The following is a 56828-nucleotide window of genomic DNA, read 5'->3' as shown; positions in this document are numbered from 1 at the left end:
GCAACACAGCCCGAACTTGTGATTTTTGGCAGTGGCTCGCGGTTGCGCTTTCCCCCTCCCGCTTTCTTGCGCGGGCTGATGGAGCACCGCATTGGCATTGAGACCATGGACACATTGGCCGCCTGCCGCACCTACAACATCCTCGCGGGAGAAGGCCGGCAGGTGCTTGCCGCCCTGCTGATTGAAACAGAAGGAACAGAAGGCTGAAACGCCTTCTCTTTCAGGGTAAAATCTAGGGTTGCACTTGGCACCATATCCAGGACTCGCGTCCCGGGCCGGTTGCCAAAAGGCGCGGCTAATTACAACTACTTTCGTCAGGGTCTACTCAGTATGGCAGTCGTCGTCAATAAACCACTCCCCGAATTTGAAGCGATCGCCACCGGCGGCATCAAGGTTTCCAACACATCCCACGTCGGCAAAGTCGTTGTGCTGTACTTCTATCCCAAGGACAACACCCCCGGCTGCACCACGGAAGCCATGCAGTTCCGTGATCGCTACAAGGACTTCGTCAAGGCCGGCGCGACCGTATTCGGCGTGTCCCGTGACAACATGAAATCCCATGACGAGTTCAAGTCCAAGCTTGAACTTCCGTTCGAGCTCATCGCGGACACCGAAGAAAAAATGTGCCATATGTTCGGCGTGGTCAAAAACAAGATCATGTACGGCAAGAAGGTCAAGGGCATCGAGCGCAGTACCTTCCTGGTGGGTGCCGACGGCCAGCTGAAAGAAGAGTGGCGCGGCCTGAAAGTGCCCGGCCATGTGGACGATGTGCTCAAGGCCGTCAAGGCCCTTAAAAAGGCCGCCTGAAACAACCCCTGACGCCAGTTAGCAACAAAGAATTGCAAAGGATTGCCCTGTCACGCGAGTTGTGCATAATGAACTCATGCTGTTGACCTTCGCAACTGCGCCAAAAGAACAAGCCGCCCTGGTTTCAAGGCGGCTTTTTCGCTTCTGGAACCCTTCTTTTTTAGAGAGTTTTAAGCACTATGCCCCTGCCCCCCGCCCCGACCAAACGTGCCGCCCTGCTCTCCCCCGACGCGCTTGACGCGCCTGCCCGCTCACCCTCCAAAGCACGCAAGACGGAAAGTGCCGAATCCGCCCAGAAACCCCCGGTGATGGACCTGTTTGACAGCCGCGCAGCAGGTGATGGGAGTCAGCATCCTTCAGCTTTTCGAGGTAAAGAGCCTGCTGGCCCTTCAAGGACGGGCGCAAGCAGCTATAAAAAAGAGAGCATTCCGTTACCCCAGCCAGTCAACAAGCCCAAGAAGGCCAAGCGGACTGGCCCTACCAAACTCTTCGTGCTTGACACCAACGTGCTGATGCACGATCCGATGTGTCTGTTCCGTTTTGAGGAACACGACATCTTCCTGCCCATGATCGTGCTCGAAGAACTCGACGGCCACAAAAAGGGCATGACTGAGGTGGCGCGCAATGCTCGCCAGACCAGCCGGACGCTGGACGCGCTGGCAGGGACGCAAGGCGCCGATATCGCCAAAGGGCTGAAACTGGATACCACCGGTCACCCGGAAGCTGGCGGCTGCCTGTTCTTCCAGACCAAGCCACTGGACTACACGCTGCCCGTGAGCCTGCCGCAAGGCAAGGCCGACAACCAGATCCTGGGCGTGGTGGAAGCCCTTCGCAAGGAATATGCGCCGCGCGAGGTGGTTCTGGTGTCCAAGGACATCAACATGCGCGTCAAGGCGCGCGCCCTGGGCCTGGCGACCGACGACTACCAGAACGACAAAACCCTGGAAGACGGCGACCTGCTGTATTCCGGCTCACTGGCCCTGCCGGCGGACTTCTGGACGCGCCAGAGCAAGACCATCGAAAGCTGGCAGCAAGGCAGTCACACCTTCTACCGCATCACTGGGCCCATTGTGGGCAGCCTGCTGATCAATCAGTTCGTGTTCTTTGAGGCTCCCGGAGAACCGCCCCTGTATGCCCGCGTGACCGAAATCCGGGCGAAAACCGCCGTTCTGAAGACGCTCAAAGACTACAACCACCTCAAAAATGCTGTCTGGGGCGTCACCACACGCAACCGCGAACAAAACTTCGCCATGAACCTGCTGATGGACCCGGAAGTGGACTTCGTCACGCTGGCGGGCACGGCGGGTACAGGCAAGACGCTGATGGCGCTGGCCTCGGGCCTAACTCAAGTACTGGACGACCGTCGCTACACCGAAATCATCATGACGCGCGCCACGGTCTCGGTCGGCGAAGACATCGGCTTCCTGCCAGGTACCGAGGAGGAAAAAATGGGCCCCTGGATGGGCGCGCTGGACGACAACCTCGAGGTGCTGGGCAAAACCGACAGCGGTTCCGGTGAATGGGGCCGCGCCGCCACGAATGAGTTGATCCGCTCGCGCATCAAGGTCAAGAGCATGAACTTCATGCGGGGCCGTACCTTCCTGAACAAGTACGTCATCATCGACGAAGCCCAGAACCTGACGCCCAAGCAGATGAAAACGTTGATCACGCGAGCCGGCCCAGGCACGAAAATCATCTGCATGGGTAACCTGGCACAGATCGACACGCCGTACCTGACCGAGGGCTCCTCGGGCATGACCTTTGCCGTCGACCGCTTCAAGGGTTGGCCACATGGCGGGCACATCACACTGGCACGCGGCGAGCGCTCACGCCTGGCCGATTTCGCGAGCGAAGTCCTCTGAAGCCGTAAAAATGGCGCCGATTGGCGCCGAAATGAAAAAAGGCCAAGTCGCAGGACTTGGCCTTTTTGTTCGTCAAATTCTGGTGGGCGGTGCAAGTTTCGAACTTGCGACCCCTGCAGTGTGAATGCAGTGCTCTACCCCTGAGCTAACCGCCCTATTGGTCAGCCTAAGATTATATGCTGTTTCGAACGGCTTTATGGTTTACGCCGCCAAAACACGCCAAACCGTTTTACCCTTGCTGGCCTTGTCAATATCTACCAGCAGCTTTTCATGGTCGGCGATCTCCTGGTCATTGGCAGCCAACAACGGCAGGTCAAAGGTGCTGAGATCGATCTGGGGCACATCACTATCGCCTTCCCGGGCGCTATCCCCTACATCCATCACCAGCGCATTCTGGCCGCGGGTCAGATTGATGTAGACATCGGCCAGCAATTCGGCGTCCAGCAAAGCGCCGTGCAGCGTGCGGCCCGAATTGTCGACCTCGAGCCGGTCGCACAAGGCGTCGAGCGAGTTGCGTTTTCCCGGGAACAGCTCCTTGGCCATCATCAGACTGTCGGTGACCTTGGCCACGCAATGCTTGATGGGCGGCCTGCCGATGAGTTCGAGTTCCTTGTTGAGGAAGCTCACATCAAAGGGGGCGTTGTGGATGATGATTTCGGCGTCCTGCAGATATTCCAGCAACTCCTCGGCTACGGCCGAGAACTTGGGTTTGTCTTTCAGGAACTCGTTGCTGATGCCGTGGACCTTGAGCGCATCTTCGTGGCTGTCGCGCTCGGGGTTCAGGTAGAAGTGGCGGTTGTTGCCGGTGAGCTTGCGGGCCACCAGCTCAACGCAACCAATTTCGATAATGCGGTCGCCGTTTTCGGCGGAAAGACCGGTGGTTTCGGTGTCAAGAACGATTTGGCGCATGGTTCAGATGATAGCTGCGCTGAGTCTCACTGGATGTTTTTTCGCCGGGCCGCCCCAAGGAAACGCGCGCCGAGGGGGGAGAGAGTTACACGCGGTGAACAAGCGTGAGGCTAATGATTCTCTTTTGCGTGATTGATGGAATATTTGGGAATTTCCACCGTCACGTCGGACTGGGCCAGAAAAGCCTGGCAGCTCAGGCGCGAATTGGGCTCCAGGCCCCAGGCGCGGTCCAGCAGGTCTTCTTCACTCTCATCAAGTTCATTGAGCGACTTGAAGCCTTCGCGCACGATGACATGGCAGGTCGTGCAGGCGCAACTGAGGTCACAGGCGTGCTCGATGTTGATCTTGTTGTCGAGCAGCGCTTCGCAAATCGACGTGCCGGCCGGTGCCGTGATTTCGGCGCCCTGCGGGCAGTATTCGGGGTGAGGCAGTATTTTGATGATGGGCATGTTGTCAGTACGGTTCAAACCGCCTCGATGTTTTTACCGGCCAGGGCTTGCTTGATGCCGCGGTTCATGCGCTGGGCGGCAAAGCCTTCGGTGCCTTTGGCCAGCGCCTGGGTGGCAGCCTCTATCGCGGCTGCATCGCCATGGGCGCGTGTGTCAGCCAGGCCGACGATCAGGCTGTCAATCTGCGCCCGTTCGTTGGGGCTCAGCAGATCGGCATCCGCCGCCAGGGCGCTTTGCGTGGCCAGGATCATGCGATCAGCATCGACCTGAGCTTCCGCCAGCGCACGGGACTGCATGTCTTGTTGGGCTGTGGAAAAACTATCCTGCAGCATGCGCGCAATGTCTTCGTCCGACAGGCCGTAGGACGGCTTCACGTCAATGCGCGCCTCGACGCCGCTGACCTGTTCTTTGGCGTTCACGCTGAGCAGGCCGTCGGCATCGACAGTGAAGGTCACGCGGATGCGGGCGGCGCCGGCCACCATGGGCGGGATGCCGCGCAACTCAAAGCGGGCCAGGCTGCGGCAGTCGGCCACCAGGTCACGCTCACCCTGCACCACGTGCAGCGCCAAGGCCGTCTGGCCGTCCTGGTAGGTGGTGAAGTCCTGCGCCATCGCCGTAGGAATGGTCTGGTTGCGTGGCACGATGCGCTCGACCAGGCCACCCATGGTTTCAATGCCCAGCGATAGCGGGATCACGTCGAGCAGCAAGAGAGCCGCGCCGGTGTTGTTGCCGGCGAGCTGGTTGGCGGAAATGGCCGCGCCCAGCGCCACTACTTCGTCGGGGTTGAGGTTGACCAGCGGCTCGCGCCCGAAGAAGCTGGCGACTGCCTTGCGCACCTGCGGCATACGGGTCGAGCCCCCTACCAGCACGGCGCCCTGAATATCTTCTTTTGCCAGCTTGGCATCGCGCAGCGCCTTGCGGACGGCCGTGAGCGTGCGCTGGGTCAGGTGGGCCGTTGCGGTTTCAAAGTCTTCCGCCTTCATTTCGAAGTTGACGAGGGCCTTGGCCAGTTGCACCGAAAACGGCACCGGGTCGGCGGCCGACAGCGCCTCCTTGCAGTCGCGGGCGGCGCGTTGCAGCGCAGCCTTGTCGGACGGTGTGAGCGTATCCGCCGCGAGCCCGGCCTTGGCCAGCACCCACTCGACCAGCGCGCGGTCATAGTCATCACCGCCCAGTGCGGAATCACCGCCGGTGGCCACAACCTCAAAGACGCCTTGCGTCAGGCGAAGGATGGAAATATCGAAGGTCCCGCCACCCAGGTCATAGACGGCGTAAACGCCCTCGCTGGCGTTGTCCAGCCCGTAGGCGATGGCAGCTGCAGTAGGTTCATTGAGGAGGCGAAGCACGTTCAGACCGGCCAGCTGCGCGGCGTCTTTGGTGGCCTGGCGCTGGGCTTCGTCAAAATAAGCCGGCACGGTGATGACAGCACCGTAGATATCGTCATTGAAGGTGTCTTCGGCGCGGTAGCGCAGCGTGGCCAGGATTTCGGCGCTGATCTCGACCGGGCTTTTTTCACCGGCTACGGTCTGCAGCGTGACCATGCCCGGCTTGTCATTCAGCTCATACGGCAACTGGGCGCGGCTGGCGATATCGGCGATGCCGCGGCCCATGAGGCGTTTGACGGAAGAGATGGTGTTGCGCGGGTCTTCCACCTGCGCCGCCAGAGCCTCGTAGCCGATCTGGCGCTTACCCCCCTCAAGGTAGCGCACTACGCTGGGCAACAGCACCCGCCCCTGCTCATCTGGCAGGCATTCGGACAAGCCGCTGCGCACGCTGGCAATCAGTGAGTGCGTGGTGCCCAGATCAATGCCCACCGCGATGCGTCGCTGGTGCGGGTCGGGCGTCTGGCCGGGTTCGGAAATTTGCAGGAGTGCCATGCGCGGTTGTCGTACTTTTTCTGTAATGCCTTGGAACCTGTTCAATGTCTTTTTGGAGATCGCATTGGAGTGCAATCGGGATGAGTGGGTGCTTCGGATGCGCCGCATGGGCTGATGCCCATGCTAGCGGCCGGGGCATCCAATCGCCCGATTTCACTCCAACCCTTCGGGCAAGTGCCTTTTCGGGCGGTCTGCCGCGTTGCGGCGCTTGCCCATAGCCCGGCTATGGGCTGCACGCCGCGCCTTGCATTCCATCCCGAAAAGGTACTTGTGCGACTCCAAAAAGACATTGAACAGGTTCCTATTGTCCCAGCTGGTCGATGCGCGCATCAACCTCGCTGGCAAAGCGCTCAATAAACATAAGGCTTCTGACCTGCTGAGCGGCAGCGGGAAAGTTCTTTTCCACATCCAGAAGTTGCTCTATTTTTGATAGCTGCTTGCGCCCGTCAGTTATGGCCTGAGAAGCTATTTCTTCAAAATCCTCGGCAGTTTCAGCGTCGTCGAGCGCTTCGCGCCACTGCATCTGCTGCACCAGGAAGTCGTGCGGCATGGCCGTGTTGTTTTCGGCATTGATCAGCGCACCGTTCAGTTCACACAAGTAACTGGCCCGTTTGAGCGGATCCTTCAGCCGTTGGTAGGCCTCGTTGATGCGCACCGACCACTGCATGGCCACGCGCTGCGCCGCCGCGCCTTGGGCCGCAAACTTGTCGGGATGCGCCTCGCGCTGCAGGTCCTTCCAGCGCGCGTCAAGCGCAGCGCGGTCTTGTGCGAAGCGCTGGGGAACGCCGAAGAGTTCGAAGTCGTTGGATTGAAGGTTCATGCCGAGCTTATGCCGATAAAAAGCCGCCAGCACAATCAGTGGAGGCGGCTTCGGTAAGGATGCAGCACGCGTTAGACCGCTCGCCCGTCAAACCCGGAAGCTTTCGCCACAGCCGCAACGGTCACGCTCGTTGGGGTTGATGAACTTGAAGCCTTCGTTCAAGCCTTCACGCACAAAGTCCAGCTTGGTGCCGTCGATATAGGCCATGCTCTTGGGATCGACCAGCACCTTGACGCCGTTGTCTTCGAACACGACATCTTCAGGCGCGATCTCGTCGGCGTATTCCAGCTTGTAAGCCAAGCCGGAGCAGCCGGTGGTCTTTACGCCCAAGCGAACGCCCACACCCTTGCCGCGCTTGGTCATGTAGCGGGTCACGTGTCGGGCAGCAGCATCAGTGAGGGTAACGGACATTTAAATCACTCGAAACAAAACAGATGACGGGTAATGTGCTGATCAGTGCGCGCGTTTTTGCTTGTAGTCGTTCACGGCGGCCTTGATGGCGTCTTCCGCCAGGATGGAGCAGTGAATCTTCACAGGCGGCAGCGCCAGTTCTTCAGCGATCGCGCTGTTCTTGATGCTCGCCGCTTCGTCCAGCGTCTTGCCCTTGACCCACTCGGTCACGAGCGAGCTCGACGCAATGGCGGAGCCGCAGCCGTAAGTCTTGAAGCGTGCGTCTTCGATTACGCCGGTGACCGGATTGACCTTGATCTGCAGCTTCATGACGTCGCCGCAAGCCGGCGCGCCAACCATGCCGGTGCCGACCGACTCATCGCCCTTTTCAAAAGAGCCGACGTTGCGGGGGTTTTCATAGTGGTCTACCACTTTTTCGCTGTATGCCATTTTGTTTACCTCTTTAAGCTGTCTTGAGTTGCGGGCGGGCCTTAATGGGCAGCCCACTGGATGGTGGACAGGTCCACGCCATCCTTGAACATCTCCCACAGGGGAGACAGTTCGCGCAGTTTGGCCACGTTTTCCTTGATGGTGGCGACTGCGTAGTCAATTTCTTCTTCGGTGCTCCAGCGGCCTATCGTCATGCGCAGGCTGCTGTGGGCCAACTCGTCGCTGCGGCCCAGGGCGCGCAGCACATAGCTGGGCTCCAGGCTGGCCGAGGTGCAGGCGGAACCGCTGGACACGGCCAGGCCCTTGATGCCCATGATCAGCGACTCGCCTTCAACGAAATTGAAGCTCATGTTCAGGTTGTGCGGTACGCGCCTGTCGGCGTGGCCGTTGAGGAACACCTCTTCCACATCCTTCAGCCCGTTGAGCATGCGCTCGTGCAGGGCACGGATACGCTTGTTTTCTTCGTGCATCTCAGCTTTGGCGATGCGGTAGGCCTCGCCCATGCCGACGCACTGGTGCGTGGGCAAGGTGCCGGAGCGCATGCCGCGCTCATGGCCGCCACCGTGCATTTGCGCTTCAAGGCGCACGCGCGGCTTGCGGCGCACATACAGAGCCCCAATGCCCTTGGGGCCGTAGGTCTTGTGCGAGGTCAGGCTCATCAGGTCAACCGGCAAAGTGGCCAGGTCGATGTCGACACGGCCTGTAGCTTGCGCGGCATCCACATGGAAGATGATGCCTTTTTCACGGCACAGAGCGCCAATGGCCGGGATGTCCTGGATCACGCCGATTTCGTTGTTGACGAACATGACGCTGACCAGGATGGTGTCGGGGCGGATGGCGGCTTTGAACGCTTCCAGGTCCAGCAAGCCATCGGCTTGAACGTCCATGTAGGTCACTTCAAAGCCCTGGCGCTCCAGTTCGCGGCAGGTGTCAAGCACGGCCTTGTGCTCGGTCTTGACCGTGATGATGTGCTTCCCCTTGGTCTTGTAGAAATGGGCAGCGCCCTTCAGAGCCAGGTTGTTGGACTCGGTCGCGCCGCTGGTCCAGACGATTTCGCGCGGGTCGGCGCCTATCAGGTCGGCGATCTGCTCGCGCGCCTTCTCAACGGCGGCTTCCGCCTCCCAGCCCCAGGCGTGGCTGCGCGAAGCGGGGTTGCCGAAGTGTTCGCGCAACCAGGGAATCATGGCGTCCACTACCCGCGGGTCGCAGGGGTTCGTGGCGCTGTAGTCCATGTAGATCGGAAAATGTGGGGTGTCCATGTGGCTAGCTCTTTAAATTCACAGGCTGGCTGGCAGCGCGATCAATGAAGTCAATGCAATCGGGTCACAAAGGGATAAAGCCGGGCAAACAATGCCCGGCACGGATCCATCAGGACTTGGAAAATGCATTGCCCAGTGCAAAGACCGAGTTCGGCGCGTTCACGCGAATCGGCTTCACAGCCGGCGCTGTGAAAATGGCTTTTTTCACTTGAGGGGTGTTCTCGATCACCACGCCCTTGGCCAGCTGGTCTTCCACCAGTTTTTGCAGGGTCACGGAATCCAGGAACTCCACCATGCGGCTGTTCAGCGAAGCCCACAGCTCGTGCGTCATGCACCGGCCGCCCTCGCCCAGGCAGTTTTCCTTGCCGCCGCACTGGGTGGCATCGATCGGCTCGTCCACCGACACGATGATGTCAGCCACGGTGATCTCGGAAGCCTTACGGCCCAAGGTGTAACCGCCGCCGGGGCCACGAGTGGACTCCACCAGTTCGTGGCGGCGCAGCTTGCCGAAGAGCTGTTCGAGGTAGGACAGGGAAATCTGCTGACGCTGGCTGATCGCAGCCAGGGTGACCGGGCCGTTGTTCTGGCGCAGTCCCAAATCAATCATCGCAGTGACCGCAAAGCGGCCTTTGGTTGTGAGGCGCATAACAAGCTCCTTTAAATGGCTTGACTGTCGTTTTCACCCTGAAAGCTTGTGGCCTACAGGGAACTCTTCCTCCAGCCGCCCAGGTCAGTCAACCGGTATCGCGGGGGCTTTTTGTTGTTCTGGCTATTGTTCTTGACTGTTTTCGTCAAGTATAACACAAGCAGGGTTTTTGCCGCTGGCGATGCCAAAAACATGGGGCTAACCCGTAGACCCAACCCCTTATTGCACCATATTGGTGCAATAAGGGGTTGCACTGCGCCGCTATCGGCTCAGGTTCGGGTTTGGCCCGCGGCCGACACGGGCAGAACGTTGTCGGTGCCCGGAGCGCCGAAAGCCTGCTCTTTGAGGCTGTGCAGCTGGTCGCGCACCCGGGCGGCTTTTTCGAACTCCAGGTTCTTGGCGTGTTCGATCATCTGCTTTTCCAGCCGCTTGATTTCGCGCGCGATGTCCTTTTCACTCATGTCCTCGACCAGCGCCTTCTGCATCTCAAGTTTTTCGGCTTCCTTGCCCGATTTCTCGCTGTAGACGCCGTCGATCAGGTCGCGGATGCGCTTGACCACGCTACGCGGCGTGATGCCGTGCTCCAAGTTGAAGGCAATCTGCTTGTTGCGCCGCCGTTCGGTCTCGTCCATGGCTTTTTTCATGGAGTCGGTGATTCGGTCGGCATACAGGATCGCGCGTCCGTTCAGGTTGCGGGCGGCCCGGCCTATGGTCTGGATCAGGCTGCGTTCCGCGCGCAAAAAACCCTCTTTGTCGGCGTCCAGAATGGCCACCAGCGACACCTCGGGAATGTCCAGGCCCTCGCGCAGCAGGTTGATACCCACCAGTACGTCAAAAGCGCCCAACCGCAGGTCGCGCAGGATCTCCACGCGCTCGACCGTGTCCACATCGCTGTGCAGGTAGCGCACCTTGACGCCGTTGTCGCTGAGGTAGTCAGTCAACTGCTCCGCCATGCGCTTGGTCAGTGTGGTGATCAGCACCCGCTCGTTTTTCTCGACCCGGATGCGGATTTCCTGCAGCACGTCATCGACCTGGTGGGTGGCCGGCCGCACCTCCACCTGCGGGTCGACCAGGCCGGTCGGGCGGACCACCTGCTCCACCACTTTGCCGGCGTGCTCTTTTTCATAGTTTGCCGGCGTAGCCGAAACAAAAACCGCCTGCCGCATCTTGGACTCGAATTCCTCGAACTTGAGCGGCCGGTTGTCCAGCGCGCTGGGCAGGCGAAAGCCGTACTCCACCAGCGTCGTCTTGCGCGCCCGGTCGCCGTTGTACATTGCGTTGAGCTGACCGATCATGACATGGCTCTCGTCGAGGAACATCACCGCGTCCTTGGGCAGGTAATCGCACAGCGTCGACGGCGGCGATCCCGGCGGCGAGCCGCTCAGGTGGCGGGTGTAGTTTTCAATGCCCTTGCAGTGGCCGATTTCGCTCAACATTTCCAGGTCGAAACGGGTTCGCTGCTCAATACGCTGGGCTTCCACCAGCTTGCCGTCGGCGACAAACTGGGCCACGCGTTCGGACAGCTCCAGCTTGATGGTTTCCACCGCCGTCATGACCTTGTCGCGCGGCGTGACGTAGTGGCTCTTGGGATAGACCACAAAACGCGGGATTTTCTGGCGGATGCGGCCGGTGAGCGGATCGAACAGCTGCAGCGATTCGATCTCATCGTCGAACAGTTCGATGCGTATGGCGAGCTCGGAATGCTCGGCCGGGAAGACATCGATCACATCGCCGCGCACCCGGAAGGTACCGCGCGCGAAGTCCTGCTCGTTGCGCGTGTACTGCATGCGGATCAGGCGCGCGATCACGTCACGCTGGCCCATTTTGTCGCCAGTGCGCGCGATGAAACGCATCTGCGTGTAATCCTCGGGCGCGCCTATGCCGTAAATCGCGCTGACCGTGCCGACGATGATGGTGTCGCGCCGCTCCAGCACGCTCTTGGTGGCCGACAGGCGCATCTGCTCGATGTGCTCGTTGATGGCCGAGTCCTTTTCAATGAACAAGTCGCGCTGCGGCACATACGCCTCGGGCTGGTAGTAGTCGTAATAGCTGACGAAATACTCGACCGCGTTCTTGGGGAAAAACTCGCGGAATTCGCTGTACAGCTGCGCCGCCAGCGTCTTGTTGGGCGCAAACACGATGGCCGGGCGGCCCAGGCGGGCGATCACGTTGGCCATGGTGAAGGTCTTCCCCGAACCGGTCACGCCCAGCAGGGTCTGGAACACTTCACCGTCATTGACGCCTTCGACCAGTTGGTCGATTGCCGTCGGCTGGTCGCCCGCCGGCGGGTAGGGCTGAAACAGCTCGAACGGGGAATCCGGAAAACGGATGAACTGGCCCGCTGCTGGGTCGGTGTTGACTGGATCAGTTATGACTTCCATAGCTTCTGGCATAAAACCTCGATCAAGCCCCGTTAAAATTCAGGGCAACCAAACAGAATACGACATTCGGCCGAAAATGGGAATTGCAATCCCCCATCGCTTCCGGATTGCCGTTTTTAATACCTCTTGTAGCCTTCTTTCCGGTCAACTTGTGACCTAAATCCGTGGCCTGAATTCCGTATCGTCGCTTTCGCCTTCTTTTCACTTCTCTGAGGATATTTCATGTCTTTGTTTACCGCTGTCGAAATGGCCCCGCGTGACCCCATCCTGGGCCTGAACGAGCAGTTCAATGCCGATACCAATCCCGCCAAGGTCAACCTGGGCGTAGGCGTGTACTACGACGACAACGGCAAACTCCCCCTGCTGCAGTGCGTGCAGGCGGCCGAAAAACAGATGATGGCCGACCCCAAGGCCCGCGGCTACCTGCCGATCGACGGCATCGCCGCCTACGACGCCGCCGTCAAAGGCCTGGTGTTCGGCGTTGACAGCGAGCCCGTCAAGAGCGGCCGCGTTGCCACCGTACAAGGCATAGGCGGCACGGGCGGCCTCAAGGTAGGCGCCGACTTCCTCAAAAAGCTCAGCCCCAATGCCAAGGTGCTGATTTCCGACCCGAGCTGGGAAAACCACCGCGCGCTTTTCAGCCAGGCTGGTTTCGTCGTTGAAAGCTATCCTTACTACGATGCGGCCAAGCGCGGCGTCAACTTCGACGGCATGCTCGCCGCCCTCAACGCGGCAGCCGAAGGCACTATCGTCGTGCTGCACGCCTGCTGCCACAACCCGACCGGCTATGACATCACCACGGCCCAGTGGGACCAGGTAATCGCCGCCGTCAAGGCGCGCAAACTGACGCCTTTCCTCGACATGGCGTACCAGGGTTTCGGCCACGGTATTGCGGAAGACGGCGCTGTCATCGGCAAATTTGTGGCTGCCGGCCTGAGCTTTTTTGTGTCGACCTCCTTTTCCAAGAGCTTCAGCCTCTACGGCGAACGCGTGGGCGCCCTGTCGGTGCTTTGCCAGTCCAAAGAAGAAGCTGACCGCGTGCTGTCGCAGCTCAAGCTGGTCATCCGCACCAACTACAGCAACCCGCAAATCCACGGCGGCATGGTGGTGGCCACGGTGCTCAACACGCCAGCCCTGCGCACCCAATGGGAGCAGGAACTGGGCGAAATGCGTGTGCGCATCAAAGCCATGCGCCAAAAGCTCGTGGACGGCCTGAAGGCCGCCGGCGTCAAAGAAGACATGAGCTTCATCACCGCCCAGATCGGCATGTTCAGCTATTCCGGCCTTAGCAAGGACCAGATGGTGCGCCTGCGCAGCGAGTTCGGCGTCTACGGCACCGACACCGGCCGCATGTGCGTGGCAGCGCTCAACAGCAAGAACATCGACTACGTCTGCGCGTCGATTGCCAAGGTCGTCTGATTCCACCGGCGCCTCTGAGCCCGTCAACCCGGATATCTTTATCCGGGACGCCCTGCAAAACCGCCACAACCAACGCATCCTCGCGCAGTTGCCCACCTTGGGACTGCCGGATGCCTGGCTGGTCGCGGGCTGCCTCTTTCAGACTGTCTGGAATCTGCGCTCAGGCAACCCGCCCGAAGCCCACATCAAAGACTACGACCTGTTTTACTTTGACCCCTCCGACCTCTCGGAGGCGGCTGAAACCCGGGTCAACGAGCGGGTCCAGTCCTGTTTTGCGGGCCAAAGCATCACGGTGGAGGCGAAGAACCAAGCCCGGGTCCATACCTGGTACCAGGGCTATTTCGGTTTTCCCTACCCTGCCCTGCGCAGTTCCCGGGACGGCATTGACCGCTTCCTGGTCACCAGCACCTGTGTAGGCCTGACGGCAGGCGGCTCAGGCCTGGAGCTTTATGCGCCCAACGGCTTGGGCGATCTGTACCAGGGCCGGCTCAGCCCGAATCCGCTGTGCCCTCACCTGCCGCTGTTTGAAAAGAAAGCCGCTGCCTACCAGGAGCGCTGGCCCTGGCTGCAGGTCAGCAACTGAACGCCTAGCCCCACACCGCCGAACGCATCGAGATCGACCCCGCCTGAAAGCTGGTGTTGAAAAAGCGCATCGGCTCCTTCCCGTCAGCGGCGCCGGCAGCATACAACAGGGGCAGGTAGTGCTCATAGGTGGGATGCGCAATTTTGGCCACCTGGCCCAGTTTCTGGAAATTCTGCAGCGCATCGAGGTTGCCCTGCTGCAGGTAGCCGCCGGTGATCTGATCGAACTCCAGCGCCCAGTCGTAAGCCTGGCTGCCCGTCGCGCCCCGCTGCATCTGGCGCAGGTTGTGCACGATGTTGCCGCTGGCCACCACCAGCACCCCGCGCTCGCGCAAGGCCTTGAGCTGCTTTGCCAGCGCGTAGTGGTCCTCGGGTGCGCGGCCGTAGTCCATGCTGAGCTGGATCACCGGAATGTCCGCATCCGGGAACATGGGCTTGAGCACTGACCAGGCGCCATGGTCCAGCCCCCACTCGCCTTCATCGATGCCCAGCGGCGCCGAGGCGCGCTGGCGTACCAGCTGGCTGATGGCCTGCGCGGCGGCTGGATCGCCGGGCGCGGGGTATTGCTGGTCGAACAGCTCCTGCGGAAAACCGCCGAAGTCGTGGATGGTCTTGGGCTTGTCCATGCCGGTCAGCCACCAGCCTTCGGTCAGCCAATGGGCGGAAATGCACAAAATCAGCTGCGGTTTGGGGTATTTCGTCCCAAATTCGGCGCCCAGCGCCTGCCAGCTGCGCCGGTATTCGTTGTCTCCGATGGCGTTCATGGGGCTGCCATGGCCCACAAACATCACTGGCATCCTGTCGGATTTCTTCAGGGAGGCCAATCGGTCCAGCGCAGAGGCGTCAATAGTGGGGAGCATATTGTTGTTTCCTGTTCAGGTCTGCGGTCCCAGAGGGTCGGCAAAACCGCTGGCCGGAGGCAGAATGGTAAGTGTTCCTACAATTTTGCAGGTGGCGGCGGTTTATCGGTAAACAAGCCCCGGCCCGCCTGCGTGGGGCTTTGGCACCAATCCCGTGAAAAGCGCCCGGAATTGGTGGTTATCCTCAAATCAGTGCAGCGCCTGCCTGTTATATTGCACTGCAACATACTACGATTTATCGAAGTAAATACATAACCAAGGTTGACCCCGATGCTGTACCAAGTCTATGAAGCCCAACGCACCTTGATGGAGCCTTTTGTCGACTTTGCGCAAGCCGCCGCAAAGCTTTACGGCAATCCGCTGTCACCCATGGGTCAAAATCCGTTTGCCCAGCGCGTGGCTGCCGGTTACAGCCTCATTTACCGCTTGGGGAAAGACTATGAAAAACCGGCTTTTGATATTCGAACTGTCGATGTCAACGGCACCGATGTCAGCATCCATGAACGCGTGGAGCTCGACAAGCCCTTTTGCGAATTGCGCCGCTTCAAGCGCTTTACCGATGACCCCGCCACGCTGACCGGGCTGAAAGGCGAGCCCGCCGTGCTGATCGTGGCCCCCCTGTCGGGCCACTACGCCACCTTGCTGCGCGATACCGTTAAAACCATGCTCAAAGACCACAAGGTCTATATCACCGACTGGAAAAACGCCCGCACCGTGCCGCTTTCCGAAGGCTCCTTTCACCTGGATGACTACGTCAACTACGTGCAGGAATTCATCCGCCACATCCAGGGCATTTACGGCAATTGCCACGTCATCAGCGTCTGCCAGCCCACCGTACCGGTGCTCGCGGCGGTATCGCTCATGGCCTCGCGCGGCGAAACCACACCCCTGAGCATGACCATGATGGGTGGACCCATCGATGCGCGCAAGTCACCCACGGCCGTGAACAACCTGGCCATGAACAAGAGCTACGAGTGGTTTGAAAACAATGTGATCTACCGCGTGCCCAGCAACTTCCCGGGCGCCGGGCGGCGCGTCTACCCCGGCTTTCTGCAGCACACCGGGTTTGTCGCGATGAACCCCGACCGCCACGCCAGCAGCCACTATGACTATTTCAAGGACCTTATCAAGGGTGATGACGCCAGTGCCGAAGCGCACCGCAAGTTCTACGACGAATACAACGCCGTGCTCGACATGGATGCCGATTACTACCTCGACACCATCAAGACAGTGTTCCAGGAGTTCAAGCTGGTCAACGGCACCTGGGACGTGAGGAATGAGAACGGTGAACTTGAACGCGTGCGCCCCCAGGACATCAAGACCACGGCCCATTTCACCGTCGAAGGCGAACTGGACGATATCTCCGGCTCAGGCCAGACCGAGGCAGCCCACAGCCTTTGCCACAACATCCCCAAGGCGCTCCAGAAGCACCTGGAAGTCAAGGGAGCCGGCCACTACGGGATTTTCAGCGGCCGCCGCTGGCGCGAAATTGTCTATCCGCAGGTCAAGGCCTTTATTTCCGAAAACAATCAAGCCCCAGCCCAGGTAAAACGGGCGTCAGCAGCTACTAAAAAGATAGCAAAACCTGCCGCAAAGACCGCCGACAAGGCCACCGCAAAGCCAGCGACAAAGAAGTCTGCTCGCAGCAAGCAGGCCTGAAGGCATATCCGGCCGGACCTGCCTGGCAGGATCCCGGCAGGTAGGACAATAGCCCGGTGACCTCCCCTGCCGCTTCTTCTCTTTTTGAGCGCATCAACGCCGCGCTACCCCAAACCCAGTGCACCCGTTGTGGCTATCCCGATTGCGCAGCTTACGCAACGGCCATTGCAACAGGTGAAGCTGCCATCAACCAATGCCCGCCCGGCGGCGCGGAAGGCGTACAGCGCCTGTCTGCCATCACGGGCCAGCCCGTGCAGCCACTCAATCCCGCCAATGGCGTCGAAGCTCCCCGCGCCGTAGCGATCATCGATGAAAACTGGTGCATAGGCTGCACGCTATGCATCAAGGCCTGCCCGACGGACGCCATCATGGGCAGCAACAAGATGATGCACACGGTAATCGAGCCGTGGTGCACCGGCTGCGAATTGTGCATTCCCGTTTGCCCTGTGGATTGCATCAGCCTGGAAAACATTACCGGTACGCGCACTGGCTGGGCGGCATGGTCCCGGCAAGAAGCCGACACCGCCAGAACCCGTTATGAATTTCATCAGGCCAGGTACAAGAATCCGGCAAGCCCTGACGCCAGGGAAGAACGGAAAGCAGGAGGCCCGCCTGCGGCCCCGTCGGCGCGCCCCGAGGGCGACCCCGCGGTTGCAGACCGCAAGCGCATGGTGATTGAAGCTGCCCTGGCTCGCGCCCGGGCACAGCGCGAAAAAAACAACAAGAAAAGCTGAGCCACTCTTCAGCCCAGGGCAGCAAACGCCTTGATCACCTCGGGTGGCGCCTGCACCAACTCAATCAGCACACCCTCACCCGAAAGAGGAAACGCATCGTTAGCCTTGGGGTGCAAAAAGCAGATATCAAACCCCGCCGCCCCCTTGCGTATGCCGCCAGGCGCAAAACGCACACCCTGGGCCGTCAGCCATTCCGCGGCTTTGGGCAGGTCGTCGATCCACAAGCCCACGTGGTTCAGGGGTGTGGTGTGCACCGCGGGCTTCTTGTCCATGTCAAGCGGCTGCATCAGGTCGACCTCGACCTTGAACGGGCCGCTGCCGATAGCGCAAATGTCTTCGTCCACGTTCTCGCGCTCGCTGACGAAGTTACCGGTGACTTCCAGGCCCAGCATGTCCACCCACAGCGTGCGCAGGCGGTCTTTACTGGTGGCGCCAATCGCAATCTGCTGAACACCGAGCACCTTGAAGGGTCGTACGGTGCTCATGACTGGAACTCCACAATCGGCTGGTCCACGCTCAGCGATTCGCCTTTGGTAGCCAGCACCTTGCCGACCACACCGTCGGCCACGGCGAACAACACGTTTTCCATCTTCATGGCTTCAATCACGGCCACGCGCTCACCGGCTTGTACTTTCTGCCCCACCTGCACGGCCACGTCCACCAGCAGGCCGGGCATGGGCGACAGCACATAACGACTCATGTCCGGCGGCGCCTTATACGGCATCAGCGCATGCAGTTGCGCCGCACGTGGCGACAGGACCAAGGCGTCCAGCCGGGTCCCGTTGTGGGCAATGCGAAAGGCCAGTGGATTACGCCCCACGCCGCGTTCAACCTGCGCAGCAAACGGCTGGCCATTAACAGTGCCCCGGATGCGCGCGCCGCCCAAATGCCAGTTGCTACAAATTTCATAGCTGCTCGCGCCCGTGTCTATTGCGCTGGAGCCCGTTTTAGCCACATAGTCGCGCACCGTCACCGGGTGCTGCGTGTTCTGCCCCGCGGCTCCCAGGCCGACCACCACAAACTGCTCGCCTACCGTCACGCCATGGCCAGGCATCTGGCCGCTGATGCCGGCCGCGCGGCCCAGCTGGCGGCGGTTGACGTAGGCCGCCAGCGCCACCAGGAAGTCCGGGTCGTCATGCGGCACATCTTCCGCATGAAAGCCCTTGCTGTAGTTTTCGGCAATGAAGCCAGTGTTGAACTCACCCGCCACAAATTTCGGATGCGCCAGCAACGCGGCTTGGAAAGGAATATTGCTGGAGATGCCGCGAATCACAAAGCCGTTAAGCGCCTCGCGCATTTTGGCAATCGCCTCTTTGCGATCCTTGCCGTGCACGATGAGCTTGGCAATCATCGAGTCGTAAAACATCGGGATCTCGCCGCCGTCCTGCACACCGGTATCAACGCGCACGCCGTACAGCTGCGAGGTGTCGGCCGCGAACATGGTCTCCTTCGGCGGCTGAAAGCGCGCCAGCCGGCCCGTGGAGGGCAAGAAGCTTCGGAACGGGTCTTCAGCATTGATCCGGCATTCAATGGCCCAGCCATTGCGCTGCACGTCTTTCTGCGCGATCGGCAGCTCCTCGCCGGCCGCCACACGAATCATCAGCTCCACCAGGTCCAGCCCGGTGATGCATTCCGTCACCGGATGCTCTACCTGCAGCCGCGTGTTCATCTCAAGGAAGTAAAAGCTCTGGTCTTTGCCGACCACAAACTCCACCGTGCCGGCGCTCTGGTACTTCACCGCCTTGGCCAGCGCCACCGCCTGCTCACCCATGGCCTTGCGCGTGGCGTCGCTGATAAAAGGCGACGGCGCCTCTTCAATCACCTTCTGGTGGCGCCGCTGGATAGAGCATTCACGCTCATTGAGGTACACCACATTGCCATGGCTATCGCCCAGGAGCTGAATCTCGATGTGGCGGGGTTCTTCGACAAACTTCTCGATAAAGACGCGGTCGTCACCAAAACTGTTGCGCGCTTCATTGCGGCACGAGGTAAAGCCTTCAAAGGCTTCCTTGTCGTTAAAGGCCACACGCAAGCCCTTGCCACCGCCGCCGGCCGAGGCCTTGATCATCACGGGGTAGCCAATGCCTTTGGCGATCTCCACCGCCTTCTCGGCCGTTTCAATCGCATCGTTCACGCCGGGAATACAGTTCACACCTGCCGCGCCGGCCAGCTTCTTCGACTCGATCTTGTCGCCCATGGCGGCGATCGAGTAATGCTTGGGGCCGATAAAGATGATGCCTTCTTCTTCCACCCGCTTCGCGAAGCCCGCGTTCTCGCTCAGAAAGCCATAGCCCGGGTGCACGGCCTGCGCACCCGTCTGCTTGCAGGCCGCGATGATCTTGTCGGCCTGCAGGTAACTGTCACGGCTGGGCGCCGGGCCGATACTGACGGCCTCGTCGGCCAGCTCGACATGGCGTGCGTCCTTGTCGGCATCGGAATACACGGCAACGGTCTGGATGCCCATCTTGCGGGCGGTGAGGATGACGCGGCAGGCGATTTCGCCTCGGTTAGCTATGAGGATTTTGGTAAACATGGTTGTCTTGCTCCTGCCGTTCACAGAGGAATGTTCCCGTGCTTGCGCCAAGGGTTTTCAATTTTTTTATCGCGCAACATCACCAAAGAACGGCAAATTCGCTTGCGCGTTTCGTGCGGCAGGATCACGTCGTCGATAAAGCCGCGTGCGCCCGCCACAAACGGATTGGCGAAGCGTGCCTTGTATTCAGCCTCCTTGGCAGCCAGCTTGGCCGGGTCGCCCTTGTCTTCGCGGAAGATGATTTCCACCGCACCCTTCGCTCCCATCACGGCGATCTCGGCGTTAGGCCAGGCGAAGTTGACGTCGCCGCGCAGATGCTTGGAGGCCATCACGTCATAGGCGCCGCCATAGGCCTTGCGCGTGATGACGGTGATCTTCGGCACGGTGCATTCCGCGTACGCATACAGCAGCTTGGCGCCGTGCTTGATGATGCCGCCGTACTCCTGCGATGTACCGGGCATGAAGCCAGGCACGTCAACAAAAGTGATGACCGGGATATTGAAGGCATCACAAAAACGCACAAAGCGCGCGGCCTTGATGGAGCTCTTGATGTCCAGGCAACCGGCCAGCACCAGCGGCTGGTTGGCGACGATGCCGACCGTCTGCCCTTCCATGCGGGCAAAGCCGATGATGATGTTTTTCGCGTACTCGGGCTGGATTTCGAAGAAGTCGCCGTCGTCCACCGTCTTGACGATGAGTTCTTTCATGTCGTACGGCTTGTTTGGGTTCTCGGGCACCAGCGTGTCCAGGCTCAGGTCCATGCGGCCGGCCGGGTCGGCGCTGGGGCGCACCGGGGCTTTTTCGCGGTTGTTCAGCGGCAGGTAGTTGTAGAGGCGGCGCAGCATCAGCAGCGCCTCGACATCATTTTCAAACGCCAGGTCGGCCACGCCGCTACGCGTGGTGTGGGTGGTGGCGCCGCCCAGCTCTTCCGCGGTCACTTCCTCATGCGTCACGGTCTTGACGACCTCGGGGCCTGTGACAAACATGTATGAGCTGTCTTTGACCATGAAGATGAAATCGGTCATCGCCGGCGAGTACACCGCGCCGCCTGCGCTGGGGCCCATGATCATGCTGATCTGCGGAATGACGCCGCTGGCCATCACGTTGCGCTGGAACACGTCGGCATATCCACCCAATGAGGCCACACCCTCCTGGATACGGGCGCCGCCCGAATCGTTGAGGCCGATGACGGGCGCGCCCACCTTCATGGCCTGGTCCATCACCTTGCAGATTTTCTCGGCATGGGCTTCGCTCAAGGCGCCGCCAAACACCGTGAAGTCCTGGCTGAAGACAAACACCAGGCGGCCATTGATCATGCCGTAGCCGGTAACCACGCCGTCGCCGGGGATCTTGTTGTCCTGCATGCCGAAGTCGGTGCAGCGGTGCTCGACAAACATGTCCCACTCTTCGAACGTGCCTTCGTCGAGCAGTAGCTCCAGCCGCTCACGCGCCGTCAGCTTGCCTTTGCCGTGCTGCGCGTCTATGCGCTTCTGGCCGCCGCCCAGGCGGGCCGCGGCGCGTTTCTTTTCGAGTTGTTCAAGGATTTCCTGCATGGCCTGCTTTCTGTTTACTCACGTTTTGTTTGTGCGGCGCTCTGAACGCCATTTCACTACTTTGCTATTTATTTGATAGCTGCTTTCCCATTTCCTGACTGGGCAGAGAGCAGATTTCTTGCTGCAGTCGAGGCCGGCATGCGCCCGTCGGCCACTTGGGCCACCAATGTAGGAAGCAAGGCGCTCACTGCCGGGTCGCGGCGGAAGGCCTGCTTGAGACCTGCATCAATGCGCTCCCACATCCAGGAAAGCGACTGCTGCTTGCGGCGTGCTGCCAGCTGGCCGTTGGCGATTTGCAAAGCCTTGAATTGCGTCACGGCTTTCCAGAATGCATCAACGCCCTTGTTGTGGAGCGCGCTGAGCTGGATGACCTGCGGGTGCCAGGTTTTATCGATGTTGGCGGCCTGCTCGCTGCCCATGGCATTGTTGACCAGGCCGAACAGGCGCATCGCCGAGGTGATCTGCGCCTCGGCCCGCATGGCGGCATCGGCGTCGATGTCGGCTTTGTTGATGATGACCAGGTCGGCCAGCTCCATCACGCCTTTTTTGATGGCCTGCAGATCGTCGCCAGCGTTGGGCAGCTGCATCAGCACAAACATGTCGGTCATGTTGGCGACGGCGGTTTCACTCTGGCCCACGCCCACGGTTTCGACGATCACCACGTCGTAGCCGGCGGCTTCGCAGACCAGCATGGCCTCGCGCGTCTTTTCGGCCACGCCGCCCAGGTTGCCACTGGAAGGGCTGGGCCGGATGTAGGCACGTTCATGCACCGAGAGTTTTTCCATGCGGGTCTTGTCGCCCAGGATGGAGCCGCCCGAGACGGAAGAGGAAGGATCGATGGTCAGCACAGCGACGCGATGGCCTTGCGCGATCAGATGCAAACCCAGCACTTCGATAAAAGTCGACTTACCGACCCCGGGCACGCCGCTGATGCCCAGGCGCATGGCCTTGCCGGTGTGCGGCAGCAAGGCCGTCAGCAGTTCGTCGCCCTGGGCACGGTGGTCGGCGCGGGTGGACTCCAGCAGCGTGATGGCCTTGGCGATGGCGCGGCGCTGGGCCATCGCATCCGGGCCCATGATCGCCTGGAGAAAATCAGGCGCGGTCATCACGCCACGCGCTCCACCGCGGGCCATTCATAGTGCAGGTCCACGCCTTCTTCGCCTTGCAGCACAAAACCGTGGCGCAGATAGAAACGGTTAGCATCACTTTCTTTCAGCGCGGTAAGCCTGACGGCCAGGCCGCGCTCACGTGCCTGGGCAAGCACCTGCCGTAGCACCCACGAACCTATGCCCTGGCCACTGGCGCTGCTGCGCAGGTAAAGGTGGTCAAGCCGCACGGCCGCTTCGCCTTCGGGCTTGAGCGTGAAGAAACCCACGCGCTCGCCGTCCAGCAGGATGTGTTGCATGTACTGCGGAAAAAATCCCGCGGACAAGCGCTCGCGCGAGCGCGCGAGGTCAAAGCGGCCGACGCGTTCCAGGCTGGGCTGCATCGCCTCTATGCGCAAGGCCAGCATGTCTTCGAAGTCGCCGGCAGCCACCGGTTGCAGGGACAGGCGCAAACTGATGTCCGTCACCGCGGGCTCACTTCGCAACAGTGACGCAAATCTGTTCTTGCACATCTTTGGTGCTTCTGTCTTGTGTTAATTTGATCAGTAAGCTGATCGATCGATGTCGCTACCAAGTCAGCCACCCAAACCATTTATCCCAGCTCTCCCGGGTTCCGCAAAGACAAAACCTCGCGACCACCACGAAGAATACAAAGACCAGTACCGAAACAACCGGCAGTGCACTCCAGAGCTGCCAGGCCAGCACAATGCCCGCGATGAGACTGGACAAGCTCAGGAATAAGCGATTCAACATCGCTCAGGCCGCGAGAGCTTTGCGAATCTGCTCCAGCACATCCTTGGCGCTGGCCGGAATCGGCGTGCCCGGGCCGTAGATGCCCTTCACGCCCGCCTCGTACAGCATCTCGTAGTCCTGCCGCGGAATCACACCGCCGACAAACACGATGATGTCGTCGGCGCCCTGCTTTTTCAGCTCGGCGATGATGGCCGGCACCAGCGTCTTATGGCCCGCCGCCAGCGTAGAGACACCCACCGCATGCACGTCGTTTTCAATCGCCTGACGCGCGCATTCCTCTGGCGTCTGGAACAGCGGCCCCATGTCCACGTCGAAACCCAGGTCGGCGAAGGCCGTGGCCACCACTTTGGCGCCGCGGTCGTGGCCGTCCTGGCCCAGCTTGGAGATCATCACGCGCGGGCGGCGGCCCTGCGCTTCGGCGAAGGCGTTGATTTCGGTCTTGAGGGTTTCCCAGCCTTCGGCAGAGTCATAAGCGGCAGCGTACACACCAGTCACCTTTTGTGTATCGGCGCGGTGGCGCCCGTAAACTTTCTCGAGGGCATCGCTCACCTCGCCCACCGTGGCGCGCAGGCGCACGGCCTTGATGCTGAGGTCCAGCAGATTGCCATTGTTATTCTCGGCGGCCGCCGTCAGGGCGTCCAGCGCGGCCTGCACCGCCGCGTTGTCGCGGCTGGCCTTGATGGCCTTGAGCCGGGTGATCTGGCCCTCGCGCACGGCCACGTTGTCGATGTCGCGCGACTCGATGGCGTCTTCGGTCTTGAGTTTGTACTTGTTGACGCCGACGATCACGTCCTTGCCGCTGTCGATGCGTGCCTGCTTTTCGGCCGCTGCCGCCTCGATCTTGAGCTTGGCCCAACCACTGTCCACCGCCTTGGTCATGCCGCCCATGGCCTCGACTTCCTCAATGATGGCCCAGGCGGCGTCGGCCATGTCCTGGGTGAGCTTTTCCATCATGTAGCTGCCGGCCCAGGGGTCAATCACATGGGGAATGTGGGTTTCTTCCTGGATGATGAGCTGGGTGTTGCGGGCGATGCGGGCGCTGAACTCGGTGGGCAGCGCAATCGCTTCATCGAACGAATTGGTATGCAGGCTCTGCGTACCGCCAAAGACCGCCGCCATGGCTTCGATGGTGGTGCGCACCACGTTGTTGTACGGGTCCTGCTCGGTCAGGCTCCAGCCGGAAGTCTGGCAGTGCGTACGCAGCATCAGGCTCTTGGGGTTTTGGGCATTGAAGCCCTTCATGATGCGGCACCACAGCAGGCGCGCGGCGCGCATCTTGGCGACTTCCAGGTAGAAATTCATGCCGACAGCCCAGAAGAAGCTCAGGCGTCCGGCGAACTCGTCCACGTCCAGGCCCTTGCCCAGCGCGGTTTTTACATACTCTTTGCCGTCAGCCAGCGTGAAGGCCAGCTCCAGCGCCTGGTTGGCGCCGGCTTCCTGCATGTGGTAGCCCGAGATCGAGATCGAATTGAACTTCGGCATGTTCTGCGCCGTGTATTCAATGATGTCGCCGATGATGCGTATGCTGGGCTGGGGCGGGAAGATATAGGTGTTGCGGACCATGAACTCCTTGAGGATGTCGTTCTGTATGGTTCCGCTCAATTTGTCCTGGGCGACGCCCTGCTCTTCAGCCGCCACCACATAGCCCGCCAGCACCGGCAGCACCGCGCCGTTCATGGTCATGGAGACGCTGACCTTGTCGAGAGGGATCTGGTCGAACAATATCTTCATGTCCTCGACCGAATCGATCGCCACGCCGGCCTTGCCCACGTCGCCGGTCACGCGCGGGTGGTCGCTGTCGTAGCCGCGGTGCGTGGCAAGGTCGAAGGCCACCGACACGCCCTGCCCGCCGGCGGCCAGCGCCTTGCGGTAGAAGGCGTTGGATTCCTCTGCCGTGGAAAAGCCCGCGTACTGGCGGATCGTCCAGGGGCGCACCGCATACATGGTTGCTTGCGGTCCACGAATGAAAGGCTCAAAGCCCGGCAGCGTGTTGGTGTGGGGAAGGCCTTCAATGTCTTGGGCGGTGTACAGCGGCTTGACGCTGATGCCGTCTGGCGTCTGCCAGTTCAGCGCATCCACATTGCCGCCCGGGGCCGACTTGGCGGCCGCTTTAGCCCAGGCCTCAAGGCTGGCGGCAGGAAATTCAGGTTGGGGAGGACGCTTGGACATGGGATGTTTACCGTAACAGGATCTGCGGAGGCTGGCGATGCAAACCAGGTCCCCGGCAGGTGGATTCGTGATCGCTTCAAGTTTACATCATTTATAATTATTGATGCAAAATTCAGTTTCGAGTAAGATGCCTGCAGCGCTGACAGGAAGCAGCGCGCGCCCGAAGCTCGCCTTACCCACTAAACACCTTATGTCCATGGCCGCCGTGTCCCTGACTCCCCGAGCGCTTTATGAAGAAGTCGCCGAGCTTCTGCGCCAGCGCATTTTCAACCGCGAGCTGGCGCCGGGCAGCTGGATAGACGAGCTCAAGCTGGCCGAGGAATACGGCATCAGCCGCACGCCGCTGCGCGAAGCCCTCAAGGTGCTCGCAACCGAAGGCCTTGTCACGATGAAGGTACGTCGCGGTGCCTACGTCACGGAAGTCTCTGAACGCGACCTTGCCGACGTTTACCACCTGCTCGCCCTGCTGGAGAGCGATGCGGCCGGCGTGGTCGCAGCCCAGGCGACCCCGGCCCAGCTCAAGGAGCTGCAGGGTCTGCATGAGGAGCTTGAAAAAGCAGTAGGCAACCGCGAACGCTTTTTTGAAATCAACGAGGCCTTTCACATGCGCCTGCTGGAAATAGCCAACAACCGCTGGCGCGACCAGATGGTGGCCGACCTGCGCAAGGTAATGAAGCTCAACCGCCACAATTCGCTGCTCAAAAGCGGCCGCATCGAAGAATCATTGGCCGAACACCGCGCCATCATGCAGGCGCTGGCCGCGCGCGACGCCGACGGCACCGCGCAACGCATGCGCGAGCATTTCAGGAACGGCCTGGAAGCCGCGGTCTAAGACACCGCTCACAGACTGAGGGCATCAGGCCGGCGGCAGCGCTTCCCAGTGCTGCACCACCTTGCCGTGCTTGTCCACACTTTCAAGCTGGACACCAAAACCCCACAGGCGCGCGATGTGCCTGATCACCTCCTGGACATCGTCCGTGAGCGTCCGATCGTTGTGGCGGCTGTGGCGCAATGTCAGTGACCGATTCCCGCGCACGTCCACATCCCATACCTGTATGTTGGGCTCGCGGTAGTTCAGGTCATGCTGGCGAGACAGCGCCTCGCGCACGTGCCGATAGCCGGCGTCGTCATGAATAGCCGCCACCTCAAGCTCAGACTTGGTCGCGTCATCCACCACTGAAAAGAGACGGAATTCGCGGATCAGGCGCGGCGAAAGATATTGCCCGATGAAGCTCTCATCGCGGAAATGCCGCATCGCGTAGTCCAGCGTCTCCAGCCAGTTGGAGCCGGCCACGTCCGGTAGCCACTGCCGGTCTTCCTCGGTGGGAGACTCGCAGATGCGCTTGAGGTCGCTGAACATGGCAAAACCCAGCGCGTAGGGGTTGACGCCGTTGTAGCCCGGATGAGTTACCGGCGGCTGGTAAATAACGTTGGTGTGGGATCGCAGGCATTCGATCATGAAGCCGTCGGTCAGCAAGCCCTCGTCATACAGGGAATTGAGCAGCGTGTAATGCCAGAAGGTGGCCCAGCCCTCGTTCATGATCTGCGTCTGGCGCTGCGGGTAAAAATACTGGCCGATCTTGCGCACAATGCGGATCACCTCGCGCTGCCACGGCTCCAGCAGCGGCGCGTTTTTCTCGATGAAATACAGAATGTTTTCCTGCGGCTCCGGCGGAAAACGACGATGGGTTTTTTCGGCCGGCTTGTCGGCCGGCTTGGGCACCGTGCGCCACAGGTCATTGAGCTGCTGCTGCAGATAAGCTTCGCGGTCCTTGCGGCGGGCCTCTTCCTCCGCCAGCGACAACTTCTGCGAACGCTGATAGCGGTCCACACCGTGGCTCATCAGTGCGTGGCAGGAGTCCAGCAGCTGCTCGACCGCCTCCCAGCCGTGGCGCTCTTCGCACTCGGCAATGTAGGCCCGCGCGTAGACCAGGTAGTCGACGATGGCGGCGGCATCGGTCCACATCTGGAACAGGTAGTTGCCTTTGAAGAAGGAGTTGTGGCCGTAGCAGGCATGCGCCATCACCAGCGCCTGCATCGGCATGGTGTTTTCTTCCATGAGGTAGGCGATGCAGGGGTTGGAATTGATCACGACCTCGTAAGCCAGCCCCATCTGGCCACGCCGGTAGTTTTTTTCCGTCGAAATGAACTGCTTGCCGAAGGACCAGTGCCGGTAGTTCACCGGCATTCCCACCGACGCATAGGCATCAATCATCTGCTCGGCGGTAATGACTTCGAGTTGCACCGGGTAGGTGTCCAGGCCGAAGGACTTTGCCTTCCGCGCAATCTCGCCGTGATAAAGCTCGATCAACTCGAAGGACCAGTCGGATGGACAGGGCAGGCAGGCACGCCGGCGCCCCGCGTCGGACAAGCCAGGCGTCGCCACTTCGGCAGGCTTTTTCGCGGTCTTGGTCATGGCTTGGCGCCTTTTTTGAACAACTCCCGGAACACAGGAAATATCTCTTCCGCACTGCCCACCTTGCGCATCGCGAAGTTCCGGTTCGCTTCCTGCACCTGGGTGTACTCTTCCCAGAGGTTCTGGTCTTCCTCACCCACCTGCACATAAGCGAAATAGCGCGACACGGGCAGCAGCTTGTTGACCAGCAACTCACGGCAGCGGGACGAATCCTGGTGCCAGTTGTCGCCGTCCGAAGCCTGCGCTCCATAAATGTTCCAGTCACCGGGAGGGTAACGCTCCTGGATGATTTGGTGCATCAAGGCCAGCGCGCTGGACACCACGGTGCCACCGGTCTCGGTGGACTGGAAAAACTCCTCTTCGGATACCTCGGTGGCCTGGGTGTGGTGGCGGATGAAGATGACATCGGTCTTCTCGTAATGCTTGCGCAGAAACAGGTACAGCAGGATAAAAAACCGCTTGGCGATGTCCTTGCGCGTTTCATCCATGGAACCCGAAACGTCCATCAAGCAAAACATGACCGCCTTGGAGGTGGGCTGGGGCACCCTGACACGGTTGCGGTAACGCAGGTCGAAGGGGTCGAAGAAGGGAATCGTCTTGAGGCGCCGGCGAAGCGTGTCGATCTCCGTCTTCAGGGAAAGAATCTCGTCGGGCAACTCGGGCGCATTACGCAGGGCAAGTACCAGTTGCGCCTCCAGCGCATGCAATTGCCGCCGCGTCTCCCCGCCTATGGCGATGCGCCGACTGAGCGCGACCCGCAGCGAACGCACCACGTGCAGGTTGGTCGGCGTTCCGTCTGAAATAAAACCGGCGCGCCGCGACTTCCATTCCGGCGCATCGGGCAAAAGCTGGGTGCGTATGAGGTCGGGCAGCGCAAGGTCGTCGAAGAAGTACTGCATGAACTCTTCGCGCGTGATGCGAAAGACAAAGTCGTCATTACCCTCCCCGTCGGGGCTGGCCTCGCCGCCCGAACCACCGCCACTACCGCCCTTGGGCCGCGCGATGCGGTCGCCGCGCACGTATTCACGGTTTCCGGGGTGAACGCTCTCGCGTGAGCCGCCGGTGTGCCCAAACACCGGCTCGTAGACGTCGCGCCGCGGCAGGGTAACGTCTTCGCCCTGCTCGATGTCATGGATGCTGCGGCCGGCGACGGCGCGGCGCACGGTATCACGTATCTGCTCGCGGAAGCGGCGCAAAAAACGCTCGCGGTTGCCGATGGATTTGTTCTTTCCCGACAAGCGCCTGTCAATGACTTGCTGGAGCACGGTGATCTCCGGTCACATACACATGACGCGCCCGCCACAGCGCGCCGCCAGCCTCAGGAACTCTTGCGTACACGCAGGTACCAGTCGCACAACAAACGGACCTGCCGTGTGGTGTAGCCCTTGGCGACCATGCGGTTGACGAAGTCCTCGTGCTTCTGCTGCTCGTCCGCGCTGGCCTTGGCATTGAACGAAATTACCGGCAACAGGTCTTCGGTGTTCGAGAACATTTTTTTCTCGATCACGGTGCGCAGCTTTTCGTAGCTGGTCCAGACCGGGTTCTTGCCCGCGTTGTTGGCGCGTGCCCGCAACACAAAATTGACGATCTCGTTCCGGAAATCTTTCGGATTGCTGATGCCGGCCGGTTTCTCGATTTTCTCGAGCTCCGCATTGAGTGCCGAGCGGTCGAAGATTTCCCCGGTATCGGTGTCGCGGTATTCCTGGTCCTGGATCCAGAAGTCGGCATAGGTCACGTAGCGATCGAAAATGTTCTGTCCGTACTCCGAATACGATTCCAGATAAGCGGTCTGGATTTCCTTGCCGATGAATTCGGCATAACGCATGGCCAGGATTTCCTTGATGTAGGCTAGGTACTTCTGCTCGATTTCAGCGGGAAATTGCTCGCGTTCTATCTGCTGCTCCAGCACATACATCAAGTGCACCGGGTTGGCCGCGATTTCGGTAGAGTCGAAGTTGAACACCTTGGACAGGATCTTGAAGGCAAAGCGCGTCGAGATCCCGTTCATCCCCTCGTCGACACCCGCGTAGTCGCGGTACTCCTGGTAGCTCTTGGCTTTCGGGTCGGTGTCCTTGAGGTTTTCGCCGTCATACACCTGCAGCTTGCTGAAGATGCTGGAACTCTCGGGCTCCTTGAGGCGCGTCAGCACGGCGAACTGCGCCATCATCTTCAAGGTACCGGGCGCGCAGATGGCGTTATGCAGCGACGAGTTGTGAATCAGCTTTTCATAAATCTTCACTTCCTCCGAGACGCGCAGGCAATACGGAATCTTGACGATGTAGATCCGGTCCAGGAAAGCCTCGTTATTCCGGTTGTTCTTGAACGCCTTCCACTCGCTTTCGTTGGAGTGCGCCATCACGATGCCGTCGAAGGGAATCGCACCAAAGCCTTCGGTGCCCTTGAAGTTGCCTTCCTGGGTGGCGGTCAGCAGGGGGTGCAGCACCTTGATCGGCGCCTTGAACATCTCGACAAATTCCAGCAGGCCCTGGTTGGCCAGGCACAGGCCGCCGGAATAGCTGTAGGCGTCCGGATCGTCCTGGGCGTAGGTTTCCAGCTTGCGGATATCGATCTTGCCGACCAGCGAGGAAATGTCCTGGTTGTTCTCGTCGCCGGGCTCGGTTTTGGAGATCGCGCACTGCTTCAGGATGGAAGGAAAGCGCTTGACCACGCGGAAACGGCGAATGTCGCCGCCGTACTCTTCGAGGCGCTTGACCGCCCACGGCGACATCACCCGCTGGAGGTAGCGCGGCGCGATGCCGTACTGGGATTCAAGCAACGGAGCATCCTCGGCATTGTTGAACAGGCTGAGCGGCGACTCATTGACCGGTGAACCCTTCAAGGCATAAAAAGGCACTTGCTCCATCAGCTGTTTGAGCCGCTCGGCGATCGATGACTTGCCACCGCCCACCGGGCCCAGCAGATAGAGGATCTGCTTTTTCTCTTCCAGGCCTTGCGCTGCATGGCGGAAGTAGGACACCACCTGCTCGATGGGATCCTCCAGGCCGTAGAAGTCCCGGAATGCAGGGTATATCTTGATGACCTTGTTGCCGAACAGGCGCGACAGGCGCTGATCATGGCGGGTGTCCAACAGCTCGGGTTCACCGATCGCCGCGAGCATGCGCTCGGCCGCGGTAGCGTAGACAAGAGGACTGCGCTTGCAGGCATCGAGGTAGTCCTCAATGGACAGTTCCTCTTCTCGCGTCTGTTCATAACGCGTCAGAAAATTACGGACGACATCCATAAATCCTCCTATGCGCGCGAGAACCGGAGAGACCCTGGCCCGTGATGGAATCCACTCCAGATTTCGCGCTAAGCATCGAACTGCTGTTTCACACGTCTCACACCAAGTGAGTGATAGACCACAGCCTCAATGGAAAGTTCCAACTACACAATCGTCTCCATTATTTTCCAAATGCGCGAATACGTACAGTCAATTTTTTTAAAGAATCCGGATGATGTGTGTGCGCATGTTCCATGCGGCTTCGGTGCGCATCGAGCACTTGGTCTCGATGGACTTGCTATGTTTTCAATAGCTATATACGCAGAGAATCACTAGGCTGCAGGCTGATGTGTTGAGCAATCAATTTGCCCGTTGCGATTCGAGCCACAAGCCCGGCCGCGTTCAAAAGGCAATGCTCATGCACGCGCATTTCACGAACGGCAACGAGGCCGCAAGTTGAAACCGCCAAAGTGTGTCAGCAATTTCAAGCGCCTTTTGTCAGTATGGGCCTTGAATCTTTTTTAGTCAGCCCCTTGCCGACCCCCGTTACAAAAAATACCCCCGGCAATATCAATGCGGCACCCACTGCGTGGTGCCAGCCCAACGATTCACCCAACACACCCCAGGCAGCCAGCGCCGCATAAAGAGGACCGAGGTAAAGCGACACCGCCACACGGCTGGCGCCCAGGACTTTTTGCGCCCAACCATAAATCCAGTAAGCACCCAGCCCCGGCACAATCGCGGCCACCACAATCAGCCACAGCCCGTAGCCGCTTAACGGTAAGGCGTCGGGCCGCGACATTTCCCAAACAGTCAGGGGAAGCAACACCAGGCTGCCGCCCAGGCAGATAGCCGCCAGCCGAGCCGTGGCGCCGAGCGGGCTGGACCACTGCTTTTGCAACAAGGCATAAGCCGCCCATGACACCGTGGCAGCCACGATCCACAGATCTCCCGCCGAGAACTCCACGCCAGCAAGTGCGGTCCACTGGCCTTTGACCACCACATGTACCACACCGGCAATCGCCAGCAACACGCCGAGGCACTGACGCAGGCTCAGGCGTTCGCCAAGCCAGATCACCGCCCCCAGGCCTATCAGCACCGGTGAAGCCGCATAAATGAGCGCGATGTTCATCGCGCCCGTGGAGCGAGCGCCCTGGTAGACCCATGCGCCGCAAATCACCATTCCGAGGATGCCCAGCACCCCGTATTGCCACCACACTTTGACGATGTGGCCACGCTCGCGCCACAACTCCGATCGGGTCAGTACCAACAGGAGCAGAGCGGCCAGACCCCAGCGGCCGAAAGCCAGCAAGTAGGGCCCGATCACCTCCGGTGCCTTGCGCGCCACGATGTAGTTGACCGTCCAGAGCGCCGGCACAAGCCAGAGCAATGCCAGCGCCCGGCGCGCCTGTTTTTGCGCGGTATCAGGCATCGGCCATCGCGCTGGCTTCGGCAAGCGCCGATGGCGATGAGGACGGCATTTCATGCGCCAGCGCCATCACGGCATGCGGCGGCATGTCGCGCAGACGGTGGTCGCTCCAGACCTGCCGCCAGCGCCGCGCGCCTGGCAGACCATTGCGCAGGCCCAGCATGTGGCGCGCGATGGCGCTCTTGGGTGTACCGTGCTCAGCAGCCTCACGCACCATGTAGTCGCACATCTGCGACTCCACGGCTTCACGGGTCAGCGGGTAGTCGGTGGTACCGAAAAAGGTGTTGTCCCAGGAAGCCAGCCACCAGGGGTTGTGATAGGCCTCGCGGCCTATCATCACGCCGTCAAGCACGGCCAGCTGCTGCGACACCTGCCCCGGCGTGTTGAGTCCCCCATTGATACAAATGACCAACTGAGGGAACTCCTGTTTGAGGCGATGCACGAGTTCATAGCGCAGTGGCGGGACTTCGCGATTTTCTTTGGGGGAAAGGCCCTTGAGCCAGGCATTGCGGGCATGCACGATAAAGACCTTGCAACCCGCCTCGCTGACCGTACCCACGAAATCGCGCACAAACCCATAACTTTCGGCCTTGTCGATGCCGATCCGGTGCTTCACCGTGACCGGTACATCGACCACATCGACCATAGCCTTGACGCAGTCGGCCACCAGCTGCGGCTCGGCCATCAGGCAGGCGCCGAAAGCCCCGCGCTGCACGCGCTCACTCGGACAACCACAATTGAGGTTGATTTCGTCGTAACCCCATCCCTCACCCAACTGTGCGCACCGCGCCAGGTCTGCAGGCTCACTACCGCCCAGCTGCAAAGCCACCGGGTGTTCTTCGCTATTGAAGCGCAAGTGGCGCTCCACGTCACCGTGGATCAGCGCCCCCGTGGTCACCATCTCGGTATAAAGCAGCGCATGGCGCGACAGTAGCCGGTGAAAATGGCGGCAGTGCCTGTCCGTCCAATCCATCATGGGAGCGACACTCAGACGCCAGGGATGGCTGGACACCGGAGCGTCAAGGGAACTTACAGAGGAAAACGGAGCAGGCATACCCCATTTTCCCAGAAAGGGCGCCCACCGGTGACAAAGGGTCTTGCCACCGATGCCGGCGCCCCCGGCTGCTTAGACCTCGACGGCCTTGAACTCTTCCATCAACTCCATCTTTCGCTGGCTGAGCTCGTCGGCCAGGGCCACCAGGTCCAGCTCGGACTTGCGGGCCTTGGGGAACATCTCCTCGCGCTCTTCCTTGACGTGATGGTCGATATATTCGCCCAACACAGTCACCCGGGCGTCATACAGGTCGTCCTCCGGGTCCATGCCCGAAATTTGCGCGATGAGGTCTTTGGCCGTACTGTGCTCCACCTCGGCCTCATCCAGCAACGGGTCGTCGCTGATGGCAGCACGGACCTGTGGGTAGAAGATTTCTTCTTCAATCTGCGTATGGACCGTCAGTTCCTGGCAAATCCGGTCGGCGAGTTCCCGCTTTTCCTCCGCGGGTGCATTGCCGTCACACAGTTTCTTGTAGGCGGTGAAAAGCTTTTTGACGGCAATGTGGTCGGCGTCGAGCAGGTCGACGGCATCATGTTTTTTCGGTGGTGCTTTGCTCATGGGGCTCCTCTTGGGGTTGTCGTCGGGTTATGTATGGCAGTGCAAATGAACGCGGCTTAAAGGCCAGCCGCTGGAAGCAATTTAGGCTGAGCCCGGCAGGCCCGGTGTGGGACGCGCTGGAGGGGTCATGTAGGAAAACATGAAGTGGCCGCGCTCTGTGACGCTGGGACAAACCGGTGCACCGCCAGCCCGCAGGGCGGGTAACATGGGCAGTCCATTTCCATAGCCATAACCCCGGCCATGCTTGAGGCGCAAAAACCCATGACGACCACCCCGCCGCGAACCCCGACGACACCGCTCCCCGCCTCGCGTTTTTGCTGCCTGCGCCAGCTCACCATACTGGCACCGGTGGTCATGCTGGCTGCCTGCAGCTCCGTTCCACTGCCGCCGTGGACGCCAACGGCGGCACAGCCGGCCGCTTCCGCCCCCACCGTGCAGCGCCCGTCCTCGCCAGTAGCGCCGCCGGTTGCCGTACAAGCCTCTCCCGTGAGTCCGGCTGCGCCCCCTGCTGCGTCCACAATCCAGGCCGAACCATCTGCCCCCTATAGCGCTGCCGTCGCCGCCCGCTTTCCCGCGCCTTCGGTGGTCTACAACACACCGGGCCTTCAGGCCGGCCGGACTACTTTTACGAGTCAGGCAGAAATCCAGGCCTGGCTGCGCGAGCAGGTTGCCGCCGCTTCGCGCACTCCTGGCATCAAGGCAGCAGTACTGCCTATAGGCCGGTCGCAGCGCGGCGAAACGCTTGAAGCACTGATCCTGACCCGCGCTGCCGGCACGGATCCTGCGGTGCTGCAGTCGGCGGGCAAACCTACCGTGTTGTTGATAGGCCAGCAGCATGGCGACGAACCTGCCGGAAGTGAAGCGCTGCTGGTTGTTGCCAGGGAACTTGCCCAGGGCCTGCTGCAACCCGTGCTGGAACGTATCAATGTGGTGATCGTTCCACGCGGCAACCCCGACGGCACCGCCATCGACCAGCGCGCTACTACCGGCGGGCTGGACATGAACCGCGACCACCTGCTGCTCAACACGCCGGAGGCCCAGGCGTTGGCCCGCCTGACACGCGACTACAACCCAACCGTAGTGGTCGATGCCCATGAATACACCGTGGTGGGCCGCTACCTGCAGAAGTTCGGCACAGTGCAGAAATTCGACGCGCTATTCCAGTACGCCACCACCGCCAACCTGCCCGAGTTCCTGACCAAAGCCGCTGAAGAGTGGTATCGCCGACCGTTGATGGCGGCACTCAAGGGCCAGAACTTCAGCGCCGAGTGGTACTACACCACCTCCAGCGATCTGGCCGACAAAAAAATATCCATGGGCGGCACGCAGCCCGATACCGGCCGCAACGTGAACGGTTTGAAAAATGCCATCAGCCTGCTGATCGAAACACGGGGGGTTGGCATTGGCCGCCTGCATATCCAGCGACGCGTACACACCCATGTGACAGCCATCACCAGCGTCCTGGGGAGCACCGCCCAGCGCGCCAGTGAGCTTCAGCAGCTACGCCCCTATTTAGACAAAGAAGTAAGCGCCAAAGCCTGCAATGAGGAAGCCATTGTGGAAGCCGCGCCCACCGCCGCGCAATATGACCTGCTCATGCTGGACCCGGTGACGGGCGCCGACAAAACCGTGCCCATCGACTGGGACTCCGCTCTCGCGCTGCGCAGTCTCAAAACGCGTGCGCGCCCTTGTGGGTACTGGCTGTCCGCCGCATCCACCGTAGCCATCGACAGGCTCCGGCTGCATGGCGTGAAGGTACTGCGTGTGGCCGAGCAGGGCTCCATGCTCGGCGACAGTTATCGCGAAGTTTCCAGAACGTCGGGTGAACGCCAGGATGTACGCGGTGCCATTGCAGACGCCAACGCGATCATCAAGGTGCAGGTCAGCCTGACACGCGGCGTGGTGGACGTACCGCGCGGCAGCTACTACGTACCGCTCAATCAGCCCATGGCCAACCTGGCCATTGCAGCGCTGGAGCCCGACACACAAAGCAGCTACTTCGCCAACCAGCTCGTACGAGGCCTGCAAAGTACGGTGCGCGTGATGGCTGAGCCAACGGTGAAGCTGGAAGAGCTGAACTAGGAAATAGGCCCCCACGGTCGCTCACTGCGTGTAGTTCCCTGCCCCCGAGGGGGCCGCCCGCCTGCGGTCTGGCCAAGCCAGTCCCGCGGCTCATGCTGAGTTGAAGAGTTCTTTGATCGCGATCGGCGATAGAGTGTCTTGCCAGCGGGGGCCACGGGTCCGGCTTTGCCAGCCCCAGGCGCCGCCCCCTGAGGGGGAACAGGCTACACGCAGTGAGCCTGGACGGGGGGATTGACGTTCACGTCTGACAGGAAGAGGATGTCATGGCTGACCGGAAAAAGCCGGTTTCCGCGCCTTAATGATTCGTTGATGCAACGCAATGCATGAAAGGACTCGCCATGAAACACTTTGAACTGACCAAAAAAATGCTCAGTATGGGCGGTGTGTTTTACCCCACCGGCTACGCTTTCATCATGTTTCCGGATGCGGAAGACGCCAAGCAGGTAGCGCATGAACTGGAAGCGGGCAGCGACGGCATCATGCTGCTGACACCAGAGGAGATCCTCGAGGAAATTGGCAAGGTGGATGGCCACTCGGAGGTCAACCTGCCCCGTGTCGGAACGGAAGGCGCCACCGTACACAAATACGTGGATCTTGCCCGTGAAGGGCACCATGCATTGATGATTCCCGCGCCCTCCAGGGAGGCCACCGAGCGCACCATGCAGATTGTGCGCAAGGTTCCCTTCTCCTATGCGCAAAAGTATCACAGCCTGGCAATTGAAGACCTGGAATAGCGGCTGTCCCGCAAGGGTCTGTGGGTCACCAGGACGGGTTGAAGGCCGCTGCAGGTTTGAGGCACACTGCGCCTCATGCCCATATCTCCCTCCGGCCTTTCAGGTCAGCTCTCATCCGTTCCCCGCACCCGGCAGCTGATTGAACAGTTGCAACTTCAGCCCCATCCCGAAGGCGGTTGGTATCGCGAAGTTTTTCGCTCCACGGCGGAGGTAATGCCGCGGGACGGCCGGCCGGCCCGCAGCGCCTTGACCTCAATCTATTTCTTGCTTGAAGCCACACAGCATTCGCGGTGGCACCGTGTTCTTTCTGATGAGGTATGGGTCCATCTGGAGGGTGAGTCACTCGATCTCTGGACCTGGGACGCGGCCAGCAGTGACCTGCGCAGCATCACACTGGGGCCGGTCAGCGCGGCGACTGAACCCCAGCATGTGGTTTCGGCCGGTCTCTGGCAAGCAGCCAAACCACAAGGTGGCATTGCAGGGTACGCGCTCCTGGCGTGCATGGTGGGGCCGGGTTTTGATTTTTCAGACTTCCAGATGATGCAGCCAAGGGGCAGCGAAGCCCGGCAGATCGCCCGTGAACATCCAACGCTGGCGTCCCTGGCCTGAATCGCCGCCGCACCTTCAAACACTTTCAGGCCCCCCCCCGAGGATCGCCGATGATTGACCTGCACTACTGGCCAACACCCAATGGATGGAAGATTTCCATCATGCTTGAGGAATGCGGCCTGCCCTACCGCCTGCTTCCCGTCAACATCGGCAAGGGCGAACAGTTCACGCCCGAGTTCCTGGCCATCAGCCCCAACAACCGCATGCCGGCCATCGTCGACCATGCGCCCGCCGGCGGCGGTGCACCGGTGCCGGTGTTTGAAAGCGGCGCCATCCTTCTCTACCTGGCCGAAAAAGCCGGCCGCTTCCTGCCTGCCGGATTACGCGAGCGTTACCAGGCCCTGCAGTGGCTGATGTGGCAGATGGGCGGGCTGGGCCCCATGGCGGGACAGAACGGCCACTTCCTTTTGTACGCGCCCGACAAGATTCCCTACGCCATAGACCGCTACGGCAAAGAGGTGGACCGGCTATACGGCGTGCTTGACGCGCAGCTGGTACGCACCGGCGCGCATGTGGCCGGTGCCGGCTACTCCATTGCCGACATGGCCATCTTCCCCTGGGTGCGCACGCACAAGGCCCAGCAGGTGGACCTGCAAAAATTTCCCCATGTACAGCGCTGGTACGACGCCCTGTTTGAAAGGCCCGCCGTCAGGCGCGGCCTGGACCTGGGCAAGGAGCTGCGCGCACCGGCACTGACAGAGGAGGCGCGCAAAGCCTTGTTCGGGCAGACCGCCCAAAGCGTGCGCGAGGGCGCGCACAAAGTTTCCTGATCCCAACAAAGAGACAGACCATGATTGAATTTTTCTTCGACTGCTCCAGCCCTTGGACCTACATCGCCTTTCGCAATATTCAGCTGCTGGCAACCGAACTCCAGGAAACGATTAACTGGCGCCCCGTGCTTGTGGGCGGCATTTTCAACAGCGTCAACAAAGGCATTTACGCCGCGCGGGAGGACATGAACTCACCGAAGAACCGTTACACGCTCAAGGATGTACAGGACAACGCGCGCGAGGCGGGGTTGAAGATCGTATTTCCGCCCAAGGTGTTTCCGGTCAACAGTGTCAAGGCCATGCGCGGCTGCCTCTGGATCGCGCAGGATGCCGCGGCCCAGCCGCACTACCTTGATTTCATCGAGGCGACCTTCGCGGCCTACTTCACCCGCGAAGAAGACATCTCGCAGGAGGAAGTGCTGGCCGCCATCTGCCGGCAAGTGGGTATTGATGCGGACGCATTTCTGGCAGGCATTGCGCAGCCGGATATCAAGGAGCAGCTCAAGGTCAACACCGACGAGGCTATCCGGCGCGGTGCTTTTGGTTCGCCCACGTTCTTCGTGGGCGACGACATGTATTTCGGCAACGACAGACTGGCGCTGGTGCGCTCAGCCGTGCTGCGGGCCAAAGCCAAAGCAGGCAAAACCTAATGCGTAGCGGTTGAGGCAGCCGCCGCCCGCTCCAGAACATGCCGCGTCATCGACTGCGCCAGTTCCTGCTCGCCCAGGAAAACCTTTCCGGCTTTCTCGCTGTCGAGCAACCGCGCTTCGGCCTCGTTATGGGTACGCACCACGATTTCAATAGCAGCGTTGAGGGCACGCGCCGTGGTGACCATCTGCCGGACATCCAGCGTATCGGGCGTAGCGATCACCAGCATGCGCGCTTGCGCAATATGCGCCTGGATCAGTACCTCGGGCTCGACGGCATCGCCGGAAACAGCCGCCATCCCCTGGTCGCGTAAGCGCTCTACAGCTTCCCGGTTCTGCTCGGCCACTACGAAAGGAATGTGATGGACTCTCAGAGCCTCGGCGATCCGCCGCCCGACCCGGCCGTAGCCCACGAGGACCACATGATTCGACAGGTACTTCGCATCGGTGGTGGCTGGCAGCTCGGCCGTCGGATCGCCGCGCGCTTCGAGTTTGCGCGCCAGCGGCGACTTTGCCAGTATCCACTGATGCGCCGGCTCCACCGCCTTGAACACCAGCTGGTTGAGTGCGATGGAAATCAGGGCACCAGCCAACACCAGGCTTTGTCCCTCGGGGGGTAGCAGGCCCAGCGAGGCGCCCAGGCCGACCAGGATGAAGGAGAACTCACCGATCTGCGCCAGGCTGGCCGAGACCGTGAGCGCGGTGTTGAGCGGGTAGCGAAAAGCCATCACCAGCAAACCGGCGGCCAGGGTCTTGCCCACGATGATGATGCCCACCACCGTCAGCACCTGCAGCGGCCGCTCGAGCAGCACCCAGGGATCGAACAGCATGCCCATCGACACAAAGAACAGGACGGCGAAAGCGTCGCGCAGGGGTAGCGACTCTTCTGCAGCGCGATGGCTGAATTCCGACTCCCGCATCACCATGCCGGCGAAGAAGGCGCCCAGCGCGAAAGACACACCAAACAGCGCCGTAGCGCCGAAAGCGATGCTCACAGCGGCGGCCACCACGCACAGCGTGAACAGCTCGCGCGAACCGGTGCGTTGCACCTGCCACAGCACCCAGGGGAAAAATCGCCGCCCCACTACCAGCATCAGCGCGACGAAGCCGCCCACCTGCAGCAGCGTGATGCCCAGGGTCTTCCATAGCTCGTTGACGTCAGCATCGGCCTTGCCTGATAGCCAGCCACCCAGCGGTGGCAGCAGAACGAGCACCAGCACCATGGCCAGGTCCTCCACGACCAGCCAACCCACAGCGATCCGCCCATTGACCGAGTCGAGGATGCCGCGGCTTTCGAGGGCCCGAAGCAGCACCACGGTACTGGCTACCGACAGCGACAGGCCGAACACCAACGCCCCGCCGGGGTTCCAGCCCCACCAGTGCGCGAGGCCCATGCCGAGCGCGGTGGCGACCGTCATCTGCACGATGGCTCCAGGCACTGCGATCTTGCGGACTGCCAGGAGATCGTCCAGTGAGAAATGAAGCCCGACGCCGAACATGAGCAGCATCACACCGATTTCAGCAAGCTGGCTCGCGATCTCCGCATCCGCTACAAAACCGGGTGTGAACGGCCCGATGACTACACCCGCCAACAAATAACCCACCAGGGCGGGCAAGCGAAGCCGCACAGCAAGAAAACCAAAGATCAGTGCCAGACCCAGGCCGGCTGCAATCGTGCTGATCAGGGAGACGCTATGGGGCATGCGAGAGGGACTCCTTCTGAAAACAGGTTGAGGAAAGCGTGCGACGCAGCCCCGCATGCGCTGTCCCGTAGAACACGTTCAGTGAATTTACTACAGTCGCGTGCGTGCTTCTCCGCCGAAACCCTCAGCCACTGCGGGGTGTTCGTATCACCGGGCCGGGCACAAAAAAACCCGCCTAAGCGGGTTTCGGAACCAGTGCGCGGGCGCGCTCAGCCCATGTGCAAGCCGCCATTGAGTGAGAAGTCGGCCCCCGTGGCATAACCGCCCTCGTCAGAGGCGATCCAGGAAATGATGGAGGCGATTTCCTCTGGCTGGCCCAGCCGTTTGGCTGGCACACCTGCCACGATTTTCTCCAGCACGTCGGGACGTATGGCCTTGACCATGTCGGTGCCGATATAGCCAGGGCTGACCGTGTTGACTGTCACACCTTTGGAGGCAACCTCTTGCGCCAGTGCCATGGTGAAGCCATGCAGGCCGGCCTTGGCAGTGGAGTAGTTCACCTGGCCGAACTGGCCTTTCTGGCCGTTGACCGACGAAATGTTGATGATGCGGCCAAACCCGGCTTCAATCATGCCCTCGATGACCTGCTTGGTCACATTGAACATGCTGTTGAGGTTGGTGGAAATCACGGCGTCCCAGTCGGCCTTGCTCATCTTGCGGAACTGCCCGTCGCGCGTGATACCGGCATTGTTGACCAGCACGGCCACAGGGCCATGCTCGGCTTTGACCTTGTCAAATGCGGCGACGGTGGAGTCCCAGTCGCCGACGTTCCCCACCGAAGCATAAAAGGTATGGCCCAGGGCTTTTTGCTCGTCGAGCCATTTGGTGAAGTCGCGCGTGGGGCCGCAACCGGCGATCACCGTGAACCCATCCTTGTCCAGCCGTTGGCAGATGGCGGTTCCAATGCCGCCCATACCGCCCGTGACATACGCTACTTTTTTTGCCATTTCGCTCTCCTGATTTTGTGAATTATTGGAAACTGCTTTACGTTACCTGGTGACTTCTTCGTCGAACCGTCCACCGTGATTAGCTATCAAATTAATAGCGTCTTGCGCACGATTTACGCCAACCCCAGCCTGTTTTTACCGCATATTCAGCGTTCCAGTGTGAGGGCAACCCCCATGCCACCGCCGATGCAAAGGCTGGCAATGCCTTTTTTCGCGTCACGCCGTGCCATTTCGTGCAGCAGCGTCACCAGAATACGGCAGCCGGACGCACCGATCGGGTGGCCGATCGCGATGGCCCCGCCATTCACGTTGACTTTGCTGGTGTCCCAGCCCATTTCCTTGTTGACCGCGCAGGCCTGGGCCGCGAAGGCTTCATTAATCTCAAGCAGGTCCAGGTCCTGGGCCTTCCAGCCCGCGCGCTGCAAGGCCTTCGTCGAGGCGGGCACCGGGCCCATGCCCATGTAGGCCGGGTCGAGGCCGGTGGTCGCGTAGCTGGCGATGCGCGCCAATGGCTTGAGGCCCAATGCGGCGGCTTTTTTAGCCGTCATCACCATCACGGCGGCAGCGCCGTCATTCAGGCCCGACGCATTGCCGGCCGTCACACCACCGGCTTTGTCGAAGGCTGGGCGCAGGCCCGCCAGGCCTTCGGCGCTGGTTTTGCGGTTGATGAATTCATCCGCGGCAAACACCACCGGTTCACCTTTTTTCTGCGGGATGGTGATGGGGATGATTTCATCCTTGAATTTGCCGGCGTCCTGCGCGGCCGCAGCCTTGGTCTGACTGGCAAGGGCCAGCGCGTCCTGTGCTTCTCGGTTGATCTCGTATTTCTTGGCCACGTTCTCGGCGGTAATGCCCATGTGGTACTGGTTGTAGACGTCCCACAAGCCGTCGACGATCATGGAGTCGATCATCTTCCAGTCGCCCATTCGCTGGCCGTCGCGCGAGCCATTGAGCACGTGCGGGGCGGCGCTCATGTTTTCCTGGCCGCCGGCGATCACGATTTCGCTGTCGCCTGTGGCCACGGCCTGAGCGGCCAGCATCACCGACTTGAGGCCGGAGCCGCAGACCGCGTTGATGGTCAGGCCCGGGATGCCATTGGGAAAACCTGCCTTGATAACCGCCTGGCGTGCCGGGTTCTGGCCGACCCCAGCGGTCAAGACCTGGCCCAGGATGACTTCACCAAGCTGGTCGGCACTGAGGCCGGAGCGTTCCAGCACGCCTTTGATGACAGCGGCGCCAAGTTCGGTTGCGGGAATTTTGGCGAGCGAGCCACCGAATTTACCCACGCCGGTGCGGCCGGCTGCAACGATAACGATGTCTTCCATGATGTGTCCCTTTTTGAAGTTTTAGGATGCGTTTATGAATGCGTTACGAATACGTCTTGATGAATGCGGCCTGAGAGGCGCGGTGCTGCATCAGGCCTTTGCCTTGACATAGCGGCCCGGCGCAGCCTCAATGGCTTTGTACTTGCGGCTGCCGTAGGTTTTGGGTGCAGCAATTTGCTTGCCAGCATGCTCCTTGAGCCATTCGGACCAGTCCGTCCACCAGCTGCCGGGGTGCTCAGTCGCGCCCTCGAGCCATTCGGCTTGCGTCGCAGGAAATTTCCCTTGAGGCAGTTTTTCGCGGGTCCAATAGCTCCGCTTTTTCTTGGCAGGCGGGTTGATCACGCCTGCGATGTGGCCGGAAGCTCCCATGACAAAACGTTTTTTTCCGGGCAGGTGCTGGGTCGAGGCGTAGGCGCCTCCGATAGGCACGATGTGGTCTTCGCGCGAACCGTAGATGTACACAGGGATATCGACCTTGCGCAAGTCCACCTTCTGGCCGCACACCATCGTTTTGCCCGGCTTGACGAGGTTGTTCTCGAAATAGGTATTGCGCAGATACCAGGCGTAAAACGGGCCCGGCAGGTTGGTGGAGTCGCTGTTCCAGTAGAGCAGGTCAAAAGGCGGCGGTGTTTCGCCTTTCAGGTAATTGCCCACCACGTAGTTCCAGACCAGGTCATTGGGCCGCAGGAAACTGAAAGTGGAAGCCAGGTCCTGGCCCTTGAGCAAACCGCCCTGCCCCATCTCCGCCTCGCGGTATTTGACCGATGTCTCGTCGATGAAGATATCAAGGATGCCGGTGTCGGTGAAGTCAAGAAACGAGGTCAGCAGCGTCGCGCTGGCGACCGGCTTTTTGCCTCGCGCGGCCAGTACCGAGAGCGCTGTACCGAGAATGGTCCCGCCTACGCAAAATCCCAGTGCATTGAGTGTCTTCGCGCCGGTGATCTCCTGCACCACGTCGATGGCCTTGATGGCGGCGTGTTCGATGTAATCATCCCAGGTTTTCTGCGCCATCGACTCATCCGGATTGCGCCAGCTCACCACGAAGGTGCGGTGGCCCTGGCTGACGGCATAACGGATCAGCGAGTTTTCAGGTTGCAGGTCAAGAATGTAGAACTTATTGATGCATGGCGGAATCAGCAGGAAAGGTTTTTCGTATACCTTTGCCGTCAGGGGCTTGTACTCCAGCAGCTGGAAGAATTCATTTTCAAACACCACCGCACCTTCGGTGGTGGCCACGTTTTTGCCAACCTCGAACACGCGTTCGTCAGTCATGGAGACATGGCCCTGCTTCAGGTCGTGCAGCAGGTTGGTCAGACCCTGGGCAATGCTTTCACCCTGGCTTTCAATGGCTTTTTGCTGGGCTTCGGCATTGAGCGCCAGGAAATTGCTGGGCGCTGTGGCCGCCATCCATTGCTCGACCGCGAAGCGCACACGTGCCCGGGTCTTTGCGTCGCCTTCGACGGCGTCGGCCAGGGCCATGAGGGTGCGGGCGTTCAGCAGGTAAGCGGAAGCTGAAAATTTCGAAACGGGATTGGTCTTCCAGGCCGCGCTGGAAAACCTCCGGTCGGAAGACACCAGCGTATCAGCGCCGTCCTGCAGGCCCTGATTCCACAACGCCGAGGCGTCCGCAATATAGCGCTGCTGCAATTCCTGGAGCTTCGCCGGATCGAACTGGAGTGCAGGAGGGGTTTGGCCTGGGCTGAATGCCCCCATTGGCGCAAAGCCGCTGTTTGCCGTATTGAAGCCGGCGCCTGATCCGGCGTTTGCCATGACACTCATGGCCTGCTGCAGGCCTGCCGCAAAGTTTTCCTGCATCTGCCGGGCCGCCTCGGCCTGCTTTGCGTCAAAATTCATCTTGTCTCCCCGATCCATGTTGAGTCCTGGTGACTCTTTTGAGCACACCAACAGTATCGTAGGATTTGCATTACAAATTGCTCACCAGGGCCGCGGAGTTCTACGTATTTATGTATTTGATTGTCATTGCCTGGATTTACGTCGTGCTCATGATGAGTGTTGCCGAAGCCACCAACAGCAACGGCACCCTTCTGGGGGCACTGGTTACCTTTGTACTCTACGGACTGGGTCCTGTGGCATTGGTGGTTTACCTGATGGGCGCACCTGCCCGCAGCAAGGCGATCAAGCAACGCGCTGCAGCAGAGCGCCTGCAGCAAACTGCAGGCGTGGATGCAGCCTCAGACCCAACATCGCCGTCACACGCGCCAGACACAGGCGGCCATTCGCCCTGTGGTCCCGAACCCATTGCCGGCGACGCCGGCATCCCGCCGGTGGGAAAAGAACCTTGACGGATTGCGCACGGTGCACCACGCATCGCCGCCGTCATTGCCGTACACCTGCGCAATCCCCATCGCCTTGAGGCGCAATCGCGCCAGAGCCGGCAGGTCGGCCAGGTATTTACCGCTGCCGCACGGCGCAAAGCAGCGGCCGGCGTCAGGCTGGGCGGCTTCGAACGCGGCTTTGACTTCAGCGCCGACTTCGAACGCCGAGGGCCCGATGCACGGACCGAGCCATGCTATTGTTTTGATAGCTGCTTGCGCCCGTTTCTGTTGGGCTAGAGCACGAAATGACTCATAAACTGCCTCCAGCACACCGTACGGGCCTGCCGGGCTTCCTGCCAGCCCGCGCCAGCCCGCATGCGCTGCGGCCACCACGGCGCCGTCTTCACTCGCCAGCAGCACTGGCAGGCAATCGGCCACCATGATGGTGCAGGCAAGCCCGGCCTGATCCGTCACGCAGGCATCGGCTTTCTGGCCATCAGGAGTAGCGGTGTCCAGCACCCGCACCTCACTGCCATGCACCTGCTGAAGGAACACCGGGTGGCTGCCCGTTGCCCGCCGCAGTACATCACGGTTGGCTGCAACATTGGCTGGCTGGTCACCGACGTGGTCACCCAGGTTCAGGCTGTCGTAGGGAACGGGCGACACACCCCCGGCACGTGTGGTGAACACCGCCCGCACGCCGGCAGGTGCCGGCCAGTCGGGAATCAGCCAATCGGCATGCACAAGCAATCCCAGCTCAGGCTTCGTTATCGGGGCAGGCCGACGGTTGCGCTTTTTGAAACGCCGGCAGCTTCATGCAGGCGTCAAAGACGGCCATGGTGCGCGGCAGCCCGTCAAAGCTGACGTTAAAACGTTTGGCATTAAAGATTTGCGGCACCAGGCAACAGTCGGCCAGTGTCGGTGTGTCGCCATAGCAGTAAGTCGACGCAGGCAACTGGGCCAGCTGGCGTTCAAAGGCTTCCAAGCCCTCACGGCACCAGTGGACGTACCAGGCGTTCTTTGCAGCTTCGTCGAGCTTGAGCTCCTTGACCAGGTATTTCAGGACACGCAGGTTGTTGACGGGGTGAATTTCGCAGGCAATGGACTGGGCCAGCGCGCGGACCTTGGCGCGGCCCAGCGCGTCAGCGGGCAGCAGGGCTGGAGTGGGGTGCTTTTCGTCCAGGTATTCGATGATGGCCATGGACTGCGACAGCTTTTCTCCGTCGACTTCCAGCAGGGGCACCAGCGTGTCGGCGGCCAGGGCGGCATAGGTCGGCTGCTTGTGCTCGCCTTTGGCAATGTGCACGGGGATGTAGTCGTACTTCAGGCCCTTGAGCTCCATCGCAATGCGAACCCGAAACGATGATGAAGAGCGGAAGTAGTTGTGGAGTTTCATCTCTAAAGCATAAACGATGGCCCCCACGGTCGCGCACTTCGTGTCGCTTCCTGCCCCCCGAGGGGGGCGCTGCGCCTGCGGCCCGGCAAAGCCGGTTCCGCGGCCTCGGCTGGGTTAAATACATACCCGCCGTCGCGCACTTCGTATGGCTTCAAGCTGAGCTGGCTAAGCGACCACCCTGGCAGCGCAATCGCCTGCGCGACTGACGCAGGGGCGCCCCGCCGCTACCATGGCCCGGCCACCCTTTCAACAGATCCAGCGGAGACCACCATGAGCGCCATCGCCACTTTGTCCAATCACCAGATTCGCCTGGCCAGCCGCCCCGTCGGCTTGCCCACACGTGACAACTGGCGCTTCACCACCGAGCCTGTTGCCGAACCCGGCCCGGGCGGCGTGCTCGTCAAAACCCTGTACCTGTCGCTCGACCCGGCCATGCGCGGCTGGATGAACGACGCCAAGAGCTACATCCCGCCAGTCGAGATCGGTGCCGTGATGCGCGCTGGCGGCGTGGGCAAAGTGATTTCGTCACAAAACCCGGCCTTTGCCGTCGGTGACTATGTGAACGCCGCGCTCGATGTGCAGGAGTACTGCCTGATTCCGGCAGACCAGATCAAGCGCAGCGGCATGTTCAAGATTGACCCGCGCCTGGGCCTGACCTCCTGGCTCAACGTGCTGGGCCTGCCCGGCATGACGGGCTACTTTGGCCTGCTGGAAGTGGGCCTGCCCAAGGCGGGCGAAACCGTGGTCGTCTCAGGCGCAGCGGGCGCGGTCGGCCAGACGGTCGGCCAGATCGCCAAGCTCAAAGGCTGCCGCGTGGTCGGCATTGCCGGTGGCAAGGCCAAGTGCGACTGGGTGGTGAGCGAGCTGGGCTTTGACGCCTGCATCGACTACAAAAACGGCGACGTGCGCGCGGGCTTGAAGGAACACTGTCCCAAAGGTATCGACATCTATTTCGACAATGTGGGCGGCGAGATCCTGGACATGGTGCTGGCGCGCCTGGCGCGCGGCGCCCGCATCGTCATCTGCGGCGCCATCAGCCAGTACAACAACACCACGCCCGTCAAAGGCCCGGCCAATTACCTGTCGCTGCTGGTAAACCGCGCCCGCATGGAAGGCATCGTGGTGTTCGACTACGCCGACCGCTACCACGTGGGGGTGGCCGAAATGGCGGGCTACCTCAAGGCCGGCACCATGAAAAGCAAGGAAGACATCGTCGTCGGCCTGGACACTTTCCCCGAGACGCTGCTCAAGCTCTTCAACGGCGAGAACTTCGGCAAGCTGGTGCTGCAGGTCGCGGCGGACTGAGCCCTCCGCCGGGCTCCGTTGACGGAGCCTTACTTCCCGCCGCGCACCAGGCGCACAGCAGCCGACGTGGCGCGCGGGGCTTCGCCGGCGCTGCCATCGCTGAAACCCACAAAGGTGAAGTAGCCTGGTCCGGTGCTGCTCGACGTCCAGAAGCGGGCCACCGGCGTGGCGGGAAAGGCATTGGGATCAATCGCTGCTTTGCCCTCCTCGGCTTCCCGTGCGGACACGATGCTGGAGAGTTCTTTCAGAATGGGCAAGCGCCATTCGGTACTCGGTGCGGATGCCGCCTTGGCACGTGTCGCTGCATCTGGGTGGTTGAAAAATGTCACCTGCCCGGTGCAGGTTTTACCCTTCCAGGTCATGCCCTCGGCGCAGCGCTTCCAGATCAGGCCAGTGCGGCTGTCGGTGACCTCCTGACCGTCGGCGGAAGGCGTGAAGCGCTCCTGCGCAAAGCCGGAGCCGGCCAGCGACAGCAGCAGGGCAAATCCCAGGGAGCGAACAGGAACGCGGTGCATAGACATCCTCCATGGCCGGAGCGGCCCTTGTAGCCTTACGACTTGTTACCAATGCTAGGGAAGTTATGCCGCGGCAACCATAGGGAAGCTATCTAGTGGCTTGTACCTAGCGGGGTACTACCTAGATCGAGCTGTTGTGGATCAGGGCTGGTAATCCGGGCCGGCGCCACCGGCGTCGAGCACTTCCTGCGTGACCTGCTCCACCAGGAAATCCAGCAATACGCGCACGCGCGCGGGCAGGCGGCCGCCCCGGCCGACAAACACCGCGTGGATGGGCTCGCGCTCGCCCGGGTTGAGGTCTTCTGCCACCGTCACCAGGCGGCCCGCGTCCAGGTCGCGGCGTATGTGGAACATGGACATGCGGGCCAGGCCTGCGCCCGCGAGCACAAGGTGGCGCAAGGCCTCACCGTCGCTGGCGCGCGCATAGCCGGTGATCGGCAGCTGCTGGACCTGGCCGTCCACACGCACCGGCCAGTAATGCATGTTGCGCTTGAAGGTATGGGCCAGGCGCTGGTGCGCCTCCAGGTCTTGCAGCGTGCGCGGCGTGCCGTGGCGCGCCAGGTAGGCCGGGCTGCCGACGATGACCTGCGCCGTGTCGCCCAGGTGCCGCGCCACCAGTTGGGATGAGGCCAGCGCACCCCAGCGTATCGCCACGTCGGTGCGCTCGTCCAGCAGGTCGACCACACGGTCGGTCAGCGTGATGTCCAGCGAGACGTCGGGGAAGCGCTCATGAAAGGCGGGCACCAGCGGCAGCAGCAGGCGATGCGCGGTCGGCATGCTGGCGTTGATGCTGACGCGCCCGCGCGGCATGGCGCCGGCTGCCGCACCACGCTCGGCCTCGTCCATGTCGGCCAACACGCGCGTGCTTTGCTCGTAAAACGTCGTGCCTTCGGGCGTGAGCTGCAACTTTCGGGTGGTGCGGTTGACCAGCCGTGTGCCCAGACGCGCCTCCAGCCGCGTGACCAGCTTGCTGACGGCCGAAGGCGTCATGCACAGCTGGCGCGCGGCGGCCGAAAAACCGCCTTTGTCCACCACCTGGACAAAGGCCTCCATTTCGCCGGAGCGGTTAACGTCGATACGGGGCATGTTGGGATCTCCGGGTGGTTTTGAGATTTGTGATCGCCGTTTCGTAGCCTTCAACTCTTCGGACCACCTTATTGCTATTATTTTTATAGCTACAAATCAATAAAAATAAAGGGCTACCGGCTGATTTTGCTAAAAAGTGGCTCTCACCATCAAAAGCCAGGACCACGGCACCGAGACGTTCACAACATTCATTTAAGGTGATTTGAATTCACAAATCCTTGTCATCAAGTCATTCTAGTCAAGCTAATCATTCGTTTCCATACTAGTCGCATCCTCTTTTAAAGCGACTTTCATGGCTACGAGCACATCACTTTCACCCCCCGCACAGCTCCCCTTGGGCCTGCTGGCCCTCACCGCCGGCTCCTTCGGCATCGGCACGACCGAGTTCGTCATCATGGGCTTGCTGCTGCAAGTCAGTGCCGACCTGGGCGTCACCATCGCTTCGGCCGGGCTGCTGATCTCAGGCTACGCACTCGGCGTGGCGATGGGCGCGCCGGTGTTGACGCTGGCCACGCGCAAGCTGCCGCGCAAAACCGTGCTGCTGGCGCTGATGGCCATCTTCACGCTGGGCAACCTGGCCTGCGCGCTGGCGCCCGACTACGGCATCCTGATGGCCGCGCGCGTCGTCACTTCCATGGCACACGGCACCTTCTTCGGCGTGGGCTCCATCGTCGCGACCGGCCTGGTCGCGCCCGAGCGCAAAGCCTCGGCCATTGCCATCATGTTCAGCGGCCTGTCGCTGGCGACTTTGCTTGGCGTGCCTGCGGGCGCCTGGCTGGGACTGCACTACGGCTGGCGCTCTACGTTCTGGGTGGTCACGCTGATCGGCTTGCTGGCTTTTGTGGTGCTGGCCGTTTTTGTGCCGCGCAGCGCGGCCGAAAACGGCACCTCGACCATCCGGCAAGAGCTGGCCGGCCTGGCGCGTCCCCAAGTGCTGCTGGGCCTGCTGATGACAGTGCTCGGCTTTGCCGGCCTGTTTGCGATCTTTACTTACATCCAGCCCATCCTGACCCGCATCACCGGCTTCAGCGAAGCGGCGGTGTCGCCCATCCTGCTGGTGTTCGGCGGCGGATTCTTCGTAGGCAACCTGCTGGGCGGGCGCCTGGCCGACCGCGGGCTTCGGATGTCATTGCTGCTTACCTTGAGCGCGCTCGCACTGGTGTTGGGTGTGATGGGATTTGTGCTGCACTCACCCATCGCTACCGTGGTGTTTGTCGGGCTCCTGGGTGCAGCCTCTTTTGCCACCGTGGCGCCGCTGCAGATGCGCGTGCTGCAGCAGGCGCACGGCGCGGGCCAGAACCTGGCGGCCAGCCTGAACATCGGCGCCTTCAACGTGGGCAATGCGCTGGGGGCGTGGCTGGGCGGCCTGGTGGTCAGCAGCTCTTTCGGGCTGGCTGGCTTGAGCTGGCTGGCTGCGCTGATCACCGTTGCCGGAATTGGCGTCACCCTGTACAGCCTGTCGCGCGACAAGGCCGAACCCAACACCATTCCCGTCACTTGCTGAGAACCATCACCATGAATACTTTTTCCCTTCCAAAACGGCGCACGCTTCAAGCCCTTCTTTCATCCGCACTGCTGTTCGGGGGCGCCTTTGCCCACGTCCAGGCAGCCGACACCGGTGTGTGGACACCAAGCTGGACAGCCAGCCCCCAGCCGATCTGGACCAACGACTTCGTGCTGCCGGTGGGCCTTCCGGCCACGCTGCGCGACCAGACCGTGCGCCAGACCGTCCGGACCAGCGTGGGTGGTTCGCGCGTGCGCATCGTGCTGTCCAACGAATACGGTACCCAGCCTTTGCAGATTGGCGCGACGCACATAGCCCCCGCTGGCGGAGCCGGCAAGGCATTGACCTTCGGCGGCCAGGAGACCGTCACCGTGCCGGCAAGCGCTGTCGTGATGAGTGACCCGGTCGAGATGCCGGTTGCGCCGCTCAGCCAACTGTCAGTCAGCCTGTACTTTCCGCAAACGACACCGATCACCACCATTCACTGGGACGGCCTGCAGCCCGCGCAGATTGCGGCGGGCAATGTGCTGGATGCGAACGCCATCAAGGCCGAGAGCGTGGTGAACAGCCGCCTCTTCCTCAGCGCGGTGCTGGTGGAAGCCGCACGCGGCACGCGCACGGTGGTAGCTTTCGGCGACTCCATCACCGACGGCGCGGCGTCCACGCCGGGCACCGACCAGCGCTGGCCGGATTTTCTGGCGCGCCGCCTGGCCGCGCAAAAGGTGGCAGTCATCAATGCCGGTATCTCGGGCGGGCGGGTGCTCAAGAACCACATGGGCATGAACGCGCTGGCGCGCTTCGATCGCGACGTACTGGGCCAGCCCGGCATCACCAGCGTTGTGCTGCTTATGGGCATCAACGACATCAGCTGGCCTGGCAGCACGCTCGAGCCTGATGGACCGCCCACACAGGCCGATGCGCTGATTGCCGGCTACCGCCAGCTGATTGCACGCGCAAAAAGCCGCGGTGTACGCATCGCCGGCGCTACGCTGACACCTTTTGAAGGTGCGCTGACCATGCCGGACTCACCAATTGCGAATTACCACAGCCCTGCCAAAGACGCTGTGCGCCAGCGCATCAACGCGTGGATACGCGGCAGCGGCGAGTTCGATGCGGTGCTGGATTTTGATGCGGTAGTCCGCGACCCACAGAACCCGCTGAAGATATTGCCGCTCTATGACTCGGGCGACCACCTGCATCTAGGTGATGCCGGCAACAAGGCGGTTGCCGAATCCATCGACCTGAAGCTGTTGCTGGGCAAGCGTTAGAACAGGTCTAGCCGCCCACCACCAGCCGCAAACCGGGCATCAGGCTTTCAGTCTCGGCACGCCGCTGCAGCGCCATGCGCATATTCATCTGCGCCACCTCGGTGTGCTCGACCGCGAGGGACTGTGCACGCGCACCCTCACCCGCTTTGAGCGCCGCAAACAGCATGTGGTGCTGGCGGTGCGCGTAGTGCATCCAGTCGCGGTCTTGCTCCAGGGTGGATTGCATGGGCAGCATGGCCGAGGCTGATGCAAAAGGCAGTTTGTCGTTGAGCCCGATGGCGCGCTGCAAGGCGCGGTTACCGCTGGCCTCCAGGATCAGCGCGTGGAAGCGGTCGTTCATGGCCGCATAGGCCGCGTAGTTGTCATAGCCCAGCGGGTTGGCCGCCAGCGCGCGGTCGCCTTCGTCAAGGCAGGACTGCAAATCGAGTTGCAACTGTCGCGACACGCCGTGCTCGGCCACCAGCCGGGCCGCCATTCCTTCAAGGTGGCCGCGCACCGCGATCGCGTCGGCCACCTCGCGCGGCGTGAACTGGCGCACCAGGTATTTGCCGGTGTCGTTGGCTTCGACCAGGCCTTCCTGCTCCAGCGTGACCAGCGCGGCTCGCACCGGCGTGCGCGAGGCGCCCAGGCGCTCGGCCAGTTGCTGCTCGGCCAGGCGCTGGCCGGGCTCAAACTCGCCACGCAGGATCAGGTCGCGTAGCTGCATCAAAACGGTTTCTTGCAAGTTCATGGCAAGGAATGTACACTGAATTTTCATTTCGGTATACCGTTTTTCGCTTCACTACCTGATCGCCCTCAAAGCTACCTCACAAGGCCGCCATGAACGCTGAACAAAACGAGCTGTTGACCCGCATCGCGCCGGGTACGCCCTGCGGCAAGCTGCTGCGCCAATACTGGCAACCCGCCGCGCTGGTCGACGAGTTCAACCCGGCCCTGGATCCGCGCATGAAGATTCGCCCAGTCAAGGCGCTCAAGCTCTTCGGCCAGGACCTGGTGCTGTTCAAGGATGCCTCCGGCGCATGGGGTCTGCTGGACCGCGACTGCGCGCACCGCGGCGCCGACCTGTCCTTCGGCCGCCGCGAAAGCGCCGAGCAAGGCGGTGGCCTGCGCTGCCCTTTTCACGGCTGGAAATTTGCCACCGATGGCCGCTGCCTGGAAACCCCGGCCGAGCCTACCGGCAGCAAACTGTGCGAACGTGTACGCCAGCGCAGCTACCCGGTCATCGAAAAAGCCGGCGTGCTGTTCGCCTGGCTGGGCGATGAAGGCAGCACACCGCCGCCCTTTCCCGCGTTCGACTGCTTCACCGCGCCCGCCACGCACAGCTTTGCCTTCAAGGGCCTGTGGAACGCCAACTGGCTGCAGGCGTTTGAAGTGGGCATAGACCCGGCCCACCCATCCTTTCTGCACCGCTTTTTGCAGGACAACCCGCTCGATGAAATCGGCGAAAACCCGGCGGGCAAGCAGTTTCGCAGCGCCAGCGCCGGCAGCAAAGACGGCGAGCAGTGGCCGATGACGCGCATCATGCGCGAGTTCGCCCAGCCCGACATCAGTTTTGAAAACAAGCCCTGGGGCATGCAGCTCACCGCCCTGCGTGCCATGACCGACAAGCTCACCCACGTGCGCGTGACCAACGCCATCTTCCCGGCCACCTTCGTGATTCCGTTGTCAGAGACGATGACGATCACGCAGATGCATGTGCCCGTGGACGACACGCACACCTACTGGTACACCTTCTTCACCAGCTTTGCCGGCCCGCTGGACCGCGAAAGCATGCGCGCACAGCGCCAGCAGTTCATCGCCCTGCCCGACTACATCCCTAACGCCGGCCGCCACAACAACTGGGGCTTCAACGCCGAAGAGCAGATGAGCACCACCTACCTGGGCATGGGCGAAGAAGACATCAACGTGCACGACCAGTGGGCGGTGGAAAGCATGGGCGCCATCCAGGACCGCACGCGCGAACACCTGGGCACTTCCGACAAGGTGATCATGGCCAACCGGCGCGTGCTGCTCAAAGCGATAGACACCGTGCAAAACGGCGGCGTGGCGCCCGGCATTGCAGACCCCGCGCTGGCCGCGATGATCACCGGGCCGGACACGGTGGACGGAATTGCACCGGCCGGCGAGTGGTCTGAGTGGTGGCAGCAAACCGCGCGCACCAAACGCGAAGGCGCGCCATGGCTGGATATCAAGGCCGCCACCGATATCCCCAGCACCGCTACGTTGCCATGAGCAGCTTTGCGGTGCAATGCGGCGTGCATGACGCCGCAAGGCAGGCTGCGCTGGCCAATGCCACGCGGCGCATCGAGGCCAGCGGCCTGGAGCTGGTGCGCTTTGCCTGGTGCGACCTGCACGGCATGCTGCGCGGCAAGACGCTGGTGGCGGCTGCCGCTGCAGAGGCCATGCGGACGGGCGTGGGCATGGTGAGCACGCTGCTGTTGAAAGACACCGCCGACCGCACCGCCTACAAGGTGTTTGAAGCGGGCGGCGCCGCCGAATTGCCGGGTTTTGAATTTGGCGGCAATGTGATGTTGCTGGCTGACCCGGCAAGCCTGAAGGAACTGCCATGGGTGGACAAAACCGGCTGGGTGCAGTGCCAGCCGTGGTTTCCCGACGGCCGCCCGGTCGAGCTCGATACCCGCCGCGTATTGCAAAGCGCACTCGCCAAACTGGCGGACGCCGGCTACGGCATGAAGTGCGGGCTTGAGATCGAGTTTCATATTTACCGGATCACCAGCAACGGCAGCAACCCTCAACTCGATCCGCAACTCGCCGACTGGCCGGGCTTGCCGCCTGAAATCAGCATGATCCACCCCGGCTACCACCTGTTGTCAGAGCAATGGGTCGACATGGCCGAGGAGCCGCTGCGCATCGTGCAGCGCACGGCGCAGGCACTCGGCCTGCCGCTGCTGTCGCTGGAAGTCGAATTCGGCCCCAGCCAGGTCGAGGCGGTGTTTGACGCGACCGATGCACTGGCCGCCGCCGACAACATGGTGCTGTTTCGCAGTGCGGTCAAGCAGGCCTTGAGGCGTGCCGGCTACCACGCCACCTTCATGTGCCGCCCGCCCTTTCCGAACATCATGTCCAGCGGCTGGCACTTGCACCAGTCACTGACAGACCTGAAAACCGGCGCCAACCTGTTCAAGCGCATGGCCCCCGCAACCGGAAGCACACCGGCCGATGCGCAATACACGCTGTCGGAAGTTGGCGAGCGGTACCTGGCAGGCTTGTTGGCACATGCGCGCGGCATGACGGCGTTTTGCGCGCCCACCATCAACGGTTTTGGGCGCTTTCGGCCCAACGCACTGGCGCCGCAATCCATTTTGTGGGGCCGCGACAACCGCGGCGCCATGCTGCGTGTGGTCGGCCAGTGCAATGACAACGGCACGCGCATTGAAAACCGCCTCGGTGAGCCGGCGGCCAATCCGTATCTCTATCTCGCCTCGCAGATTCATGCAGGGCTGGACGGCATCGCCCGGCAACTCAAAGCCCCGCCGGCCACCGATGAGCCTTATGGCGCCGAGGCAGAAAAAATCCCCACTAGCCTGGGTGAGGCGCTGAGCGCCCTGCAAGCCGATGCAGCCTTGACGGCAGCCTTCGGCGACACTTTCATCCGCTATCTCGCGCGCATCAAGCAAGCGGAAATCGCCCGCCATGCTGAAGCCGAAGACAAAGACGACTGGCAGCGCCGCGAGTATTTCAGCCGTATTTAAAAAATTCATGACCACCATCACTATCAATTTCATAGCAGCAGACGGAAGCACCACCTCGGCAAAAGGCAAAATCGGCAAAAGCCTGATGGAAGCCGCCGTCTCGGCAGGGATTGATGGCATTGCCGCTGACTGCGGCGGGCTGCTGACCTGCGCCACCTGTCACGTCTACGTACAAGAGCCATTCGCTTCGGATGCCGGCAACTTGCCGCCACCCGACGGTGAAGAACTAGGCATGATCGACTTCACCGCCGCACCCCACAGGCCCACCAGCCGGCTGAGCTGCCAGATCAAACTCACGCCCGCACTGGACGGATTGACGGTAGAGTTGCCGGCTACCCAGTATTAATAAGGACAGGAAGCTTCATGATTCTCGAACTCGCCGACATCCGCATCCACCCCGGCCAGCAAGCCGCCTTTGACGAGGCCATACAGCGCGGCCTCCGCGAAGTGATCTCCAAGGCCAAGGGCTTCCAGGGCTTCAAGGTCAACAAAGGCATTGAAAGCCCCGAGCGCTACATCCTGCAGATTTTTTGGGACACACTGGAAAACCACACCGTCGACTTCCGGCAGTCGCCGGCCTTTGCCGACTGGCGCGGCATCGTCGGGCCGTTCTTCGCCGGCCCGCCCACTGTCGAGCATTTCGACCTTCTGGCCAAGTCAGCCTGAATCCGCGCCTGCCGAATAAACCATAAAAAACGGGGCTGTTCAGCCCCGTTTTTCTTGTCCAGCACAGCGGCTCGCCGCTTGCATTACTTGGCCGCGTTTTCGTGGCCCTTGACCAGCTTCCCCAGCAGCACGCCTAGTTGCACCCGTTCTTCGTCGTTCAGCGGGCTCACGATACGCTGCTGTGCCTTGCTGACCGCGCGCTTCATCCGCAGCGCGACTTTTTCCCCTTCGGGGGTTGTCCACAACAGCTTGCGGCGCTTGTCAGCCGGGTCCGCCGCCCGCTTCACCCAGCCTTTGGCTTCCAGCCGCCCGATCACCGATCCAAAAGTGGCCGGATCAAAAGCAACCCGGCCTGACAAGGTGATCTGGTCTTCGCCAGGATCGTCC

The 56828-nt window shown here is 61.2% G+C and carries 52 protein-coding genes and 1 tRNA gene (2 of these 53 running past the window's edge); 20 read left to right on the top strand and 33 right to left on the bottom strand.

The features are described 5' to 3' along the window. The 3 genes from ACQ4MS_RS17395 to ACQ4MS_RS17385 form a co-directional block, all read left to right on the top strand. Window positions 1-207, top strand: partial view of an Mth938-like domain-containing protein gene (locus ACQ4MS_RS17395; protein ID WP_431095877.1) — the 3' portion only. The gene continues 192 nt to the left of window position 1, outside the view; the window shows 207 of its 399 coding nt (coding positions 193-399); the start codon falls outside the window, past its left edge; its stop codon occupies window positions 205-207. Between the two features lie 123 nt (window positions 208-330). Next, window positions 331-807: a peroxiredoxin gene (locus tag ACQ4MS_RS17390; protein ID WP_431095876.1), complete on the top strand. Its 477-nt coding sequence runs from the start codon at window positions 331-333 to the stop codon at window positions 805-807. A gap of 179 nt (window positions 808-986) precedes the next feature. After that, complete coding sequence (locus ACQ4MS_RS17385) at window positions 987-2669, top strand: PhoH family protein (protein ID WP_431095875.1); 1683 nt, start codon at window positions 987-989, stop codon at window positions 2667-2669. A gap of 80 nt (window positions 2670-2749) precedes the next feature. Here ACQ4MS_RS17385 and ACQ4MS_RS17380 read toward each other — a convergent pair. From ACQ4MS_RS17380 to uvrB, 10 genes are all read right to left on the bottom strand, one after another. Continuing rightward, window positions 2750-2824 (bottom strand) — tRNA-Val (locus ACQ4MS_RS17380). A gap of 46 nt (window positions 2825-2870) precedes the next feature. After that, entirely contained in the window at window positions 2871-3578 is a 708-nt protein-coding gene (gene dnaQ, locus ACQ4MS_RS17375) for a DNA polymerase III subunit epsilon (RefSeq protein ID WP_431095874.1), read from the bottom strand. Window positions 3579-3688: 110 nt separating this feature from the next. Next, on the bottom strand, window positions 3689-4027 hold the full coding sequence (gene fdx, locus ACQ4MS_RS17370; protein WP_431095873.1) for an ISC system 2Fe-2S type ferredoxin: 339 nt from the start codon (window positions 4025-4027) through the stop codon (window positions 3689-3691). Window positions 4028-4041: 14 nt separating this feature from the next. Then, window positions 4042-5904, bottom strand: a complete 1863-nt coding sequence (gene hscA, locus ACQ4MS_RS17365; RefSeq protein ID WP_431095872.1) for a Fe-S protein assembly chaperone HscA — start codon at window positions 5902-5904, stop codon at window positions 4042-4044. Window positions 5905-6205: 301 nt separating this feature from the next. After that, entirely contained in the window at window positions 6206-6724 is a 519-nt protein-coding gene (hscB, locus tag ACQ4MS_RS17360) for a Fe-S protein assembly co-chaperone HscB (RefSeq protein ID WP_431095871.1), read from the bottom strand. 87 nt (window positions 6725-6811) lie between these two features. Beyond that, window positions 6812-7135: an iron-sulfur cluster assembly protein IscA gene (gene iscA, locus ACQ4MS_RS17355; protein WP_074575253.1), complete on the bottom strand. Its 324-nt coding sequence runs from the start codon at window positions 7133-7135 to the stop codon at window positions 6812-6814. Window positions 7136-7177: 42 nt separating this feature from the next. Further along, window positions 7178-7564, bottom strand: a complete 387-nt coding sequence (gene iscU / locus ACQ4MS_RS17350; RefSeq protein ID WP_431095870.1) for a Fe-S cluster assembly scaffold IscU — start codon at window positions 7562-7564, stop codon at window positions 7178-7180. A 41-nt stretch (window positions 7565-7605) separates the two neighbouring features. Beyond that, window positions 7606-8823 (bottom strand): IscS subfamily cysteine desulfurase, encoded by a 1218-nt coding sequence (locus tag ACQ4MS_RS17345; RefSeq protein ID WP_431095869.1) that lies wholly within the window; start codon window positions 8821-8823, stop codon window positions 7606-7608. A gap of 109 nt (window positions 8824-8932) precedes the next feature. Continuing rightward, entirely contained in the window at window positions 8933-9469 is a 537-nt protein-coding gene (gene iscR / locus ACQ4MS_RS17340) for a Fe-S cluster assembly transcriptional regulator IscR (protein WP_092128187.1), read from the bottom strand. Window positions 9470-9738: 269 nt separating this feature from the next. Continuing rightward, window positions 9739-11862, bottom strand: a complete 2124-nt coding sequence (gene uvrB, locus ACQ4MS_RS17335; RefSeq protein WP_431095868.1) for an excinuclease ABC subunit UvrB — start codon at window positions 11860-11862, stop codon at window positions 9739-9741. Between the two features lie 210 nt (window positions 11863-12072). Between uvrB and ACQ4MS_RS17330 the strand changes: the two genes are divergently transcribed. Further along, window positions 12073-13269 carry an amino acid aminotransferase gene (locus ACQ4MS_RS17330; RefSeq protein WP_431095867.1) on the top strand — a complete coding sequence of 399 codons (1197 nt, stop codon included), beginning with the start codon at window positions 12073-12075 and terminating at the stop codon, window positions 13267-13269. Continuing rightward, the gene (locus ACQ4MS_RS17325; protein WP_431095866.1) at window positions 13253-13852 is read left to right on the top strand and encodes a nucleotidyltransferase family protein; all 600 of its coding nucleotides are present in this window, start codon (window positions 13253-13255) and stop codon (window positions 13850-13852) included. Before ACQ4MS_RS17330 ends, ACQ4MS_RS17325 begins: the two co-directional genes overlap by 17 nt. Before the next feature lie 4 nt (window positions 13853-13856). Here the strand turns inward: ACQ4MS_RS17325 and ygiD are convergent, their stop codons facing one another. Beyond that, window positions 13857-14711, bottom strand: a complete 855-nt coding sequence (gene ygiD / locus ACQ4MS_RS17320; RefSeq protein WP_431095865.1) for a 4,5-DOPA dioxygenase extradiol — start codon at window positions 14709-14711, stop codon at window positions 13857-13859. A 270-nt stretch (window positions 14712-14981) separates the two neighbouring features. On the opposite strand from ygiD, the gene ACQ4MS_RS17315 reads away from it, so the two are divergent. Further along, window positions 14982-16370 (top strand): polyhydroxyalkanoate depolymerase, encoded by a 1389-nt coding sequence (locus tag ACQ4MS_RS17315; protein WP_431095864.1) that lies wholly within the window; start codon window positions 14982-14984, stop codon window positions 16368-16370. A 56-nt stretch (window positions 16371-16426) separates the two neighbouring features. Then, complete coding sequence (rsxB, locus tag ACQ4MS_RS17310; RefSeq protein WP_431095863.1) at window positions 16427-17104, top strand: electron transport complex subunit RsxB; 678 nt, start codon at window positions 16427-16429, stop codon at window positions 17102-17104. A gap of 8 nt (window positions 17105-17112) precedes the next feature. Here rsxB and ACQ4MS_RS17305 read toward each other — a convergent pair whose 3' ends face one another. From ACQ4MS_RS17305 to scpA, 6 genes are all read right to left on the bottom strand, one after another. After that, window positions 17113-17589 (bottom strand): VOC family protein, encoded by a 477-nt coding sequence (locus ACQ4MS_RS17305; protein WP_431095862.1) that lies wholly within the window; start codon window positions 17587-17589, stop codon window positions 17113-17115. After that, on the bottom strand, window positions 17586-19637 hold the full coding sequence (locus ACQ4MS_RS17300) for an acetyl-CoA carboxylase biotin carboxylase subunit (protein WP_431095861.1): 2052 nt from the start codon (window positions 19635-19637) through the stop codon (window positions 17586-17588). Before ACQ4MS_RS17300 ends, ACQ4MS_RS17305 begins: the two co-directional genes overlap by 4 nt. A 20-nt stretch (window positions 19638-19657) precedes the next feature. Further along, window positions 19658-21190, bottom strand: coding sequence for an acyl-CoA carboxylase subunit beta (locus tag ACQ4MS_RS17295; protein ID WP_007866994.1), 1533 nt, complete (start codon window positions 21188-21190; stop codon window positions 19658-19660). Window positions 21191-21258: 68 nt separating this feature from the next. Next, window positions 21259-22296 (bottom strand): methylmalonyl Co-A mutase-associated GTPase MeaB, encoded by a 1038-nt coding sequence (gene meaB, locus ACQ4MS_RS17290; RefSeq protein ID WP_431095860.1) that lies wholly within the window; start codon window positions 22294-22296, stop codon window positions 21259-21261. Next, window positions 22296-22808 carry a GNAT family N-acetyltransferase gene (locus tag ACQ4MS_RS17285; RefSeq protein WP_431095859.1) on the bottom strand — a complete coding sequence of 171 codons (513 nt, stop codon included), beginning with the start codon at window positions 22806-22808 and terminating at the stop codon, window positions 22296-22298. Before ACQ4MS_RS17285 ends, meaB begins: the two co-directional genes overlap by 1 nt. 244 nt (window positions 22809-23052) lie before the next feature. After that, the gene (gene scpA, locus ACQ4MS_RS17280; RefSeq protein ID WP_431095858.1) at window positions 23053-25218 is read right to left on the bottom strand and encodes a methylmalonyl-CoA mutase; all 2166 of its coding nucleotides are present in this window, start codon (window positions 25216-25218) and stop codon (window positions 23053-23055) included. A gap of 196 nt (window positions 25219-25414) precedes the next feature. Here scpA and ACQ4MS_RS17275 point away from each other — a divergent pair, with 196 nt between their 5' ends. Continuing rightward, complete coding sequence (locus tag ACQ4MS_RS17275; protein ID WP_431095857.1) at window positions 25415-26050, top strand: GntR family transcriptional regulator; 636 nt, start codon at window positions 25415-25417, stop codon at window positions 26048-26050. Window positions 26051-26074: 24 nt separating this feature from the next. Here the strand turns inward: ACQ4MS_RS17275 and ACQ4MS_RS17270 are convergent, their stop codons facing one another. The 6 genes from ACQ4MS_RS17270 to ACQ4MS_RS17245 form a co-directional block, all read right to left on the bottom strand. Further along, window positions 26075-27634, bottom strand: a complete 1560-nt coding sequence (locus tag ACQ4MS_RS17270; protein ID WP_431095856.1) for a SpoVR family protein — start codon at window positions 27632-27634, stop codon at window positions 26075-26077. Beyond that, a complete protein-coding gene (locus ACQ4MS_RS17265; protein ID WP_431099610.1) occupies window positions 27631-28905 on the bottom strand; it encodes a YeaH/YhbH family protein in 1275 nt (424 codons plus the stop codon). Before ACQ4MS_RS17265 ends, ACQ4MS_RS17270 begins: the two co-directional genes overlap by 4 nt. 47 nt (window positions 28906-28952) lie before the next feature. Then, the gene (locus ACQ4MS_RS17260) at window positions 28953-30875 is read right to left on the bottom strand and encodes a PrkA family serine protein kinase (RefSeq protein ID WP_431095855.1); all 1923 of its coding nucleotides are present in this window, start codon (window positions 30873-30875) and stop codon (window positions 28953-28955) included. A 463-nt stretch (window positions 30876-31338) separates the two neighbouring features. Further along, window positions 31339-32286, bottom strand: a complete 948-nt coding sequence (locus tag ACQ4MS_RS17255; protein ID WP_431095854.1) for a DMT family transporter — start codon at window positions 32284-32286, stop codon at window positions 31339-31341. Then, window positions 32279-33337 carry a tRNA dihydrouridine(20/20a) synthase DusA gene (gene dusA, locus ACQ4MS_RS17250; protein ID WP_431095853.1) on the bottom strand — a complete coding sequence of 353 codons (1059 nt, stop codon included), beginning with the start codon at window positions 33335-33337 and terminating at the stop codon, window positions 32279-32281. The genes ACQ4MS_RS17255 and dusA overlap by 8 nt, the downstream gene beginning before the upstream one ends. 72 nt (window positions 33338-33409) lie before the next feature. Next, a complete protein-coding gene (locus tag ACQ4MS_RS17245) occupies window positions 33410-33895 on the bottom strand; it encodes a hemerythrin domain-containing protein (RefSeq protein ID WP_431095852.1) in 486 nt (161 codons plus the stop codon). Between the two features lie 261 nt (window positions 33896-34156). Between ACQ4MS_RS17245 and ACQ4MS_RS17240 the strand changes: the two genes are divergently transcribed. The 5 genes from ACQ4MS_RS17240 (at window position 34157) to ACQ4MS_RS17220 (ending at window position 38740) form a co-directional block, all read left to right on the top strand. Continuing rightward, a complete protein-coding gene (locus tag ACQ4MS_RS17240) occupies window positions 34157-35977 on the top strand; it encodes a M14 family zinc carboxypeptidase (RefSeq protein WP_431095851.1) in 1821 nt (606 codons plus the stop codon). A gap of 338 nt (window positions 35978-36315) precedes the next feature. Continuing rightward, a complete protein-coding gene (locus tag ACQ4MS_RS17235) occupies window positions 36316-36711 on the top strand; it encodes an RNA-binding protein (protein WP_431095850.1) in 396 nt (131 codons plus the stop codon). 75 nt (window positions 36712-36786) lie between these two features. Next, window positions 36787-37320, top strand: coding sequence for a cupin domain-containing protein (locus ACQ4MS_RS17230; protein WP_431095849.1), 534 nt, complete (start codon window positions 36787-36789; stop codon window positions 37318-37320). Window positions 37321-37370: 50 nt separating this feature from the next. Next, window positions 37371-38090, top strand: a complete 720-nt coding sequence (locus ACQ4MS_RS17225) for a glutathione binding-like protein (protein ID WP_431095848.1) — start codon at window positions 37371-37373, stop codon at window positions 38088-38090. Window positions 38091-38110: 20 nt separating this feature from the next. Beyond that, window positions 38111-38740, top strand: a complete 630-nt coding sequence (locus ACQ4MS_RS17220) for a 2-hydroxychromene-2-carboxylate isomerase (RefSeq protein WP_431095847.1) — start codon at window positions 38111-38113, stop codon at window positions 38738-38740. Here the strand turns inward: ACQ4MS_RS17220 and ybaL are convergent. The 6 genes from ybaL to maiA form a co-directional block, all read right to left on the bottom strand. Then, window positions 38737-40440: a YbaL family putative K(+) efflux transporter gene (gene ybaL / locus ACQ4MS_RS17215; protein ID WP_431095846.1), complete on the bottom strand. Its 1704-nt coding sequence runs from the start codon at window positions 40438-40440 to the stop codon at window positions 38737-38739. The genes ACQ4MS_RS17220 and ybaL overlap by 4 nt on opposite strands. Window positions 40441-40649: 209 nt before the next feature. Continuing rightward, window positions 40650-41387, bottom strand: a complete 738-nt coding sequence (gene phbB, locus ACQ4MS_RS17210; RefSeq protein ID WP_431095845.1) for an acetoacetyl-CoA reductase — start codon at window positions 41385-41387, stop codon at window positions 40650-40652. 146 nt (window positions 41388-41533) lie between these two features. Next, the gene (locus ACQ4MS_RS17205) at window positions 41534-42712 is read right to left on the bottom strand and encodes an acetyl-CoA C-acetyltransferase (RefSeq protein ID WP_431095844.1); all 1179 of its coding nucleotides are present in this window, start codon (window positions 42710-42712) and stop codon (window positions 41534-41536) included. A 90-nt stretch (window positions 42713-42802) separates the two neighbouring features. Further along, the gene (locus tag ACQ4MS_RS17200) at window positions 42803-44566 is read right to left on the bottom strand and encodes a PHA/PHB synthase family protein (protein ID WP_431095843.1); all 1764 of its coding nucleotides are present in this window, start codon (window positions 44564-44566) and stop codon (window positions 42803-42805) included. Window positions 44567-44922: 356 nt separating this feature from the next. Beyond that, the gene (pgeF, locus tag ACQ4MS_RS17195) at window positions 44923-45732 is read right to left on the bottom strand and encodes a peptidoglycan editing factor PgeF (protein WP_431095842.1); all 810 of its coding nucleotides are present in this window, start codon (window positions 45730-45732) and stop codon (window positions 44923-44925) included. A 13-nt stretch (window positions 45733-45745) separates the two neighbouring features. Next, window positions 45746-46384 carry a maleylacetoacetate isomerase gene (maiA, locus tag ACQ4MS_RS17190; protein ID WP_431095841.1) on the bottom strand — a complete coding sequence of 213 codons (639 nt, stop codon included), beginning with the start codon at window positions 46382-46384 and terminating at the stop codon, window positions 45746-45748. 270 nt (window positions 46385-46654) lie between these two features. Here maiA and ACQ4MS_RS17185 point away from each other — a divergent pair, with 270 nt between their 5' ends. Next, the gene (locus ACQ4MS_RS17185) at window positions 46655-47689 is read left to right on the top strand and encodes an NADP-dependent oxidoreductase (protein WP_431095840.1); all 1035 of its coding nucleotides are present in this window, start codon (window positions 46655-46657) and stop codon (window positions 47687-47689) included. A gap of 29 nt (window positions 47690-47718) precedes the next feature. On the opposite strand, the gene ACQ4MS_RS17180 is transcribed toward ACQ4MS_RS17185, so the two are convergent. Together ACQ4MS_RS17180 and ACQ4MS_RS17175 are read right to left on the bottom strand one after the other, a co-directional pair. Continuing rightward, window positions 47719-48204: a DUF1566 domain-containing protein gene (locus tag ACQ4MS_RS17180; protein WP_431095839.1), complete on the bottom strand. Its 486-nt coding sequence runs from the start codon at window positions 48202-48204 to the stop codon at window positions 47719-47721. Between the two features lie 141 nt (window positions 48205-48345). Then, window positions 48346-49290 carry a LysR family transcriptional regulator gene (locus ACQ4MS_RS17175; protein WP_431095838.1) on the bottom strand — a complete coding sequence of 315 codons (945 nt, stop codon included), beginning with the start codon at window positions 49288-49290 and terminating at the stop codon, window positions 48346-48348. Between the two features lie 292 nt (window positions 49291-49582). Here ACQ4MS_RS17175 and ACQ4MS_RS17170 point away from each other — a divergent pair, with 292 nt between their 5' ends. Both ACQ4MS_RS17170 and ACQ4MS_RS17165 read left to right on the top strand, forming a co-directional pair. Continuing rightward, window positions 49583-50794, top strand: coding sequence for an MFS transporter (locus ACQ4MS_RS17170; RefSeq protein ID WP_431095837.1), 1212 nt, complete (start codon window positions 49583-49585; stop codon window positions 50792-50794). 11 nt (window positions 50795-50805) lie between these two features. Continuing rightward, entirely contained in the window at window positions 50806-52062 is a 1257-nt protein-coding gene (locus ACQ4MS_RS17165; RefSeq protein ID WP_431095836.1) for an SGNH/GDSL hydrolase family protein, read from the top strand. Between the two features lie 7 nt (window positions 52063-52069). Here the strand turns inward: ACQ4MS_RS17165 and ACQ4MS_RS17160 are convergent, their stop codons facing one another. Further along, the gene (locus ACQ4MS_RS17160) at window positions 52070-52792 is read right to left on the bottom strand and encodes a GntR family transcriptional regulator (RefSeq protein WP_431095835.1); all 723 of its coding nucleotides are present in this window, start codon (window positions 52790-52792) and stop codon (window positions 52070-52072) included. Between the two features lie 89 nt (window positions 52793-52881). On the opposite strand from ACQ4MS_RS17160, the gene ACQ4MS_RS17155 reads away from it, so the two are divergent. The 4 genes from ACQ4MS_RS17155 to ACQ4MS_RS17140 are packed head-to-tail and all read left to right on the top strand — an operon-like array spanning window position 52882 to window position 56441. After that, window positions 52882-54294, top strand: a complete 1413-nt coding sequence (locus ACQ4MS_RS17155; RefSeq protein WP_431095834.1) for a Rieske 2Fe-2S domain-containing protein — start codon at window positions 52882-52884, stop codon at window positions 54292-54294. Beyond that, window positions 54240-55775, top strand: coding sequence for a glutamine synthetase family protein (locus ACQ4MS_RS17150; RefSeq protein WP_431095833.1), 1536 nt, complete (start codon window positions 54240-54242; stop codon window positions 55773-55775). Before ACQ4MS_RS17155 ends, ACQ4MS_RS17150 begins: the two co-directional genes overlap by 55 nt. A 7-nt stretch (window positions 55776-55782) precedes the next feature. Beyond that, window positions 55783-56121 (top strand): 2Fe-2S iron-sulfur cluster-binding protein, encoded by a 339-nt coding sequence (locus ACQ4MS_RS17145; RefSeq protein ID WP_431095832.1) that lies wholly within the window; start codon window positions 55783-55785, stop codon window positions 56119-56121. A gap of 17 nt (window positions 56122-56138) precedes the next feature. Beyond that, on the top strand, window positions 56139-56441 hold the full coding sequence (locus tag ACQ4MS_RS17140) for an antibiotic biosynthesis monooxygenase family protein (RefSeq protein ID WP_431095831.1): 303 nt from the start codon (window positions 56139-56141) through the stop codon (window positions 56439-56441). Window positions 56442-56524: 83 nt separating this feature from the next. On the opposite strand, the gene ACQ4MS_RS17135 is transcribed toward ACQ4MS_RS17140, so the two are convergent. Continuing rightward, window positions 56525-56828: the 3' portion of a MarR family winged helix-turn-helix transcriptional regulator gene (locus tag ACQ4MS_RS17135; RefSeq protein WP_431095830.1), read on the bottom strand. The gene runs 140 nt beyond the window's last position; 304 of the gene's 444 nt are visible here — the last part of the coding sequence; the start codon falls outside the window, past its right edge; the stop codon is at window positions 56525-56527.

This window comes from Polaromonas aquatica (assembly GCF_050626995.1).
Taxonomy (GTDB): Bacteria; Pseudomonadota; Gammaproteobacteria; order Burkholderiales; family Burkholderiaceae_C; genus Polaromonas; species Polaromonas aquatica_A.
The sequence above is the reverse complement of the archived record's forward strand: the minus strand, read 5'-3'. Positions and strand labels throughout refer to the sequence as shown.

Coding starts and splice junctions, on each gene's coding strand:
- ACQ4MS_RS17140 (WP_431095831.1), top strand. CDS start 56,139: ATGATTCTCGAACTCGCCGACATCCGCATCCACCCCGGCCAGCAAGCC.
- dusA (WP_431095853.1), bottom strand. CDS start 33,337: ATGCCTGCTCCGTTTTCCTCTGTAAGTTCCCTTGACGCTCCGGTGTCC.
- ACQ4MS_RS17225 (WP_431095848.1), top strand. CDS start 37,371: ATGATTGACCTGCACTACTGGCCAACACCCAATGGATGGAAGATTTCC.
- ACQ4MS_RS17285 (WP_431095859.1), bottom strand. CDS start 22,808: ATGTGCAAGAACAGATTTGCGTCACTGTTGCGAAGTGAGCCCGCGGTG.
- iscA (WP_074575253.1), bottom strand. CDS start 7,135: ATGTCCGTTACCCTCACTGATGCTGCTGCCCGACACGTGACCCGCTAC.
- ACQ4MS_RS17240 (WP_431095851.1), top strand. CDS start 34,157: ATGACGACCACCCCGCCGCGAACCCCGACGACACCGCTCCCCGCCTCG.
- ACQ4MS_RS17275 (WP_431095857.1), top strand. CDS start 25,415: ATGGCCGCCGTGTCCCTGACTCCCCGAGCGCTTTATGAAGAAGTCGCC.
- ACQ4MS_RS17150 (WP_431095833.1), top strand. CDS start 54,240: ATGGCTGGATATCAAGGCCGCCACCGATATCCCCAGCACCGCTACGTT.
- ACQ4MS_RS17295 (WP_007866994.1), bottom strand. CDS start 21,190: ATGCAGGAAATCCTTGAACAACTCGAAAAGAAACGCGCCGCGGCCCGC.
- iscR (WP_092128187.1), bottom strand. CDS start 9,469: ATGCGCCTCACAACCAAAGGCCGCTTTGCGGTCACTGCGATGATTGAT.
- ybaL (WP_431095846.1), bottom strand. CDS start 40,440: ATGCCCCATAGCGTCTCCCTGATCAGCACGATTGCAGCCGGCCTGGGT.
- ACQ4MS_RS17185 (WP_431095840.1), top strand. CDS start 46,655: ATGAGCGCCATCGCCACTTTGTCCAATCACCAGATTCGCCTGGCCAGC.
- ACQ4MS_RS17170 (WP_431095837.1), top strand. CDS start 49,583: ATGGCTACGAGCACATCACTTTCACCCCCCGCACAGCTCCCCTTGGGC.
- hscA (WP_431095872.1), bottom strand. CDS start 5,904: ATGGCACTCCTGCAAATTTCCGAACCCGGCCAGACGCCCGACCCGCAC.
- uvrB (WP_431095868.1), bottom strand. CDS start 11,862: ATGCCAGAAGCTATGGAAGTCATAACTGATCCAGTCAACACCGACCCA.
- scpA (WP_431095858.1), bottom strand. CDS start 25,218: ATGTCCAAGCGTCCTCCCCAACCTGAATTTCCTGCCGCCAGCCTTGAG.
- ACQ4MS_RS17145 (WP_431095832.1), top strand. CDS start 55,783: ATGACCACCATCACTATCAATTTCATAGCAGCAGACGGAAGCACCACC.
- ACQ4MS_RS17180 (WP_431095839.1), bottom strand. CDS start 48,204: ATGCACCGCGTTCCTGTTCGCTCCCTGGGATTTGCCCTGCTGCTGTCG.
- ACQ4MS_RS17255 (WP_431095854.1), bottom strand. CDS start 32,286: ATGCCTGATACCGCGCAAAAACAGGCGCGCCGGGCGCTGGCATTGCTC.
- hscB (WP_431095871.1), bottom strand. CDS start 6,724: ATGAACCTTCAATCCAACGACTTCGAACTCTTCGGCGTTCCCCAGCGC.
- maiA (WP_431095841.1), bottom strand. CDS start 46,384: ATGAAACTCCACAACTACTTCCGCTCTTCATCATCGTTTCGGGTTCGC.
- ACQ4MS_RS17345 (WP_431095869.1), bottom strand. CDS start 8,823: ATGGACACCCCACATTTTCCGATCTACATGGACTACAGCGCCACGAAC.
- meaB (WP_431095860.1), bottom strand. CDS start 22,296: ATGACCGCGCCTGATTTTCTCCAGGCGATCATGGGCCCGGATGCGATG.
- ACQ4MS_RS17205 (WP_431095844.1), bottom strand. CDS start 42,712: ATGGAAGACATCGTTATCGTTGCAGCCGGCCGCACCGGCGTGGGTAAA.
- ACQ4MS_RS17390 (WP_431095876.1), top strand. CDS start 331: ATGGCAGTCGTCGTCAATAAACCACTCCCCGAATTTGAAGCGATCGCC.
- ACQ4MS_RS17160 (WP_431095835.1), bottom strand. CDS start 52,792: ATGAACTTGCAAGAAACCGTTTTGATGCAGCTACGCGACCTGATCCTG.
- ACQ4MS_RS17245 (WP_431095852.1), bottom strand. CDS start 33,895: ATGAGCAAAGCACCACCGAAAAAACATGATGCCGTCGACCTGCTCGAC.
- dnaQ (WP_431095874.1), bottom strand. CDS start 3,578: ATGCGCCAAATCGTTCTTGACACCGAAACCACCGGTCTTTCCGCCGAA.
- ACQ4MS_RS17175 (WP_431095838.1), bottom strand. CDS start 49,290: ATGCCCCGTATCGACGTTAACCGCTCCGGCGAAATGGAGGCCTTTGTC.
- phbB (WP_431095845.1), bottom strand. CDS start 41,387: ATGGCAAAAAAAGTAGCGTATGTCACGGGCGGTATGGGCGGCATTGGA.
- ACQ4MS_RS17270 (WP_431095856.1), bottom strand. CDS start 27,634: ATGACCAAGACCGCGAAAAAGCCTGCCGAAGTGGCGACGCCTGGCTTG.
- ACQ4MS_RS17155 (WP_431095834.1), top strand. CDS start 52,882: ATGAACGCTGAACAAAACGAGCTGTTGACCCGCATCGCGCCGGGTACG.
- ACQ4MS_RS17385 (WP_431095875.1), top strand. CDS start 987: ATGCCCCTGCCCCCCGCCCCGACCAAACGTGCCGCCCTGCTCTCCCCC.
- fdx (WP_431095873.1), bottom strand. CDS start 4,027: ATGCCCATCATCAAAATACTGCCTCACCCCGAATACTGCCCGCAGGGC.
- ACQ4MS_RS17230 (WP_431095849.1), top strand. CDS start 36,787: ATGCCCATATCTCCCTCCGGCCTTTCAGGTCAGCTCTCATCCGTTCCC.
- ACQ4MS_RS17260 (WP_431095855.1), bottom strand. CDS start 30,875: ATGGATGTCGTCCGTAATTTTCTGACGCGTTATGAACAGACGCGAGAA.
- ACQ4MS_RS17315 (WP_431095864.1), top strand. CDS start 14,982: ATGCTGTACCAAGTCTATGAAGCCCAACGCACCTTGATGGAGCCTTTT.
- ygiD (WP_431095865.1), bottom strand. CDS start 14,711: ATGCTCCCCACTATTGACGCCTCTGCGCTGGACCGATTGGCCTCCCTG.
- ACQ4MS_RS17165 (WP_431095836.1), top strand. CDS start 50,806: ATGAATACTTTTTCCCTTCCAAAACGGCGCACGCTTCAAGCCCTTCTT.
- ACQ4MS_RS17235 (WP_431095850.1), top strand. CDS start 36,316: ATGAAACACTTTGAACTGACCAAAAAAATGCTCAGTATGGGCGGTGTG.
- ACQ4MS_RS17200 (WP_431095843.1), bottom strand. CDS start 44,566: ATGAATTTTGACGCAAAGCAGGCCGAGGCGGCCCGGCAGATGCAGGAA.
- ACQ4MS_RS17300 (WP_431095861.1), bottom strand. CDS start 19,637: ATGTTTACCAAAATCCTCATAGCTAACCGAGGCGAAATCGCCTGCCGC.
- iscU (WP_431095870.1), bottom strand. CDS start 7,564: ATGGCATACAGCGAAAAAGTGGTAGACCACTATGAAAACCCCCGCAAC.
- ACQ4MS_RS17305 (WP_431095862.1), bottom strand. CDS start 17,589: ATGAGCACCGTACGACCCTTCAAGGTGCTCGGTGTTCAGCAGATTGCG.
- ACQ4MS_RS17330 (WP_431095867.1), top strand. CDS start 12,073: ATGTCTTTGTTTACCGCTGTCGAAATGGCCCCGCGTGACCCCATCCTG.
- ACQ4MS_RS17220 (WP_431095847.1), top strand. CDS start 38,111: ATGATTGAATTTTTCTTCGACTGCTCCAGCCCTTGGACCTACATCGCC.